Origin of the sequence: Paenibacillus vulneris, from assembly GCF_039543185.1 — a bacterium.
GTDB lineage: Bacteria > Bacillota > Bacilli > Paenibacillales > NBRC-103111 > Paenibacillus_S > Paenibacillus_S vulneris.
Map to the genome: position 1 here is coordinate 1 of NZ_BAABJG010000052.1, position 57,671 is coordinate 57,671.

At 49.8% G+C, this 57,671-nt stretch carries 48 protein-coding genes (1 of these 48 running past the window's edge); 38 read left to right on the forward strand and 10 right to left on the reverse strand.

Annotated features, from left to right (window positions below):
* Positions 1 to 272: 272 nt before the first annotated feature.
* The 4 genes from ABEA66_RS32035 (at position 273) to ABEA66_RS32050 (ending at position 6,616) form a co-directional block, all read left to right on the forward strand.
* A complete protein-coding gene (locus tag ABEA66_RS32035; RefSeq protein ID WP_345593991.1) occupies positions 273 to 2,231 on the forward strand; it encodes an FAD-dependent oxidoreductase in 1,959 nt (652 codons plus the stop codon).
* A gap of 469 nt (positions 2,232 to 2,700) precedes the next feature.
* Positions 2,701 to 3,972 (forward strand): histidine--tRNA ligase, encoded by a 1,272-nt coding sequence (gene hisS / locus ABEA66_RS32040; protein ID WP_345593993.1) that lies wholly within the window; start codon positions 2,701 to 2,703, stop codon positions 3,970 to 3,972.
* Positions 3,973 to 4,000: 28 nt separating this feature from the next.
* The gene (gene aspS, locus ABEA66_RS32045) at positions 4,001 to 5,776 is read left to right on the forward strand and encodes an aspartate--tRNA ligase (protein WP_179136192.1); all 1,776 of its coding nucleotides are present in this window, start codon (positions 4,001 to 4,003) and stop codon (positions 5,774 to 5,776) included.
* Positions 5,777 to 5,860: 84 nt separating this feature from the next.
* Complete coding sequence (locus ABEA66_RS32050) at positions 5,861 to 6,616, forward strand: tRNA threonylcarbamoyladenosine dehydratase (protein ID WP_079912927.1); 756 nt, start codon at positions 5,861 to 5,863, stop codon at positions 6,614 to 6,616.
* A 97-nt stretch (positions 6,617 to 6,713) separates the two neighbouring features.
* On the opposite strand, the gene ABEA66_RS32055 is transcribed toward ABEA66_RS32050, so the two are convergent.
* Positions 6,714 to 7,664, reverse strand: a complete 951-nt coding sequence (locus tag ABEA66_RS32055; protein WP_192700691.1) for an AraC family transcriptional regulator — start codon at positions 7,662 to 7,664, stop codon at positions 6,714 to 6,716.
* Between the two features lie 216 nt (positions 7,665 to 7,880).
* On the opposite strand from ABEA66_RS32055, the gene ABEA66_RS32060 reads away from it, so the two are divergent.
* The 9 genes from ABEA66_RS32060 (at position 7,881) to ABEA66_RS32100 (ending at position 20,564) form a co-directional block, all read left to right on the forward strand.
* The gene (locus ABEA66_RS32060) at positions 7,881 to 9,944 is read left to right on the forward strand and encodes a glycoside hydrolase family 65 (RefSeq protein ID WP_345593996.1); all 2,064 of its coding nucleotides are present in this window, start codon (positions 7,881 to 7,883) and stop codon (positions 9,942 to 9,944) included.
* A gap of 164 nt (positions 9,945 to 10,108) precedes the next feature.
* Positions 10,109 to 10,312, forward strand: coding sequence for a hypothetical protein (locus ABEA66_RS32065; RefSeq protein ID WP_079912930.1), 204 nt, complete (start codon positions 10,109 to 10,111; stop codon positions 10,310 to 10,312).
* A 57-nt stretch (positions 10,313 to 10,369) separates the two neighbouring features.
* A complete protein-coding gene (locus tag ABEA66_RS32070) occupies positions 10,370 to 11,455 on the forward strand; it encodes a Gfo/Idh/MocA family protein (protein ID WP_345594000.1) in 1,086 nt (361 codons plus the stop codon).
* Positions 11,452 to 12,348, forward strand: coding sequence for a sugar phosphate isomerase/epimerase family protein (locus ABEA66_RS32075; RefSeq protein WP_345594002.1), 897 nt, complete (start codon positions 11,452 to 11,454; stop codon positions 12,346 to 12,348). Before ABEA66_RS32070 ends, ABEA66_RS32075 begins: the two co-directional genes overlap by 4 nt.
* Position 12,349: 1 nt before the next feature.
* Positions 12,350 to 13,471, forward strand: a complete 1,122-nt coding sequence (locus tag ABEA66_RS32080) for a DUF6807 domain-containing protein (RefSeq protein WP_345594004.1) — start codon at positions 12,350 to 12,352, stop codon at positions 13,469 to 13,471.
* Positions 13,472 to 13,497: 26 nt separating this feature from the next.
* A complete protein-coding gene (locus ABEA66_RS32085; RefSeq protein ID WP_345594006.1) occupies positions 13,498 to 16,002 on the forward strand; it encodes a glycosylhydrolase-like jelly roll fold domain-containing protein in 2,505 nt (834 codons plus the stop codon).
* 191 nt (positions 16,003 to 16,193) lie between these two features.
* Entirely contained in the window at positions 16,194 to 17,522 is a 1,329-nt protein-coding gene (locus tag ABEA66_RS32090; protein ID WP_345594008.1) for an ABC transporter substrate-binding protein, read from the forward strand.
* A 169-nt stretch (positions 17,523 to 17,691) separates the two neighbouring features.
* A complete protein-coding gene (locus ABEA66_RS32095; protein WP_345594009.1) occupies positions 17,692 to 19,014 on the forward strand; it encodes a replication-associated recombination protein A in 1,323 nt (440 codons plus the stop codon).
* A gap of 209 nt (positions 19,015 to 19,223) precedes the next feature.
* Positions 19,224 to 20,564 (forward strand): hemolysin family protein, encoded by a 1,341-nt coding sequence (locus ABEA66_RS32100; protein ID WP_345594011.1) that lies wholly within the window; start codon positions 19,224 to 19,226, stop codon positions 20,562 to 20,564.
* A gap of 149 nt (positions 20,565 to 20,713) precedes the next feature.
* On the opposite strand, the gene mnmA is transcribed toward ABEA66_RS32100, so the two are convergent.
* Positions 20,714 to 21,799, reverse strand: coding sequence for a tRNA 2-thiouridine(34) synthase MnmA (gene mnmA, locus ABEA66_RS32105; RefSeq protein WP_079912938.1), 1,086 nt, complete (start codon positions 21,797 to 21,799; stop codon positions 20,714 to 20,716).
* Between the two features lie 259 nt (positions 21,800 to 22,058).
* Here mnmA and cymR point away from each other — a divergent pair, with 259 nt between their 5' ends.
* The 16 genes from cymR to ABEA66_RS32185 all read left to right on the forward strand — a co-directional run bounded on the left by cymR (position 22,059) and on the right by ABEA66_RS32185 (position 40,129).
* Positions 22,059 to 22,478, forward strand: coding sequence for a cysteine metabolism transcriptional regulator CymR (gene cymR / locus ABEA66_RS32110; RefSeq protein ID WP_079912939.1), 420 nt, complete (start codon positions 22,059 to 22,061; stop codon positions 22,476 to 22,478).
* Positions 22,479 to 22,495: 17 nt separating this feature from the next.
* Positions 22,496 to 23,644: a cysteine desulfurase family protein gene (locus tag ABEA66_RS32115; RefSeq protein ID WP_345594016.1), complete on the forward strand. Its 1,149-nt coding sequence runs from the start codon at positions 22,496 to 22,498 to the stop codon at positions 23,642 to 23,644.
* A gap of 45 nt (positions 23,645 to 23,689) precedes the next feature.
* The gene (locus ABEA66_RS32120; protein ID WP_079912941.1) at positions 23,690 to 24,211 is read left to right on the forward strand and encodes a PRC-barrel domain-containing protein; all 522 of its coding nucleotides are present in this window, start codon (positions 23,690 to 23,692) and stop codon (positions 24,209 to 24,211) included.
* Between the two features lie 10 nt (positions 24,212 to 24,221).
* Positions 24,222 to 24,419, forward strand: a complete 198-nt coding sequence (locus ABEA66_RS32125; RefSeq protein WP_028549805.1) for a hypothetical protein — start codon at positions 24,222 to 24,224, stop codon at positions 24,417 to 24,419.
* Positions 24,420 to 24,742: 323 nt separating this feature from the next.
* A complete protein-coding gene (locus ABEA66_RS32130) occupies positions 24,743 to 25,813 on the forward strand; it encodes an AI-2E family transporter (RefSeq protein ID WP_079912942.1) in 1,071 nt (356 codons plus the stop codon).
* A 225-nt stretch (positions 25,814 to 26,038) separates the two neighbouring features.
* Positions 26,039 to 27,319, forward strand: a complete 1,281-nt coding sequence (locus ABEA66_RS32135; protein WP_345594020.1) for an ArsB/NhaD family transporter — start codon at positions 26,039 to 26,041, stop codon at positions 27,317 to 27,319.
* Positions 27,320 to 27,851: 532 nt separating this feature from the next.
* Complete coding sequence (gene alaS / locus ABEA66_RS32140) at positions 27,852 to 30,479, forward strand: alanine--tRNA ligase (RefSeq protein WP_345594023.1); 2,628 nt, start codon at positions 27,852 to 27,854, stop codon at positions 30,477 to 30,479.
* Positions 30,480 to 30,604: 125 nt separating this feature from the next.
* Positions 30,605 to 30,868: an IreB family regulatory phosphoprotein gene (locus ABEA66_RS32145; protein WP_028549809.1), complete on the forward strand. Its 264-nt coding sequence runs from the start codon at positions 30,605 to 30,607 to the stop codon at positions 30,866 to 30,868.
* A 64-nt stretch (positions 30,869 to 30,932) separates the two neighbouring features.
* Positions 30,933 to 31,352, forward strand: coding sequence for a Holliday junction resolvase RuvX (gene ruvX / locus ABEA66_RS32150; RefSeq protein ID WP_079912945.1), 420 nt, complete (start codon positions 30,933 to 30,935; stop codon positions 31,350 to 31,352).
* 5 nt (positions 31,353 to 31,357) lie between these two features.
* The gene (locus ABEA66_RS32155) at positions 31,358 to 31,666 is read left to right on the forward strand and encodes a DUF1292 domain-containing protein (protein WP_079912946.1); all 309 of its coding nucleotides are present in this window, start codon (positions 31,358 to 31,360) and stop codon (positions 31,664 to 31,666) included.
* 22 nt (positions 31,667 to 31,688) lie between these two features.
* On the forward strand, positions 31,689 to 31,991 hold the full coding sequence (locus ABEA66_RS32160) for a DUF1292 domain-containing protein (RefSeq protein ID WP_225947845.1): 303 nt from the start codon (positions 31,689 to 31,691) through the stop codon (positions 31,989 to 31,991).
* A 108-nt stretch (positions 31,992 to 32,099) separates the two neighbouring features.
* Positions 32,100 to 33,167 carry an endolytic transglycosylase MltG gene (gene mltG / locus ABEA66_RS32165; protein WP_345594029.1) on the forward strand — a complete coding sequence of 356 codons (1,068 nt, stop codon included), beginning with the start codon at positions 32,100 to 32,102 and terminating at the stop codon, positions 33,165 to 33,167.
* 12 nt (positions 33,168 to 33,179) lie between these two features.
* A complete protein-coding gene (locus ABEA66_RS32170) occupies positions 33,180 to 34,112 on the forward strand; it encodes a peptidase U32 family protein (protein ID WP_345594218.1) in 933 nt (310 codons plus the stop codon).
* 43 nt (positions 34,113 to 34,155) lie between these two features.
* A complete protein-coding gene (locus tag ABEA66_RS32175; protein WP_345594031.1) occupies positions 34,156 to 35,436 on the forward strand; it encodes a peptidase U32 family protein in 1,281 nt (426 codons plus the stop codon).
* Positions 35,437 to 35,898: 462 nt separating this feature from the next.
* On the forward strand, positions 35,899 to 37,896 hold the full coding sequence (locus tag ABEA66_RS32180) for a methyl-accepting chemotaxis protein (RefSeq protein ID WP_417629278.1): 1,998 nt from the start codon (positions 35,899 to 35,901) through the stop codon (positions 37,894 to 37,896).
* A 427-nt stretch (positions 37,897 to 38,323) separates the two neighbouring features.
* Positions 38,324 to 40,129, forward strand: coding sequence for a peptidoglycan D,D-transpeptidase FtsI family protein (locus ABEA66_RS32185; protein WP_345594033.1), 1,806 nt, complete (start codon positions 38,324 to 38,326; stop codon positions 40,127 to 40,129).
* Here the strand turns inward: ABEA66_RS32185 and ABEA66_RS32190 are convergent.
* Positions 40,126 to 41,415 carry an ATP-binding protein gene (locus tag ABEA66_RS32190; RefSeq protein ID WP_345594036.1) on the reverse strand — a complete coding sequence of 430 codons (1,290 nt, stop codon included), beginning with the start codon at positions 41,413 to 41,415 and terminating at the stop codon, positions 40,126 to 40,128. The genes ABEA66_RS32185 and ABEA66_RS32190 overlap by 4 nt on opposite strands.
* 99 nt (positions 41,416 to 41,514) lie before the next feature.
* Positions 41,515 to 42,573, reverse strand: coding sequence for a metallophosphoesterase family protein (locus ABEA66_RS32195; RefSeq protein WP_345594038.1), 1,059 nt, complete (start codon positions 42,571 to 42,573; stop codon positions 41,515 to 41,517).
* Positions 42,574 to 42,907: 334 nt separating this feature from the next.
* On the opposite strand from ABEA66_RS32195, the gene ABEA66_RS32200 reads away from it, so the two are divergent.
* The 4 genes from ABEA66_RS32200 (at position 42,908) to ABEA66_RS32215 (ending at position 45,534) form a co-directional block, all read left to right on the forward strand.
* Positions 42,908 to 43,294, forward strand: a complete 387-nt coding sequence (locus tag ABEA66_RS32200) for a DoxX family protein (RefSeq protein ID WP_079912953.1) — start codon at positions 42,908 to 42,910, stop codon at positions 43,292 to 43,294.
* Positions 43,295 to 43,524: 230 nt separating this feature from the next.
* Entirely contained in the window at positions 43,525 to 44,745 is a 1,221-nt protein-coding gene (locus ABEA66_RS32205; RefSeq protein ID WP_345594041.1) for a DUF2157 domain-containing protein, read from the forward strand.
* The gene (locus ABEA66_RS32210) at positions 44,742 to 45,284 is read left to right on the forward strand and encodes a GDYXXLXY domain-containing protein (protein WP_345594043.1); all 543 of its coding nucleotides are present in this window, start codon (positions 44,742 to 44,744) and stop codon (positions 45,282 to 45,284) included. Before ABEA66_RS32205 ends, ABEA66_RS32210 begins: the two co-directional genes overlap by 4 nt.
* Before the next feature lie 100 nt (positions 45,285 to 45,384).
* Positions 45,385 to 45,534, forward strand: coding sequence for a hypothetical protein (locus tag ABEA66_RS32215; protein WP_192700669.1), 150 nt, complete (start codon positions 45,385 to 45,387; stop codon positions 45,532 to 45,534).
* Between the two features lie 82 nt (positions 45,535 to 45,616).
* On the opposite strand, the gene ABEA66_RS32220 is transcribed toward ABEA66_RS32215, so the two are convergent.
* The 5 genes from ABEA66_RS32220 to ABEA66_RS32240 are packed head-to-tail and all read right to left on the reverse strand — an operon-like array spanning position 45,617 to position 51,451.
* Positions 45,617 to 47,374, reverse strand: coding sequence for a hypothetical protein (locus ABEA66_RS32220; protein ID WP_345594047.1), 1,758 nt, complete (start codon positions 47,372 to 47,374; stop codon positions 45,617 to 45,619).
* A 43-nt stretch (positions 47,375 to 47,417) separates the two neighbouring features.
* Positions 47,418 to 48,659, reverse strand: a complete 1,242-nt coding sequence (locus ABEA66_RS32225) for an efflux RND transporter periplasmic adaptor subunit (protein WP_345594049.1) — start codon at positions 48,657 to 48,659, stop codon at positions 47,418 to 47,420.
* Between the two features lie 43 nt (positions 48,660 to 48,702).
* A complete protein-coding gene (locus ABEA66_RS32230; protein WP_192700666.1) occupies positions 48,703 to 50,292 on the reverse strand; it encodes a DHA2 family efflux MFS transporter permease subunit in 1,590 nt (529 codons plus the stop codon).
* 38 nt (positions 50,293 to 50,330) lie between these two features.
* Entirely contained in the window at positions 50,331 to 50,984 is a 654-nt protein-coding gene (locus tag ABEA66_RS32235) for an efflux RND transporter periplasmic adaptor subunit (RefSeq protein WP_345594053.1), read from the reverse strand.
* 38 nt (positions 50,985 to 51,022) lie between these two features.
* Positions 51,023 to 51,451: a MarR family winged helix-turn-helix transcriptional regulator gene (locus ABEA66_RS32240; RefSeq protein WP_179136179.1), complete on the reverse strand. Its 429-nt coding sequence runs from the start codon at positions 51,449 to 51,451 to the stop codon at positions 51,023 to 51,025.
* Between the two features lie 234 nt (positions 51,452 to 51,685).
* On the opposite strand from ABEA66_RS32240, the gene ABEA66_RS32245 reads away from it, so the two are divergent.
* Together ABEA66_RS32245 and ABEA66_RS32250 are read left to right on the forward strand one after the other, a co-directional pair.
* Positions 51,686 to 52,120: a MarR family winged helix-turn-helix transcriptional regulator gene (locus ABEA66_RS32245; protein WP_079912961.1), complete on the forward strand. Its 435-nt coding sequence runs from the start codon at positions 51,686 to 51,688 to the stop codon at positions 52,118 to 52,120.
* A 105-nt stretch (positions 52,121 to 52,225) separates the two neighbouring features.
* Positions 52,226 to 53,056, forward strand: a complete 831-nt coding sequence (locus tag ABEA66_RS32250) for a lipoate--protein ligase family protein (protein ID WP_345594056.1) — start codon at positions 52,226 to 52,228, stop codon at positions 53,054 to 53,056.
* Between the two features lie 88 nt (positions 53,057 to 53,144).
* Here ABEA66_RS32250 and ABEA66_RS32255 read toward each other — a convergent pair whose 3' ends face one another.
* Positions 53,145 to 53,873, reverse strand: coding sequence for an alpha/beta hydrolase (locus ABEA66_RS32255; RefSeq protein WP_345594058.1), 729 nt, complete (start codon positions 53,871 to 53,873; stop codon positions 53,145 to 53,147).
* A 208-nt stretch (positions 53,874 to 54,081) separates the two neighbouring features.
* Here ABEA66_RS32255 and pdhA point away from each other — a divergent pair, with 208 nt between their 5' ends.
* The 3 genes from pdhA to ABEA66_RS32270 all read left to right on the forward strand — a co-directional run.
* Entirely contained in the window at positions 54,082 to 55,155 is a 1,074-nt protein-coding gene (gene pdhA / locus ABEA66_RS32260; protein ID WP_192700663.1) for a pyruvate dehydrogenase (acetyl-transferring) E1 component subunit alpha, read from the forward strand.
* 18 nt (positions 55,156 to 55,173) lie between these two features.
* Positions 55,174 to 56,154: an alpha-ketoacid dehydrogenase subunit beta gene (locus ABEA66_RS32265; RefSeq protein WP_079912965.1), complete on the forward strand. Its 981-nt coding sequence runs from the start codon at positions 55,174 to 55,176 to the stop codon at positions 56,152 to 56,154.
* 514 nt (positions 56,155 to 56,668) lie between these two features.
* Positions 56,669 to 57,671: the 5' portion of a dihydrolipoamide acetyltransferase family protein gene (locus ABEA66_RS32270; RefSeq protein ID WP_345594063.1), read on the forward strand. 305 nt of this gene lie beyond the right edge of the window; 1,003 of the gene's 1,308 nt are visible here — the first part of the coding sequence; its start codon is at positions 56,669 to 56,671; its stop codon lies beyond the right edge, outside the window.

A 57,671-nucleotide genomic window follows, 5' to 3' on the forward strand; every position in this document is an offset into this window, starting at 1 on the left:
ATACACCCCTTAGAATTCATCGGATTAACCAGGGGGGTTTTCCAATGTCTATTCTAAGGGGTGCACACTAGAAAAACTCCGGGGGCCTGTTTCTTTTCCTGAAAGCCGGCGGTATGGTACACTAAGACAGGCATGTCCAAAGGGTAAATGCTTATAACTGGAATTTATAAGCAGACGCTGAAACATTTGGCGCCTTTCGCCGTATATAAAGGTTGGGGAATTGTGCTTTTATTGGTTGTAGAAAGTCATTACATATGTCAACGAGGTGTGGAATGGGGAAAGCAGGTTATTCAACAGGTAATGCAAGAGGCTGGCTGCTTGCGGTTATTGCTATTGTATTAGTAGCTGCTATAGGAGCGGCGGCTTATTGGTATGCAGTGAAGAAAGAAGGTGCGTCGGCCAGCGGCAGGGGAGTGTCTAAGGCGTTAATGGAAGTCAAGTCGACCAAGGATATTAAAAACAGCTACGATGTCATCGTGGTCGGTACCGACCCTGAAGGTGTCGCGGCAGCGTTATCCGCGGCTCGCAACGGACTCAAGACATTGTTGGTTGACGGAAAAGACCGTACCATCCTGGGCGGGCTTATGACCGAAGGCTGGTTAAACAGCATCGACATGAACTATGATCCTACCAAAAGCGTGCTTGGCAAGCATGACATCATGAATAAAGGAATTTTCACTGAATGGTACGGCAAAATCGAGGGAGATTCCTTCGACATTACGACGGCCGCCAACGCGTTCTATTCTATGGTACAGAAAGAAAGCAATATCGATTTGCTCATGCAAGCGAAATCCATCGAGCCTTCTGTCGCCAAGACGACCGATAAAATAACGGTCACAGGCATTACCGTCACGAAGGCGGACGGCACTAGCCTATCGATTAAGGCTAAAGCAGTTATCGATGCAACGCAGGATGGGGACATTGGGGATATGGCCGGAGTTCCATTCACACACGGCAGAGAGGACCTCGCCGACGTGAAGAGCCGGATGGCTGTCACAGCGGTATTCCGCTTGACCAATATCACGCCGGAGCGTTGGAAGCAATTCGCCAAGACGATTCAAGCCGAGGATAAGGGACAGCAAAAATACGGCATCAACGAGATGAGCCTTTGGGGCTTTGACAAAATGCAGGATTACCCGGCCGTTAACAAGGAACGCGTAAGAATGCGCGGACTGAACGGCGGGCGCCAGAATGACAACACGATGCTGGTCAATGCACTGCAAATTTTCGGGGTGGACCCGTTTGATCCTAAATCCAAGCAGGAAGCGCAGCAAATTGCCAAGGACGAGCTGCCGCATGTGCTTGCTTATTTGAAAAAGAGCTACCCTGATTTTGAAGGAGTAGAGCTGGACGGCATTGCTCCTGAGCTGTATGTTCGCGAATCCCGTCATATGATAGGCGAATACAGATTATCCATTATCGATCTGCTGGAAAACCGGGATCAATGGGACCGCATCGCCTTCGGCGGTTATCCGGTCGATATTCAACGGACAAGCCCTGCGGACAACGGAGCGGTCGTTATAGATCCGGACAAATATGCGATTCCGTTCCGCAGCATCGTTCCGCTTAAGGTGGACGGGCTTCTGGTTGTCGGCAGAGCGGCCAGCTACGATACGCTGCCGCATGGAAGCGCACGGGTTATTCCTGTCGGTATGGCGGAAGGAGAAGCAGCGGGAGCGGCTGCGAAGCTGGCCATCGAGCAGAATATGACATTCCGTCAAATGTCTGCCTCCAAGGAAACGATTGCCAAGCTTCAGGACCTGCTGAACAAGCAGGGGATGGATTTGAAGCCATACACCATCAAGCCGGCTCCTTTCATGGAGAACAAATCGTATGAAGGCCTGAAGACGGCGGTGAGCCTTGGTCTGGCTACAGGCGGCTACAAGAATGAATTCAATCTCGACAGCCCATCGAATCAACAGCGCATGGTCAACATGCTGAACGGGATACGCAAGTTCAAGCCTGCTGTATTGACAGGCAATCCGGCTGCGGTCATTCCGAATGAGAAGGAGCCTCAGAAGCAGCCGCTTTCCCTGGATATCGCGGCGGGAATGATCGCGTCTTTATTGAAGCTTGATGCTGCCCAAGGGGATGCCGTAAGCGCGCTGCAGTCCAAAGGGTATCTGACCAAGCAGACCGTCGATGGAATTGCCAAGAAGCAGGAATTGACGAACGGTGACACTTATATGCTGATCCATGACGCATATAAACAGCTGAACGCGGCAAAATAAGGGCAGCATAAGCGGATTTGCATAGAATTTACATGCTTTTTGCTTGACTTTGCCAAAATTCGATATTACAATTATGCAAAGAATGAAGATCATGATCCGTTGAAGGGACAAAGTACTTCGAGCATAGCATAGCCAGAGAGGGAAGCCATGGGCTGCAAGCTTCCTTATGCGAACCGGATGAAAAGACCTCCCGGAGGACATACGGGGAACCACCGGCAGAACAGCCGATGCAGTAGTCGTAATGCGTTGCGCGGGCGTTAACCGCTTAAGAGTGAATTTGCACGGCTCCATTATAGAGGAGCAGCTTATGCAAATTCAAATCGTGGGTGGTACCGCGGGAAGATTTCGATAATGGATCTCTCGTCCCTGACAAGGCGTCAGGGGCGGGAGATTTTTTGGTTTTATCCATCCGAACCGGTTTATTGGATTTACCGGCTGAAATGAATTTTATGAAAGGAGTGTCGTTGCAGTGAGCATTCAAAAACCAAAAGGAACTCAGGATTTGCTTCCCGGTGAAGTAGAAAAATGGCAGTATATCGAAGCAAAAGCCAGAGAGCTGTGCCAACGCTTCAATTATCGCGAAATTCGCACTCCGATCTTTGAGCATACCGAGCTGTTTCAACGGGGTGTTGGGGAAACGACGGATATTGTCGAGAAGGAGATGTACACCTTCCTGGACAAAGGGGATCGCAGCATATCCTTGCGTCCTGAAGGAACTGCCGGCGTAGTAAGAGCGTACGTGGAAAACAAGCTCTACGGAGAGCCCGATGTTAGCAAGCTGTACTACATCGGTCCGATGTTCCGCTACGAGCAGCCGCAAGCAGGCCGCTACCGCCAGCTGCACCAGTTCGGTATCGAAGCATTCGGTTCGGTTGATCCGAGCATCGATGCGGAGGTTATCGCCCTTGGCTACACATTTTACCGGGAGGTCGGGATCAAGGATGTGACCGTCGAGATTAACTCGGTCGGCAATCCTGCGGTGCGAGCCGCTTATCGCGATACCATCCAGCAATTTTTTGCACCGGTGAAGGATAAGCTGTGCAAAGACTGCCAATCCCGTTACGACCGCAATCCGATGCGGATTCTCGATTGTAAAATCGACCAGAAATACTGCGAAGGAGCTCCGACCATTCTGGAGCATCTGGACGAGGAGTGCAGCGTCCATTTCCAAGCGGTGCAAGATTACTTGAAGGCAATGGATATTCCATTTAGCGTGAATCCTCGATTGGTACGCGGTCTGGATTACTATACGCATACTGCGTTCGAATACAAGGCAGCCGGCATCGGCGCTATCGATACCATCGGCGGCGGAGGACGCTACAACGGTCTTGTCGGCCAGATCGGCGGCAATGATCAGCCGGGAGTCGGCCTCGGACTGGGCTTGGAGCGTACCCTGCTCATCCTGCAGGCGCAGGGAGTTGAAATTCCAACCGTAAAACCGCTGGATGTGTATGTCATCGGTCTTGGCGAAGCGGCAGAGCAGGAAATTCCTCGTTTGCTGCATCAGCTGCGGCTGGAAGGCTTACGGGCCGAAAAGGATTATTTGGGCCGCAAAATCAAGGCGCAAATGAAATCGGCCGACCGGTACCAGGCTCATTTTGTCGCTATCCTTGGCGAAGATGAGCTGGCTCGCGGAGAGATTACCGTCAAGACGATGGCGAGCGGCGAACAGCAAACGATGAAGCTCGACACCTTCGCTGCCGAATTGCGCAAGCTGAAAGAACAGGAATCAAATAGGTAAACCATATCTGGAGGTAGATGAAATCATGATGTTAAGAACGCATCACTGTGGAGCTTTAACGAAAGCGAACGTCGGGGAAACCGTCGTTTTGAACGGCTGGGTACAGCGCAGACGCGACCTTGGGGGCGTATTGTTTATCGATCTGCGCGACCGCAGCGGGCTTGTACAGATCGTATTTAATCCGGATTTCTCCGGCGAAGCGTTGAACATTGCGGATCGTGCCCGCAACGAGTATGTTCTTGCCGTAAGCGGCAAAGTAGTAGAGCGTGACCCGGCTACTGTAAACCCGAACCTGGCCACAGGCGAGATCGAAATTCAAGTTACCCAAATTGAAATTTTGAACCAAGCGAAGAACCCTCCGTTCTTCATTGAGGATGGAATCGAAATCGACGAGTCGCTCCGTCTGAAATATCGTTACCTGGACCTGCGCCGTCCGGAAATGCAGCGCACCTTGATGCTTCGTTCCAAAGCGGCCAAATTGTTCCGTGATTTCCTGGACGAGAATGGCTTCTTGGAAGTGGAGACACCAATTCTGACCAACGATACACCAGAAGGTGCGCGCAGTTATCTGGTGCCAAGCCGTGTGCATCCGGGCGAATTCTTCGCACTGCCGCAGTCGCCTCAGCTATTCAAGCAATTGCTGATGGTAGGTGGCTTGGAGCGCTATTATCAAATCGCTCGCTGCTTCCGTGACGAAGACCTTCGTGCAGACCGTCAGCCGGAATTTACCCAGGTGGACATCGAGACTTCCTTCCTGACCCAGGATCAGCTGCTCGAAATGATGGAAGAGCTGGTTGTACGTTTGATGAAAGAAACGGCTAACGTTGAGATTGAGCGTCCGTTCCAACGCATCAGCTATGCGGATGCTATGGGCAAATACGGCTCTGACAAGCCGGATCTGCGCTTTGGCCTCGAGCTCCAAGACGTATCGGATATCGTTGCAAATTCCGGCGTGAAGGTATTTGCTTCCGTCGTTGAAAAAGGCGGTCAAGTTAAAGCCCTGAACGCTAAAGGCTGCGGCAGCTGGAGCCGTAAGGAAATCGATGACCTGGGCACATTCGCTGCCCGTTACGGAGCGAAAGGCCTGGCATGGGTTGTCCTGAAGGACGGCGAAATGAAAGGTCCTATCGTGAAGTTCTTTACCGAGGAAGAGCTTTCCGCATTGAAAGAGCGCCTTGGCGCCGAAGAAGGCGACTTGCTGCTGTTCTCTGCCGACACGAAAAAGGTAGTAGCTGATGTACTTGGCAACCTTCGTCTGAAAATCGGACGCGAGCTGGGCTTGATCGACGAAAGCAAATTCAAATTTGCATGGGTCGTTGACTTCCCTCTCTTGAGCTACGACGAAGAAGAAAAACGTTATGTGGCGGAGCACCATCCGTTCACACGTCCGAAGGAAGAAGACCTGCATTACTTCGATACCGATCCGGGTCAAATCCGTGCTCAAGCCTATGACCTTGTATTGAACGGATACGAAGTCGGCGGCGGATCCATGCGGATTTACAAGCGGGAAGTTCAAGAGCAAATGTTCAAGGCGCTTGGTTTCTCCAAAGAAGAAGCGCAAGAGAGATTCGGCTTCCTTCTCGAAGCCTTCGAATATGGTACGCCTCCGCACGGCGGTATCGCTTTCGGCTTCGACCGCTTGGTGATGCTGATTGCCGGCCGTACGAACCTTCGCGAAACGATCGCATTCCCGAAAACGGCGAGCGCTACCGACTTGTTGACTGATGCGCCGGGTCCGGTAAGCGACAAGCAGCTGGAGCTGTTGTCCATTCGTTTGGCCTTGAAGCAGCCTGCTTCCAAATAAATAGCAAAGACAGAGAAGATGCCGGGAATAACCGGCTCTTCGCCTGTTCAAATGATAATGAACACTATAAGGAGGGCGGCCCTTATGCTGCACCAGTTTTCCAGAACAGAGCTTGCCATCGGCCCGGAAGGGCTGGACATTATGCGCAACAGCTGCGTAGCCGTCCTCGGCATCGGCGGCGTTGGTTCCATTGCTGCTGAAGCGCTGGCGCGTACAGGCGTCGGAAAACTCATTCTTATCGATAAGGACGTTGTCGATATCACAAATATTAACCGCCAGGTACACGCACTGTTATCGACAGTAGGCCAACCCAAGTCCGATTTGATGAGGGACCGGATCCTGCAAATCAATCCAGAGTGTGACGTTGTATCGCTCCGGATGTTTTATACGGAAGAAACGTACGAGAAGCTGTTCGAATATCCCTTGGATTACGTCATTGACGCATCGGATACGATCAGTTATAAGATTCATTTGATCAAGCAATGTTTACAGCGCAAAATTCCGATCATATCGAGTATGGGCGCCGCTAACAAAATGGACCCAACCAAGTTCCAGGTCGCGGATATTTCCAAAACGACAATGGACCCGCTGGCGAGAGTAATCCGTCACAAGCTGCGGAAAGACGGCATTAAAAAAGGCGTAAAGGTCGTCTTCTCCACGGAAGAACCGATTAAACCGCGCGAGGACGTTACGCAGCGCATCGTTCCCGAGAACGCACCCGAAATCCGTAAGGCACAGCAGCCTCCGGCAAGTAACGCGTTTGTGCCGCCGGTAGCCGGATTGATTGCGGTCAGCGTTGTCGTACAGGATTTATTGGCTAAAGGGAATGCCAAGGCATAATAAAAGCATGGAATACAGAGCAGCAGCTCGGTGTTCCATGCTTTTTGCGCATATAGGATACAATTCCTTTACAATTTTTTCAGAAAAAACCGGAGCCTTATCTGAAGTGTCCGGTAGGCAAGCTTAAAATGTTTGCGTTTTCAATAAGAGCCGCAAAGCATTTGTCAGTGAGGTTAGGCAGCACGCGGTCATTTTTCCGGTATTCCTGCGGAGTCATTCCCGTTCTTTGGCGAAACAGCGTATGAAAAAACTTCATGTCGTGATATCCCACCGTCCCGGCGATTTGCTGTACAGTCATCGAGGTGGCTTTCAACAGCTCACAGCACTTTTGTACCCTTAAATGCTGTACATAGGAGGTGAAGGATGTCCCGGTCGCTTGCTTAATAAGTCTTTGCAGATGACTTACGCTGAGAAAGGCATGCTCGGCAACCTGCTTCAAATTAATATCCTCATGATAATGCTGCTTGATGAACTGCAGTGCATCCTGCACCTTCAGATTCATGGTTTCGGGCACGCTCGTAGACAAAGTATCCCGATGAAGCAAAGCGAGAATTTGAATGAGTATGGAATGGACAATGACTTCATACCCGGGCAGCTGAAGGCGGTACTCTGACAGAAGATTATGAAATAATTCCCCATACTTGCTGTCCTTATCATAGTGATGAAACCAAGGCTGTCTCATATTCTCGGAATGAAACAGCGCATTATGCAGCTCAGAGCCTGCCGGCGGGAAAGAGGAAGAGCTTTGCAGCAGCTCCGGCCGGAATACGCAGTTCAGAATGGATAATGTTCGAACCTTGTCCGGTGAAGGGGGTCGATAAACATGCGACGTACCCATCGGAAGCAGATAAATATCTCCGCGTTTGACCGGGACTACCGTATTGTTAATAAACTGATACCCGATCCCTTCCGTAACATAGCTGATTTCAATGGCATCGTGCGTATGCTGAGGAATACTGAAGGCTTCAAATGCTCGATTTACAAAAATATTCATACCCGGACGAAATTTCTGGTCCGCTCTGAATACCTCCGAAGCCATTGGGTTCATAAGCCACCTCCGGTAACATTTTACAATCATCCACCTAGTTAGATTATAAACTTCGATTCATGATGTAATCAACCCATAATCCACTTTGCAGAGTTGGTATTTTCGCGAAAATGAGTTGAGACCCCCATAAACATTGTGTAACCCCCCCATGTGTCAGGTCATCAGACTGGTATAATTTTATATGATTCTTTTTTCTCTAAAAAGGGGGCATGCAGCTTGAAGATTAACAGAAAGGCCTTGGTCACCCGGCATAATCCGGTTATCAGAGAAGTTTTGGATTTATCTCCGCTTTCCGTCGGGAACGGGGAATTTGCTTTTACAGCGGATTTCACCGGTTTGCAAACGTTTCCGGAATCGTACACGATTCCTCTGGGAACACAGTCGCAATGGGCCTGGCACAGCTCAGGAGGCCGGAATGTCTGGAGTCTCAATGATGTCCGCATGCAGTATAGGGATGAGGAGCGTCAGCTTGGCGGTTATCCAATCCGCGCGGAGGACAAGGAAGAAGCCTATCACTGGCTGAGACAAAATCCGCACAGGCTGCAGCTGGGGCAATTTGGATTTGAGTTTACGAGCGCTTCAGGTGAGCTATTGAACCTGGATGCAATTACCGATATAGAACAAACGCTGGATCTTTGGAGCGGGATTATCGTCAGTCGTTTTCGTGTGGATGACCAGCCCGTCATAGTACATACCTTTTGTCATCCTTCTCTGGACAGCTTCGGAGTTACGGTTGAAAGTCCGCTGCTTGCAGAGGGACGCTTACGGATTCGGGTTCGCTTTCCTGCGCCCGGAATGACCTCGCGGAGCTGGGACCGTTCGATAGACCTCCATTGGGGAGAGCCGGACAGTCATGCAACCACATGCAGCAAGTCTTCTCCGACCGGTGCTTTGCTGGAACGAACCATGGATGAGGACGGGTACAACGTTGCTTTAGGCTGGTCGCAAGGCAGGCTGGAGCAGACCGGGAAGCACGAATTTATCCTTCATGGGGATCAAATCTCGAAGTATATGGAATTTACGGCTGGCTTTTCTCCACTGGGTCAAGTGATAGCGCTTGCATCCGCAGAGGAGATGATGGAGGCTAGCCGCGATCATTGGGAGAGCTTCTGGATGAGCGGAGGTGCCGTTGAGCTGGCTGACAGCAAGGACCCGCGGGCGCTTGAGCTCGAACGCCGTATCGTGCTGTCGCAATTCAATACCGCTATCCACAGCGCAGGAAGCGTACCTCCTCAAGAAACCGGATTATTGTATAACAGCTGGTTCGGTAAGCTTCACCTGGAGATGCATTGGTGGCATGCGTTTCATTTTCCGTTGTGGGGCAGAGCCCATCTGCTGGAACGAAGTATGGGATGGTACAACGATATTCTTCCGGCAGCGCGTGAAATCGCCAGGTCTCAGGGCTATCAAGGTGCCCGTTGGCCCAAGATGGTTGCCGCAGAAGGGGCGCAGAGCCCGTCGGTTATAGCTCCTTTGCTTATCTGGCAGCAGCCGCATCCTATCGTTATGGCAGAGCTGTGTTATTTGGCGAAGCCTACCCGGGAGACGCTGGAGCGATACCGTGATGTCGTGCTGGAATCGGCCGATTTCATGGCATCCTTTGCCGAATGGGATGAAAAAGGCCGCCGATATGTCCTTGGTCCGCCGGTGATTCCGGCACAAGAAAATCATAAGGCGGAGCACACCTGGAATCCGACGTACGAGCTGGAATACTGGCGCCATGGGTTGGAAGTAGCAATGGAATGGGCGAAACGACTAGGTGTTCCGGTGAACCCGAAATGGCTGGAAGTAAGCGAGCAGCTATCCGAGCTGCCTCAGCTGGACGGGGTTTACCTGGCTCACGAGAATTGCCCCGATACGTATACAAAAGCCAACATTGACCATCCTTCCATGCTGGGTGCACTGGGTCTGCTCCCCGGCAAAAAAGCAGATCCGGCCGTTATGCGAAATACACTGCAGCGGGTTATGGACAGCTGGCGCTGGGAGCACACATGGGGCTGGGATTACCCGATGGCGGCAATGACCGCGGCTCGGCTGGGTGAAGGAGAATGGGCCGTCGATCTGCTGCTGAAGGAGGTCACCAAGAACACGTATTTACCGAACGGCCATAACTACCAGCGTCCCGGCTTGTACGCTTATTTGCCTGGCAACGGCGGGCTTTTGACAGCAGTTGCAATGATGGCCTGCGGCTGGCAGGGAAGTCCGGAACGTCACGCTCCCGGTTTTCCATCCGATGGCAGCTGGACCGTCCGTTGGGAAGGCCTTCATCCGTGGATGTAGCATTGGTAGCATTGCTAGCTCGTGGAAAGAAGCGCTTAGAATCGTTCTAAACATTTAATCCGTCGCTTAACAATATGGATGTGAGTACGGCAATGCGGAAAGCAAAGGAAGAAGCCGGCAAGACTGCTGATGCGGTGAAAAAATAATCACTTGGGAGGTGCGGTATGGTCAAAAAAATCATGGTGCTGCTGGGGTTATTCATTATTCTGTTGATCGTATGGATCGCGGCGGGATTATGGTTCTCATCTCTGTACGGAAATGCCGGCTTCGGAGGCACGCTATTGATAGGCTTTTGTATCGTACCTCTCGTTCTCCGTTTGGCAGTAACCAAGCTGTTTCGTGCAAATGAGAAGACCATAGACCATTAGCTGCAACGCGATAGTTCCATTTTTTTACACATGAAGCAAAAAGGGGAGAAATCATCCATGTCATCCAAAGAAATCGGGTATGCCGTATTCGGGCTGGGAGTTGGCAAAAGCCATCTCGCCAGTGCGGTAAAAGCTAAGGGATGCAAGTTCGTCGCGATCTGCGACATGAACGAAGCGGTTTTGCACAATCTTGGCGACGAATATGGAATTGATCCGGCGAACCGTTACACGAGCTACGAGGAGCTTCTGAAACGCGAGGATATCGATGTTATCAGCGTGTGCACGCCGAGCGGCTGGCACAAGGAGCATACGATAATGGCGCTCAAGGCCGGTAAGCATGTGCTGACCGAGAAGCCCCTGGAGATCCGTGTAGATCGAATTGATGAAATGAACCAGGTGGCGGCGGAGCAAGGACTTTATCTCGGCTGTGTATTCCAGAACCGGCTTGCGCCGGCCAACCAATTGATCAAGCAAACGATCCAAAGCGGCCGGATGGGCAAAATGATCACATCCAATTTTCATTTGAAATGGTATCGCGATGATAAATATTATGCCAAGAACGGCGGGTGGAGGGGTACCTGGGCCATGGACGGCGGCGGTGCAATCATGAACCAAACCATCCATACCGTTGATCTTATGCAGTGGTTTATGGGGCCGGTGCGAAGCATTTTTGCCAAAATGGGGACGTACAATCACCCGATTGAAACGGAAGACACAGCGGTAGCCGTCGTGACGTTCGAAAGCGGAGCTATCGGTACCCTTATTGGAACGACATGCGCCTATCCGGGGCTAGAGGTCTCCGTTCAAATTCACGGATCAACGGGCTCCATTTATTCCAAAAGCAACAAGATCGAGCTGTTTAAAATGGCCGATGATGATGAGCACTATTCCGAGGAAGCCCGTATCCTGGAGGCTTATGGCACAGGAGCAGCCAAACCGGCTTCCGAATCGGGTGCACTGCCGAAGACGGGTCATGCAGGGCAAGTCCAGGATATAATCGATGCCGTAATAGAGGGACGCCCTCCTATGATTGAAGGCAAAGAGGGAAGAGCTTCCGTCGAAATCGTGCAAGCGCTTTATGAATCCGCAAGAACCGGCAAGGAAGTATTCCTGCCATATGTACCGGAGCTGAGCAAAGCATGAATAAGCCAAATGAACGCACCTCTTCCTTTCCGGCTATTGGATGCTGCCTGACAACCGGGTCTTTTATGCCGCAAAGCGGAAATACCGAAGCTTCACAGAAAGATCCAGCCGACGTGCTGCTTACCGGAATTAACGGCCTGCTTCAATCAGGCTATGACTTCGCGGAGCTTACCGTCGGGGCATTAGCCCAGCTCTCAGAGGATGAATTTGCGCGGCTGCAAAGCAGGCTGAAAGAGGAAGGCATTGCCATTCCCGTCTTTAACAGCTTTATTCCTCCTGCACTGAAATTAACAGGCCCGGAAACCCAGGCTCAAGCGATAGAAGAGTACGTCGCAAAAGCAATGAAGCGAGTTCATGAAGTCGGCGGAGAAATGATTATTTTCGGCAGCGGAGGCGCCCGAACCGTTCCGGAGGGCTATGCCGTCGAACAAGGACTTCAACAAATTAAAGACTTTCTGACCCTATGTGACCGCTATGCAGATCAATATGATCTTATTGTCGCTATAGAACCGCTGAACCGTAAGGAAAGCAATGTGATCAATAAAGTTGAGGAAGCGTTGGACGTGGCTCTCGAGCTCAATCTGCGGCATATTCAAGTGCTTGCCGACGCTTACCACATGCATTTGGAGCAGGAGTCACCCGAGATTGTGAAGCGTGCGGTTGAAAGCAACCTCCTGGCGCATGTGCATTATGCCGAGTTCGATCGAAGCTTCCCGTCAGGGACCGAAGACGCCGGAGTCGATCTGAGAGGCTTGTTTACCTTTCTTAGGGACTGTGGATATCAAGGGCGCGTTTCTGCTGAATGTATGGGAGAGAATGTAATGGTTCATAATCAAGCTTCCTTGAGGTATGTAAGAAATTTGTTAGTACAACTACATGAAAGAGGCGAATAGGATGTCTTTATTTACTTTATCCGTACAATCCGGCCACCATGCTCGTCGGCATTGTCCCGTATCCTTCCGCATTGCCGCTAATGCCGAGATTCTTAATGGAACGGCCGAGCTGCATATGATCGGAGAGGACGGAAAGCCGGTGGCGCTCCAATGTGAGAATGTTAACGGCGAGCTGGTCCTCCACTGGATTGTGGATCATCTGGGCGCCGGGGAGAGCCTTACCTATACCGTTCATGCGGGTGCAAATCCGGAAGGAGAAGCGGTATCGGGCATTCGGCTGGAAGAAAGAGAGCATCAGATCGATGTGGTGATCGGAGGCAGCTATTTCACCTCTTATGTATTTCATCCGGACATCGCCAAGCCCTATCTCGGGCCTATTATGGGGCCGTACGGCGAAAGCTTCACACGTCTTGATTTTGAAACGAAAGAGCACCCGCATCACAGATCCTTATGGCTTGCGATCGGCGATGTTAACGACATTGATATGTGGAATGAGCCGAAGGAACGGCATGGAAAGCAAATCGTAACCGGATTCGGGGACAAAACCGAAGGTGCGGTATTGGCAAGACTGACCTCTACTCAACAATGGTGCTCCTATGGAGGAAAGCCGCAATTGACGGAAACAAGAACGATGACGTTCTACAATACTCCTGCTGAAGGCCGGTTTATCGATATCGATTTTTCCCTGGTGGCGAACGGACGTGTTGAGCTGGGCGCTACGAAAGAAGCGGGACCGCTGGGAATCCGCGTCGCAGAATCGATGAAGGCCGATAACGGAGGAGTGATTCGCAATTCCTTCGGTTCCGTCGGAGAAAAGGAATGCTGGGGTCAGCGCGCTCAATGGTGCGACTACTACGGCAATGTCGGCGGGCAGACGCTGGGAATCGCCGCCTTCGATCATCCCGATAATGTGGACTATCCTACGTATTGGCATGTACGGGACTACGGTCTTCTGGCAGCCAACAATTTCTACTTCTTGGGCGGCAAGCTGCTTCAAAAGGGCCAATCCCTGAGCTATAAGCACCGTGTTTATTTCCACGCGGGAGATACGGATGCCAGCCGGGTAACAGAGAAGTACCAGGACTACATTCATCCGCCCGTCGTCTCCTTGGTTAAACAATAACAATGATAGAGAGGACGGAAAACAACATGAAAGAAGTGCTATCGAATCAGTCCTTGGAGCAGCAATTTCTGGAGCCCTCGGACGAATTTACGCCGGTCCCGTTCTGGTTCTGGAACGATGCACTGACGGCGGAGGAAATCATTAAGCAAATCACAGACTTCGCGGATAAAGGGGTTATGGGCTTCGTTATCCATCCGCGAATAGGAATACCGGAGAGTATCCCGTACTTATCGGACAGCTACATGGACTTGGTTGAAGCGGCAGTAAAAGAGGCGTCACGATTGGGCATGACGGTGTTTTTGTATGACGAGGCCATGTATCCGTCAGGCTCCGCAAAAGGGATGGTGGTTCAAGACGATCCCGCTTATGCAAGCCGGGGCTTGAAGATGCTGGAATGGGATGGCTCCAAGCCGATCGAGCTATCTGACATTTTAAGCGAAGGCGATGTGCTGGTCTCCGTACAAGCTGTGAAGAAGAAGGATGGGAGCAGCATTGATCCCTCGGCTGCGGTCAAGGTTGAGCCTGTGAACGGAGAAGTTCTTATACCCGACGGGTATGCATCACTATTGCTGTTCATCGAGACGTATTCCAAAGGAACGATCCGGGGGATACATTTCGGCGAGGATGACGGGGAGCCTAATGCTCCGGCCTCCGCGGACCTGTTGAACCCTCTGGCCACGCAAAAGTTTATTCGGCTGACGCATCAGCGGTATTATGAACGGCTCGGAGCCTATTTCGGCAATACGATCCAGGCTATGTTTACGGATGAGCCGGACATTATGGGGCGCCGTCATGTGAAGGGGCTTAAGTCATGGACCACAGGGTTCCTGGATGATTTCCTGAAGGAAGGCTGCAGGGAAACCGACCTGCCTCTCTTGTGGCTCGAGGGGGACAGCTCGGAAGCCGTACGGCGGGCCTACCGCAAAGCCGTGAACAAACGGATGGTCGAAGCCTATTATAAGCCTCTAAGCGATTGGTGCGCGGACCATGGCATTGCGTTGACAGGCCATCCGGCGGCAAGCGACGAGATCGGTTTATTGGAGCATTTTCAAATTCCGGGACAGGATGTCGTATGGCGTTGGGTCGCTCCTGAAGACGGCAAAGCATTGGAAGGCCGGCATACAACCATGGCCAAATGCTCTTCCGATGCGGCAAGGCACAGGGGCAGACGCAGAAACCTCAATGAGTTTCTTGGCGTGTGCAGCCCGGGCGGCGGATGGGCTCTAAGCGGAGGAGACATCAAGTGGTACATGGATTGGCTATTGGTGAGAGGAGTCAACCTTCTATGCCCTCACGCATTCTATTATTCCATTGAAGGACCGCGCAGATATAACGAGCGTCCGCCCGATGTGGGGCCGAACAACATTTGGTGGCCGCATTACCGCCTTTTTTCCGATTACATGAAACGAATGAGCTGGCTTATGACGGGCAGCGTCAATACAACGCCAATAGCCGTTCTGTGCCGCGAGGATTGGCTGCCGTGGCAGGCGGTCAAGCCGTTGTACGAGCATCAGAGGGAGTTTAATTATCTGGAAGAAAGCTTGCTGGTGAAAGAAAACGCGATCGACAAAGGCTGCATTCGGATTCAAGAACAGGCTTACACTGTGGTGCTGGTGGAAAACGAACATTTATGGGAGGAAGAAACAAAGGCAGCCTTGCAGCTATTCCTCGATGGAGGAGGTACGGTCTTCGTACTTCATACGGAGGAGCAGGAGCGCGGCTTGCCGGCAACGATCCGGTTGACAAGTCCTGATCAATTGATTGCGGCACTGGATGACATCCTGCAGCCCGAAGTTCTGTTGGATCCTCCTTGCCCGGATATTAGAGTTAGTCATGTCGTAAAGGATGGCAATCATTTCTATGTGCTGGTTCATGAGGGAGAACAAGCCTACGAGGGAACCTTGTCTGTTGCAGTATCGGGGAAGACCGAGCTATGGGATCCGTGGGAAGCCAGGATTGGATCGGCCCATGCTCTCAGATCGAATCTCGGAACAACCGTTCCGGTTCGTTTGGACAGAAGGCAAAGTGCTATTTTCCGTATCGACCCGGCAATCGACCCGGCAGCTCCAATTGAAGAGAATAGAACGGCTGTGATAACCAGTGAAACGCCTGCATCGCAAAAGGCAGTGCGTGTTCTGGAAAACGGCTGGCGGGTGGAGTCCGCTGCCCCTGAAGCTTCCTCCCTGGTTACAGGATTAGGAGACTGGTCGGAGATCGAGGGACTGGAATCCTTTTCGGGTACGGTGCATTATGTGAACCGCTTTGTCATAGAGGAACCCGTCTCAAGTCGTACGGAACAGATTCTGCTCGATTTGGGAGAAGCCCATGAAATGGCGGAAGTGTGGGTGAACGGACAGTTTGCCGGGGTACGCATGTGGCATCCGTATAGGCTGAATATTGAAGCGTACGTCAAGCAAGGGGAGAATGAGCTTCGAGTAGCCGTTACGAACAGTCTGGCTAATAGGATCGATCGGGACAAGCGGCCTTCCGGCCTGATAGGCCCAGTAAGTATAGCGGAATACCATGTGTGATGGTTAAAGCTGGCGGAGGCTTAGGGGATTAGATGGGACAAGATGCCAGCACGATGCTATGAGATGATGCGAACGACGATTAGCCCAATACCTGGAGAAAGAAAAGAAAGGGTACAGGTCCCAAAGACGGCATTCTGTCACGGTATGCCTTGGATGGAGTCTGAAGTAGAAAAAAAGGGGAGTTGCATAAAATGAAGTGGAATAAGTCTATAGTCTCGGTTGTGGCGTCCAGCATGCTCATTTCCATGCTTGCAGCATGCGGAGGAAATGGTGGGGGTGCGGGGGCCGATAAAGGTACACCCGACAAGGCCGCCGCCAATTCGGATAACGAGCCGGCGAACCTGGTCGTTTATTCGAACAGCGGTGATTCTCCGGAGAGCTGGAATGAGCGATTCGGCAATGCGCTTAAAGAGAAATTTCCTAACTACAATATCAAGTACATTCAGAAGCAATCGAACTACGGGATTAAGGAGCTGCTCACCTCCGGCGAGACGATCGACATTTACTGGGATTCGATAGGCGGCTTCGCCTCCGGTCTTCTCGATAACGGACTGGAGTATGATATGACGGATTTGGTCAAGAAGCATCAGATCGATTTATCCAAGATTGAGCCGTCCGTGGCCGATTCCATCAAGCAGATTTCCAAGGATAAAATCTACGGTATTCCCGTTTTCAACAACAACATGGTTCTCTACTACAACAAAGATATATTCGATAAATTCGGCGTGCCTTATCCGAAAGACGGCATGACCTGGACGGAAGCGAACAAATTGGCCCAGCAGTTAACACGGGTGGACGGCAAAACCTATATCGGTCTCTCCTCATCCCAGACTCATATGCTTCCTATGAACCAGCTATCGATTCCTTTTGTCGATGCGGCAACCGATAAACCGACCATTTTCACCAATGAAAAGTGGCGCGAGTATTTTGAAACCGTGTTTGTCGGTCCTAGTAAAGCTCAGGGATATGTTGAATACATGAAGGAGCTTAAGGATGCCATTCCGTACCGCAATGAATTTTTGAAGGAGAAGAACGTAGCGATGTTCGCCTGGCTGTCCTCTATCGTCTTCGTATTCCCGGAGGAATTCCAGAGCATGAACTGGGATATGGTATCCCTGCCGACGTTCGACAGCCTGCCTAAAGTCGGTTCGCAGGCGTATCCTACTTATTTCACCGTGACCTCGATGTCCAAGCAAAGAGATCAAGCGATGAACGTAATCAAGTATTTAATTAGCGAGGAGCATCAAACCAAGCTGTCCAAAATCGGAATGATGCCGGTCTTGGATAATGACGCCGTGAAGAAAGTATACGGTCAAGAAAGTATTTTCAAAGGGAAAAACTTCGGCGCCTCGTTCTATAACAAGTTCGCTCCGATCCCTGAAAAATCCCGGTATGACAGCCTTATGCTGACACCATACGCCAAAGCGGTTCCTAAAATCATCCTAACCGGAGACTACAATACCGTATTCCGCGCGACCGAGGAAGATACGATGAAGAAAATAGCGGACGCCAAAAAATAATAGGGGTTTACTAGCTTCCGAGACGCAGGAAACGAGCTCGGCTACGGCCAGCGGACTGCGCTGCTCTCCGAATACGTTTGTAATTCCCTGAGGCTCCTTTATAATAGAGCATGTATGGTACACAACCGTGCATGCTCTATTACAGTTTTCATATAAAGGTAGTGATAGTATGGATTTGTTCTCATTGGCGGCAGAGCAGAATCAGACAGGCAAGCTGCTTGCAGACCGGATGAGACCGGTTACGCTTAATGAATATATAGGCCAAGAGCATATTGTGGGACCGGGCAAGCTGCTCCGGCGGGCCATTGAGGCGGATCAGGTGACCTCCATCCTGCTCTATGGCCCTCCAGGAACAGGGAAGACGACGCTGGCTCATATTATATCTCATGCAACGCAGGGGGCGTTCGTGAAGCTGAATGCGGTCGACGCTTCGGTGAAGGACGTCCGGGATGTGATTGAACAGGCCAAAACGAACAAGGAGCTGTATGGACGTAAAACCATTCTGTTCCTCGACGAGGTTCACCGTTTCAACACCTCCCGCCAGGATGCGCTGCTGCCTGCCGTGGAGCAGGGAATCATTGTCTTTATCGGTGCGACGACGGAGAACCCGTTCCACCATGTCAACGGGGCGCTGCTGTCCCGTTCGACGCTTTTCGAGCTGCATGCGCTGACGCATGAGCATTCCCTCATGGCGCTGAGGCGTGCGCTCAACGATCGTGAACGCGGCCTCGGCATGCTGCCGATCGAGGCCGATGAAGACGCGCTCTCGCATTTGGCGCAGATGGCCGGCGGAGATATCCGCCGCGCGCTCAATGCGCTCGAGCTTGCCGCGCTTACCACCCCGCCTGCTGAGGACGGGGCGGTGCGCGTGACGCTTGCGGTCGCCGAGGAGTCCATCCGGCGCCGCATCGTGAAGGCCGACGAGTCGACGCAGTACGACGTCCTGTCGGCCTTCCACAAAAGCGTGCGCGGCTCCAGCGACGCCGCGCTGTTCTGGTTCCTCTATGCCGTCGAGAAGCTCGGCATGGATCCGATGACCTTCCTGCGGCGTCTGATCGTCGCATCCAGCGAGGATATCGGGCTGGCCAATCCCCAAGCCATGGTGCAGGCCGTATCCGCCATGGACGCCTACCACAAGATTGGCTGGCCCGAATCGAAGTACGTGATCGCTCAGGCGATCCTGTTCGCAGTAGAGAGCCCCAAATCGAACGCCATCCCGATGGCGATCAGCAGGGTGATGGCCGCGTTCGACGCTATCGGCTCGGCAGAGGTGCCTATGCATCTCCGGGATACACATTACGCCGGCGCGGAGAAGCTCGGGCATAAGGGATATAAATATCCCCATGACTACCCGGGTCATTATGTGGAGCAGCAATATGTGCCCGGACCGCTGGTCGGTCAGCATTTTTATGAAGCGTCTCAGCAGGGTATGGAAGATAAGATCAGGCATAATCAGGAGCTTCGCAGAAATAGCAGAGGCCCTTCACGATAGCAAGGGAAGCTTGATGAACAGCAAAAACGGCCGAATGATGCTTTTTTCGGCCGTTTTTGCCCAATGGTTCAAGCCTTTATACGTTATCTTCACCATTTTTGGGCATAGCACACCGTTTGACTGTATAGCTTATTAATATATAATTTACAATATAAACCAAAGGGAGGTGTACCTATTCACCTTTAAACGGGGGAATAGGGAACGTATTGATGGATGGTGACCCGTTACCCGCGATATGGAATTTTAGTCTCGTGTTATTTCTGGTGTTATTGAACGGCTTCTTCGTGGCTGCTGAGTTTGCCATGGTCAAAGTCCGCAACAGCCGCATTGACGCGCTGGTGCAGGAAGGAAACCGGAACGCCAGATTCGCCAAGACCATCGTGAGCAACATGAACGGTTACTTATCGGCCTGCCAGCTGGGCATCACGCTAGCCTCATTAGCGCTGGGCTGGATAGGCGAGCCCGCGATCGCCAGGCTTCTTGAGCCGGCGCTGCGTCCGCTGCAGCTTTCGGCTGCGGTTATTCATACGATCTCCTTTATCGTCGCTTTTACGATCATTACCGCCTTTCACATCACGCTGGGAGAGCAATTCCCCAAAACCTACGCCATCCGCATGTCAGAGAGAGTTACTTTGCTTTCTGCCGGACCTCTCATTTTATTTTACAAGCTCATGTACCCTCTGATCTGGTTTTTAAACGGCACCTCGAACTGGATGCTTCGCAAGGCGGGGATTGAGCCAGCAGATGAACACCATACCGTACACACCGAGGAAGAAATTCGTGTTCTGATGAAGGAGAGCAACAAGAGCGGTTTTATCGACAATACCGAATTCACCCTCGTAGACAATATTTTTGATTTTGCGGAGACCAACGCCCGTGAGATCATGATTCCGAGAACTGAGATGATCTGCCTGTACGCGGACCTGTCCTACGAAGAAAACCGGATGATCGCTATTACCGAAATGCATACCCGATATCCGGTCTGCAATCCGGACAAAGATAATATTATCGGCTTTGTCCACATCAAGGATTTGCTGAAATCCGACCAGGACATCGATCAGATTCTCAGTATCGTTCGCCCCATCACCAAAGTGCCCGAATCGATGCAAATCAGCGCGCTATTGAAGCTCATGCAGAAGAAAAAGACTCAAATGGCCCTATTGATCGACGAATACGGAGGAACCTCGGGCCTCGTAACGTTCGAGGACATCATTGAAGAAATCGTCGGAGAGATTCAGGATGAGTTTGACGAGGAGCGTCCGCAAATCGAAAAAAAGGACGATGTGACGCATTCCATTGACGGACGTTTGCTTATTGAAGAAGTGAACAGCTATTTCGGATTGGAGATTGAATCAGACGATTATGATACGATCGGCGGCTGGGTCTATTCCCAAGTGGAAATGCCCCCTAGAAAAAGCCAGCGTATCCGCTATGATGACCATTATGATTTTATTATCGATGAAACGGACCAGCTACGCATTTCGAGAATTGTGGTGAAAAAGAGAGGGAAAGGGCATCCTCACTCGGAGAACCCGTCTGTCAGCATATAGCATAGGAGAAAATCTCACAAAGTAAAGCCTTGGCTTCAAGGCCGAATCAGGTACTTTGCGGGGGAAATCCTGAAATAAATTCATTCAAAGAAAGGTCACCTTATGGTTTCCCATAAAGTGACCCTTTTTGTCCCTTCCAACCGGCAATGTTAAGGAATCATGACATCGATGGTAGCTCCGCCGAGACATTCTTCCCCGTTATAGAACACGACTGATTGTCCGGGAGTAATTGCTTTTTGCGGCTGATCGAAAGTGACCTCACAGGTACCGTCTTTGCCGAAAGCAACCGTGACTCCTTGGTCAGGTTGGCGATAACGGAATTTAGCCGTGCAGCGAATGGGGGATTCAGGCAGCTTGCCGCTGATCCAATTGAGATCCGTTGCACGCAGCCCGCTCGAGTACAGGCTTGGATGCTTTTCGCCTTGAACGACATACAAAATATTGTTCTCCAGGTCCTTGGAGGCGACGAACCAAGGCTCACCGCTGCCGGAGCCTCCGATGCCGAGCCCTTGCCGCTGGCCGAGCGTATAATACATCAGGCCGTCATGACGCCCTTTCAGCTCGCCTTCCAGCGTGCGCATATCTCCAGGCTTTGCAGGCAAGTAGCCGCTCAGAAACTCCTTGAAGTTACGCTCCCCGATAAAGCATACACCGGTGCTGTCTTTTTTCTTGGCGGTGGCTAGACCTGCTTTTTCCGCGATAGCACGAACTTCCGGCTTCGGCAGATGGCCGATAGGGAACATGGCCTTGGACAGCTGGTACTGATTCAACGCATTCAGGAAGTACGTCTGATCCTTATTGCTGTCTACCCCACGGAGCAGGCGGAAGAGCCCGTCCTTTTGCTCGACTCTTGCGTAATGGCCTGTCGCGATATAATCGGCGCCAAGCTCCAGAGCTTTTTGCAAAAATTCACCGAACTTGATTTCGCGGTTGCACATCACGTCGGGATTCGGCGTTCTTCCTTTGCGGTATTCATCCAGGAAATACTGAAACACCTTGTCCATGTATTGTTTCTCAAAATTTACCGTATAATAGGGAATACCGATTTGATCGCATACTCGGCGAACGTCCTCCGCATCTTCTTCTGCGGTACAGTGACCGAATTCGTCGGTATCATCCCAGTTTTTCATGAAAACGCCGATAACCTCGTAGCCCTGCTCTTTCAACAGGAGTGCGGAAACGGAAGAATCGACTCCGCCGGACATACCGAGGACGACACGTGTTTTACTATTCATGCGGGTTACCCCTCCTTACAGCTTGTTCGACCTTAAGCTCGAAGCAGCCGGCAATTTCAGGCTGTTCAAGTTGATTCGTTCCGGCATCTGACGAGTATCATCAGAGCTTAGGAAAGTCGTATCTCTTGTATTATACATAGGTTTATTCGAATAATAAAATATTTCATGAATATGTCAAGTTTTTTCTCCCACTTTACTGGGTTTTATGTTACGATATAAAGGATACCAAAATGTATGAAATGTAAATGAGGTGCTTTATTTGAAAATTTCTACCAAAGGCCGTTACGGATTAACCATCATGATGGAATTGGCTACCCGATATGGTGAAGGCCCTACCTCTTTGAAAAGTATTGCCGAGAAGCACCAGCTCTCCGAGCATTATCTGGAGCAATTGGTTGCGCCTTTACGGAATGCGGGCTTGGTTAAAAGTATTCGCGGCGCTTATGGGGGATATATATTATCGAAAACTGCGGAAGACATTTCCGCGGGCGATGTGATTCGGGTGCTTGAGGGTCCGATCAGTCCGGTCGACTTTACCGAAGAAGATGATCCGGCCAAACGCGACCTGTGGGTTCGTATCCGCGACAGCATTGCCGAGGTTCTCGACTCTACGTCTTTGCAGGACCTGATATCCTATAAGGATGAAGGACAAAACGATAATTATATGTTCTACATATAATCTAACGGAGCACGGATATGACGTTTATTTACTTCGATCATGCTGCGACAACGCCGGTTCATCCGGAGGTTGTCGAGGCTATGCTGCCCCTATATACACAAACTTTCGGGAACGCCTCCAGTACACATAGCGCAGGAAGAGAAGCCCGTTCCGTTATCCATCAGTCGCGGGATACATTAGCTTCCTTTATCAGCTGCGCGCCTTCCCAAATTATTTTCACAAGCGGTGGAACAGAAAGCGATAATATGGCTTTGTTTGGTGCTGCCTATGCCAGGGCATCTGAAGGGAAGCACATTATTACAACCCAAGCCGAGCATCATGCCGTGCTGCATGCCTGCGAGCATCTGGAACGGCAGGGCTTTGAGGTTACTTATTTGCCTGTCGACATCACCGGACGCGTGCGTATTGCGGATGTAGAGCAAGCGATTCGCCCGGATACTATATTGATAAGCATTATGTACGCTAATAATGAAGTCGGAACGATTCAGCCCATTACGGAAATCGGTATGATAGCACGGGAGTGCGGCATTTACTTTCATGTGGATGCCGTGCAGGCGCTCGGAAATATCCGTATGGATTTGAGCCGTCTTCCGGTTGATTTCATGAGCTTTTCCGCACATAAGATTAATGGCCCCAAAGGAATCGGAGCGCTGTACGCAGCTAATAGAACAAGAATAGAGCCTCTTCTGTATGGAGGCAATCAGGAGCGCAAGCGCCGTCCTGGAACTGAGAACGTCGCCGCCATCGCGGGTTTCGCCAAAGCGGTTCAAATCTTGAGTCAGAACATGTATGAAAAGCAACAAAACTTGGAAAAACTACGTAACGAGATGATTTCGAGGGTTCAACAACAGCTCGGCAGCGAGCAGGCTGTGGTAAACGGACATCCTACAGAGCATGTTCCCCATATCCTGAATATGAGCTTTCCGGGTGTGTCGACGGAAACCATGCTGATGAGTTTGGATCTCGAGGGAATAGCGGCCGCCAGCGGCTCCGCTTGTACTTCAGGGTCCCTGGAAGTATCTCACGTTTTGAAGGCTATGGATCTTCCCGAGGAACGGATGGCTTCCGCAATACGTTTTAGCTTCGGCCGCGGAAATACATTGGAACAAATTGAAACGGCAGCTCTAAAAATTGCAACCATCGTAAACCGAGTCCGTAGTACATAGTAAACAAATGTTTATTTAACTAGCTGCTTCAGGAGGAAGTCTCCATTGAAAAGAGCGCGTGACGTGATCGGTTTGCCGATATTTTGCGTACAATCCGGTAAGCAGGTAGGTACGGCCAAGGATTTACTGCTCGGCGACGCTTGGCAGGTTGAAGCCGTACTTCTGGAGACGAAACATTGGTTTGCCGCTCCAAGCTGCGTTATGTGGAAAGATGTTATCGCTTTGGGCGAGGACGCCATTACGATTGAACATGAAGAAGTTATCAGCCGTCTGGATGAAGAGCAAAGCTATACCTCATTGGTTAACGGAGACAGGAAATTGAAGGGCATGCCCGTCTTAACGATAAACGGTCAGCAGCTAGGTATCGTTGACGATGTTTATTTGGATCAAAATAGGGGTAAAAAGGTAATAGGCTACGAATTGACAGAAGGTTTTATCTCCGATTTGAAGGAAGGGCGCAAATGGCTTCCTTTGCCTGATTCCGTTACTGTAGGTAAAGACGCGATTATCGTACCCGTTCACTGCAATGATACATTGGAGGAAAGTATAATACCAATTGAAGAATAGGGTGATTCAGATGCTACGTTGTCCAAATTGCAATTCCAAAGATATCGGCAAAATCGGCTCCCATCAGTTTTATTGCTGGGGATGCTTCATTGAGCTGACGGTGAACGGTGAAAAAATGTCCGTCTATCAGGTTGAAGAAGACGGAACGCTCAGTTCCCTTGATGATTTATTTTTCGAAGAAGAAATGCCTCAAGTCCATGCCAACTAACCCGTCGGTTAGGGCTATGACAAACGACATACGGCCGGTCTCAGCGTTTGCTGGGGCCGGTCTTTTTGTGCCGTGAATCTATAAGATTTCAGGGCATCATCTCGCAAAGTAACGTAAATCAGCTTCGATGGACAGCCCACGCTTTGTGGGTATTTTGTTTGACATGGGTAAACTGTGGACGTCGTGTTATTAACCATTGTATTCTGCAGCATTCAAGATATGATCGCCTCAAGCACAATTGTCGGGTGTCTAGGATTAAGATTCCAGGGTTGTACATATACTGTAAGAGTAGGAAAGAACGTGCTCCGAGGCAGGTGATCCGCATGGAACGATTTTATAAGAGCCATCTGTTTACGGTTCTTGTTTATATATTGTTGAGCTTATTGATCCTATTCTTTTTGCTGCAAATTCGTCCCATGATCGTAGCGATCTACGGCTTCCTCAAAGAAATTCTGGCTCCGTTTATAATAGCAATGATCATTTCATATGTGCTGAATCCGGTCGTTTCCCTGCTGAACGCGAGGAAGGTGCCCAGAACGGTCGCCGTGCTGCTCATTTATGCGGTGTTCATACTATCGACCACCGTCGTGCTGATGAATGTGATTCCCATGTTTATGAGCCAGTTGGCGCAGCTGAATAACCATTTGCCTCAGCTGGCTATGAAAGCCCAAGGGTTCGTGGACGGAATGAATAGCGTGCAATTTTTGCCCGACAGCGTACGTACCGGAATCAACCAGTCGCTGGCGAAGCTGGAGAACGGCATTTCGTTAGCCATTTCGCAGTATATAGACGGAATTGGAAGTACGATTAATATGGTATTTATCGCTTTCATTATTCCGTTCCTGGCGTTCTACATTCTCAAAGATTTTCAGCTTATCGAGAAGACGGCTTTGGCTATCGTGCCGAAAGCTAAGCGTAAGCAGGTCGTGACACTGCTCGTTGAAATGGACACGGCGCTCGGTAACTATATCCGAGGTCAATTTCTCGTATGTATGATAGTCGGGGTATTGGCTTATATCGGTTATTGGATCATCGGGATGCCTTATGCGCTGCTGCTGGCGCTGGGGGTAGCAATCTTTAATATTATCCCGTATTTGGGACCTTTTTTCGGGGCTGCGCCGGCCATCATCATGGCTGCGACCATTTCCTTGAAAATGGTGCTGATGGTCGTTATCGTCAATGCCATTTGCCAAATCCTCGAGGGGAATGTTATTTCCCCGCAGGTGGTAGGAAGGTCGCTCAAAATGCATCCTCTGGTCATTATATTCGCCTTGCTGGTAGGCGGCGAGCTGGCCGGTGTGATCGGGCTGATCCTGGCAGTTCCTTTCTTTGCGGTCATGAAGGTGATCCTGCAGCATGTGTTAATGTACTACATCCACCGCAGAACGACTTAACATTCTTTTTGCATAATGGCAGAAATATTTGGAACCATTGTTGGGTTGATGCGTATTACCATAAGCGCTGAAAAATAAGCGGTACAAGTGCATATGCATATGTTTTTTGGAGGAGCCTGTCACCAAGGGCTCCTTTTTGCCGTTTTCAGGCTTACGGTAAGTGCTTCGCAAACTAAGTTGTGCTTACGAAGCAAGTATGCTTCGCAAACTTTAAGGAGGGTCAACATGGATCAACAAGCATGGATTGCCATTGGAATTTTTCTAGTCATTTATGCACTCATCATTAGCGAGAAAATTCATCGAACCATCGTAGCGATGATAGGCGGAATCCTGATGGTGGCATTAGGAATTGTAAGCCAGGAAACAGCGGTACATCACATCGATTTTAATACGCTCGGCTTGCTGATCGGGATGATGATTATCGTCGGCATCACAGCGGATACAGGCTTATTCAAGTATATAGCCGTATGGTCGGCCAAGAAGGCAGGAGGACATCCTGTCAGGATTCTCGTCGTATTGTGCCTGGTTACCGCGATAGGCTCCGCCTTTCTGGATAATGTAACTACCGTATTGCTTATGGTGCCGGTTACGCTTAGCATCACGAGAAAGCTTCAGGTAACACCGATTCCCTATTTCATCTCGCAAATTATGGCCTCTAATATCGGGGGAACCGCTACTTTAATCGGGGATCCTCCCAACATCATGATTGGCAGCGCCGTCAAGGAACTTACGTTCATGGCGTTTATCAATAATCTGTCGCTAATCTCGATCCTGATTTTACTGGCGACGCTGCCCTTTTTCGTCCTGATCTACCGCAAGAAGATTCAAACCACGGATGAGCTGCGTCAAGGCATCATGGAAATGGATGAAAGGTCGGAGATTACCGACACTAAGCTGCTGGTGAAGTGCCTAACGGTACTAGGTTTGACGGTCTTTGGATTTTTTGTGCATCAAATCCTTCATCTGGAGTCGGCTACCGTCGCCTTGGCAGGCGCCTTCCTGCTGCTGTTATTAACGGGGGAGCACGCTCTTGAGCAGGCGTTCCATCGGGTAGAATGGACGACGATCTTCTTCTTTGTCGGTTTGTTCGTGCTGGTGTCCGGCCTTGTCGAGACGGAGGTCATAGCAGCCCTTGCGGAATATGCCATAGGCATTACCGGCGGGGACGTAACCAAATCGGCCATCCTTATCCTGTGGCTGAGCGCAATCGCATCCGCATTTCTCGATAACATCCCGTTTGTCGCCACGATGATCCCGCTCATTCAAGAGATGGGAACAATGGGGATTACGAATTTGGAGCCTTTATGGTGGAGCCTGGCGCTAGGCGCTTGTTTGGGAGGCAACGGCTCGCTTATAGGAGCCAGCGCGAATCTGATCGTCGCAGGAATCTCCGGAAGGGAAGGGCATCCTATTTCCTTTATGACTTTTTTCAAGGTCGCGTTTCCGCTTATGCTCTTATCGATTGTCATTGCGAACATCTACATCTATTTGCGATATCTAATGTAGAAGAAACGTTGTCTGTAATGTCGAAGCAAGCTGCTGCCGAGTTGACATGGATATCGTGAAACGTATATAATTTCCTTAATTACTGCAAAAAATGGATAATTGAAAGCGTTGATGAAATTCAGTAAGCCATAGCCCATGATCCAGAGAAGAGGCTCTGGTCCGCATCCATGATGGGGACTAGCTGAGAGAGCCTTTCCATGAAGGATGGCCGAAAGCTCATTTCGGAGTGCGGAACAAATCCGCCGGATGGACTCGTTATTCGTCTAATAAGGAGATTGTGCAGCTTGCAGGCAGGTAGGCATCAATGCGCTTGCATTAAGCAGCTGGACAGTAACCAGGGTGGTACCGCGATCGATTCGTCCCTGTCAGCAGGGGCGTTTTTTTGTTTTTTAAGATAGTTTTTGTGGCTCAGCTGGCGGCTTAAAGGGATTGCATTTGATAAAAGGCAGGTCCTTGTACAAGGCGTGCATGCGTCTGCTGACGGAACGGAGTTATCACAAAAACAGACTATATAGTAGGAGGATCAACAATTATGAAAGCCAGTGAAATTCGCTCCAAATGGTTGGCATTTTTTGAAAGCAAGGGACATAAGATCGAGCCGAGTGCTCCGCTTGTTCCTCATAATGACCCGTCGCTCTTATGGATCAACGCGGGTATGGCTCCATTAAAGCCTTATTTCGATGGACGAGTTGTGCCTGATAATCCGCGCATTGCCAATTCCCAGAAGTGTATTCGTACCAATGACATTGAGAACGTAGGTAAAACACGCCGTCACCACACGTTTTTTGAGATGCTGGGCAATTTCTCCATCGGAGATTACTTCAAGGAAGAAGCGATCACCTGGGCTTGGGAGTTCTTGACCGGCAAAGAGTGGCTGGGAATGGACCCGAATCTTCTGTCGGTAACTGTGTATCCCGAGGATACCGAAGCTTACGAATTCTGGAACAAGAAAATCGGTCTGCCTGAAGAATGTATCTACAAGCTGGAGGACAACTTCTGGGATATCGGCGAGGGACCTTGCGGACCTTGTACGGAGATTTTCTATGACCGCGGCGACGCTTACGGAGATCTGAACGATCCTGAGTGCTGGCCGGGAGGAGAGAACGAACGCTTCCTGGAAGTGTGGAACCTGGTGTTCTCCCAATTCAACCATAACAAAGACGGCAGCTACACGCCGCTGCCTAATAAGAATATTGATACGGGCGCGGGCTTGGAGCGTTTTGCGAGCGTATTGCAGAACGTGGATTCCAACTTCGATACCGATTTGTTCCAGCCGATTATTCAACAGACCTGCAAGCTGGCAGGCGTGAAATATAATGAGAATGAAGATCACGACGTCGCTTTGAAGGTTATTGCCGACCACATCCGTACCGTTGTTTTCTCTGTAGGCGATGGGGTGCTGCCATCCAATGAAGGCCGGGGCTACATCATTCGCCGCTTGCTTCGCCGCGCAGTACGCTACGGAAAAGTACTTGGAATGGATAAACCGTTCCTGTACACTCTGACGCCTGTTGTTGGAGAGGTCATGGGCGTTTACTATCCGGAAGTGGTGGAAAAGCGCGAGTTCATCGAGAAAGTAATCCGTACGGAAGAAGAGCGTTTCCACGAAACCTTGTCCGACGGACTTATGATCCTGGCGGAAATGACGGAGAAGGCACGCAAAGAAGGCAGCACGCAAATCAGCGGCCCGGATGCCTTCAAGCTGTATGATACCTATGGCTTCCCGTTTGACTTGACGGAGGACTTCGCCGCTGAAAAAGGAATGACGGTAGATAGAGAAGGCTTTGACCGCGCCATGCAGGAGCAGCGCGACCGCGCAAGGGTAGCACGTAAGGATGCGGACAGCATGAAGGTTCAAGGAGGACCGTTGTCCGACTACACGGTTAAAAGTGAGTTTGTTGGGTATACTGAATTGGTAACAACTGCTAAAGTGATTGCTATCGTTCATGAGAATCAATTCGTCGACTTGGTCGGCGTGGGCGAAACCTGCCAGGTCATTCTGGATAAAACGCCTTTTTATGCCGAAAGCGGCGGTCAAGTGAGCGATCATGGCGTGATGACGGCAGGGGAGCTTACGCTGCGTGTCGATGATGTTGGGAAAGCGCCTCATGGCCAGCACGTGCATACCGTAACGGTCGAATCCGGCGTTCTCCGCAAAGGAGATACCGTACAGGCGTCTGTTAACGAGGAGCTGCGCGACGATATTATCAAAAACCATACGGCGACCCATTTGCTGCACAAAGCGTTGAAGGAAGTGCTGGGTGAGCATGTCAACCAGGCGGGTTCCTTGGTAGCTCCGGAGCGTCTGCGCTTCGACTTCTCGCATTTTGGAAGCATTAGTGCGGAGGAGCTGCAGGATATTGAGCAGCGCGTTAACCGGCAAGTTTGGAAAAGCACGCCGCTCAACATTTCGCTGAAGCCGATTGCTGAAGCCAAAGCAATGGGAGCAATGGCCCTGTTCGGTGAAAAATACGGCGATGTCGTCCGTGTAGTGCAGGTAGGCGACTACAGCCTGGAGCTGTGCGGCGGATGCCATGTTGCCAATACTAGTCAAATCGGCTTGTTCAAAATCGTCGGTGAATCCGGCATCGGTTCCGGTGTTCGCCGGATCGAAGCAGTAACCGGACGCAATGCATATGAGTATTTGGATCAGCAGCTTCAGCTGCTTCGCGACTCTGCCGGATTGTTAAAAGCCAATATTCAAGACGTGCCGAAGCGGATTGACGGCCTGTTCGCACAACTGAAGGAGCTGTCCCGCGAGAACGAGTCGCTCAAGGCAAAGCTTGGCAAAATTGAAGCCGGCTCCTTGACGGATCAAGTGAAGGATGTCCAGGGCGTGCCGGTACTGGCTGCTCAAGTAAGCGCTGGAGACATGGAATCGCTGCGAGGCATCCTGGATCAAATGAAAGCCAAGCTCAGCTCAGCGATTATCGTGCTCGGCGCCGCATCCGAGGATAAAGTGAACCTTGTGGCGGCTGTAACGCCAGACTTGATTTCCAAAGGCTTCCATGCCGGCAAGCTGATCAAGGAAACAGCGGCAATCGTAGGCGGCAGCGGCGGCGGACGTCCGGATATGGCGCAGGCGGGAGGCAAAGACGCGTCCAAGCTTCAAGAAGCGCTTCAGCAAGTCGAGAAGCTGGTTGCTCAGGTAACGGCGTAAAAATTCAAGCAAGCCTAAAATAAATTTGCTTTGTCAACAGGAATTATTCGACAAACAGCGAATATAAGATGATATCGGCTGTTGTCAGCTATGTTTTACATTTATGTTTCTAAGGGGGTGTTGGGATGAGTTCGATGGATAAAACGATGAAATTTAACGTAAAAGCGGAAGAAATCGAAACATCGCCCAAGGAAGTCATGTTGGCGGTATATGACGCGTTACAGGAGAAGGGCTATAATCCGATCAATCAAATTGTGGGGTACCTTTTATCCGGCGACCCGGCTTATATTCCCCGTCATAACAATGCAAGAAGCATAATTCGCAAACGGGAGCGCGATGAACTGATCGAGGAATTGGTCCGTTCCTATTTGCAGCAGCATAAATCGTAATGAGTAAGCAAGGCCTCGGGTGCAGAGACTAAGTCCGGGGCCTGCCTTTGGGAGTTTACAAGTCATGCAGCGTTTAATGGGTTTGGATTATGGAGACAAAACGATCGGCATTGCTTTAAGCGATGAGCTCGGCTGGACCGCGCAGGGCCTCGAAGTTATTCGTCGTACGACCTTGGAACGGGATTTCGCAAGAATCCGTGAAATCATTGACCAATACAGTGTCAGTGAATTGGTTGTCGGCTTGCCGAAGAACATGAATAATACGATTGGGCCGCGCGGTGAAATCTGTATCGAATTTGCCCAGTCATTGCAGCAAGCTTTGCAAATGCCCGTCCATTTATGGGATGAGCGCCTAACTACCGCGTCCGCGCAGCGAACGCTGCTAGAGGCTGATGTAAGCCGCAAAAAAAGGAAACAGGTCATTGATAAAATGGCAGCTGCGCTTATTTTGCAAGGATATATGGATTCCAAATCGAAGAGGTGAATGGTATGTCTAAAGAGGAACAACTGCAGGAAGAAGAATTGGATATCATTGTTATTCCGGATGACGATGGCAATGAAGAGGAATTTGAAGTGGTTGCAAGATTCGAGGTAGACGGTTCGGACAAAAAATATTTGATGGTTGTTCCGATGGACGCCGACGAAGAGTCGGATGAAGTGTATGCCTTCCGCTACGAGGAGGATGGAGACGACTTGCAGCTGTACACCATCGATGATGAAGAAGAATGGAATATTGTGGAAGAAACGTTCAACACGCTGATGGATGAAGCGGCGGAGGACGAGGAAGAATCCCGTTAAGCCAAGGCAGGAGGATTATCCTTTGTACGAATTGAAAGATATGAAACCAACGAATCAGTTGCGCAGCGCATACGGAGATGATATTATTTTGTATGACGACCGCGAACAATCCGTTGCTTACAAGCTTCTGGCCGAATTTCAGCTGGGCGACCAAAGCTACGCGGTGCTTCAGTCTGAGAAAGGCAAGAACGAAGAGCCTGAGATCTTCAAGGTTACCTCGACTGAAGGGGAGCTTGAACTCGAGACTATAGATGACGATGACGAGTGGGAAATGGTGTCCGAGCTTTACGACGAGATGACCTTCCCGCAAGACGATATGGAGTAAACGACAATTTGCTTTCAAACGGAGGCGAGCGGAGACAATCCGCTCTTTTTCGTTGTTTGGATGGCAATAGATAGATATAGCTTTTGGTGAAAGGAGCCCAGGGAAAACGTGACTGCAGGACCCAGAATGGCGTTAGGCAAGAAGATCGCCATAATCATCATAATCGTTTTTCTGGCGGGTGCAGCCGGTATCGGTTGGTATGCAAGACAAACGCTTCGGCCGATGCCTTCATCTGATCAGCCTGTGCGTGTAGTGATCCCTTCGGGGACAGGTTCTTCAGCCATTGCGCAGAAGCTGGAGCAGTCAGGACTTATTCCTAATGCGACTATGTTCACCTTGTATTTGAAATACAAAGGGCAAGGGGATAAGCTGCAGGCCGGCGAATATGAGTTAACTCCAGGAATGTCGCTGGATGCTATTATAGACGTACTGAACAAAGGATTGACCATCAAGGAGCAGGGAGTCAAATTGACGGTTCCTGAAGGCTTCACAGTCAAGCAAATTGCTGAGAAGGTGAATCAGCAGTTCGGGACAGAGGCCGGTTTGTTTGTAAAAGCCGCACAGGAAGGGAACCATTATACCGCACATTCATTTTCCTATATACCTGACAATCCACAGGTGAACAACAGGCTGGAGGGATATTTATTTCCTGAGACGTACGAATGGAAGAAAGATATTCCCATCGAGGATATGCTGGACCAAATGATGCTCGAGCTGGATAAGAAGCTTGCCTCGCTTCCCGACGGTTGGCAGGAGAGCATCCGTTCACGCGGACAAACGGTCCATCAAATGATGACCGTTGCCTCCCTTATCGAAAGGGAAGTCGTTCTGGACGAGGAGCGTCCGCTGGTGGCCAGTGTCATTTACAATCGATTGAGCAAATCTATGCCGCTGCAAATTGATGCGACGGTCCAGTACTTGCTGGATAAGCCTAAAGAACGATTATTTGAGAAAGATTTGCAAATAGAAAGCCCTTATAATACGTATTTGCATCCCGGATTGCCCCCGGGTCCGATAGCTAGCCCTAGTCTAGCCTCTATCAAAGCCGCAATCCAGCCCGCTGACACTAAATATTTGTTTTATGTCACCAAAAAAGACGGAAGCAAGGGGCATTTATTTGCGGAAACCTATGAGCAGCACCAGCAAAATATTGCGGCAAGCAAAAAGAACCAATAAGGAGAGAGTGGTATAATGAGAAAACCGGAGCTGTATATATCAGCCGGCTCGGCGGAAGAGGTAAGAGCCTATATCGAAGCGGGTGCTGACGCTGTTGCTGTAGGCGAGCACCGATTCGGAATGCGATTGCCGGGGGAGATTAAGCTAGACGAGCTAAGCGAGCTGATCCCGTGGGTTCATGAGCAGGGAGCCAAAATTTATGTGGTAGCCAACAAAATTATGGAGAATGATCTGCTTGCAGAGCTGGCCGATTATTTACGCCGTGTCAAAGAATTGAAGGCGGACGCCGTCGTATTCGGGGATCCCGCTGTGCTGATTGCTATCCGCCAAGGCGCACAAGGATTGCCGCTCCATTGGAATGCGGAGATGACCTCGACCAACTATGAAACGGCGAATTACTGGAGAGCCAAAGGGGCAACAAGGGTCGTTCTGGCGCGCGAGTTGAACTTGGAAGAGACGCTTGAGATCAAGAGACAGCTTCCCAACATGGAAGTTGAAGTGCAGGTCCACGGTATTACGAATATATACCATTCCAAACGGAATCTTCTGACGAATTATCAGGAGCATCAAGGGCACGATCAACGCCGGGGTACAGGCAAGGAGGAAGGGCTTTTCCTTATCGAGCAGGAACGTAAGGATGAGCGCTACCCGGTCTATGAAGATGCCAACGGAACCCATATTATGAGCTCGGACGATATTTGCATGCTGGAGGATTTGCATGAGCTGATGGGCGGGCAAATTGACAGCTTCCGAATCGATCCCCTGTTGAAGCCGCTTGAATATAACTTGACTGTGATTCAAAGCTACCGTAAAGCGATCGATGCGTACTTTGCCGATCCGGAGCAGTACGCGTTCCAGGAAGAGTGGATGGATGCGATTCGTGAGCTGCAGGACCCGCGGCGCGAGCTGTCATTCGGATTCTTTTATAAAGAACAAGTCTATTAATGCATCGGAACACAAGCATATTATTGAATAAGGGGTTGAAACCATGACTTTGGTACAGCAAGATCTACTTGGCAAACGTGTACGCCTCGAAAAGCCTGAGCTGCTTGCTCCCGCAGGAAGCTTGGAAAAGCTGAAATTTGCGGTTCATTACGGGGCGGATGCGGTTTATATCGGCGGTCAACAGTACGGACTTCGCTCGAACGCGGACAACTTCACCTTTGAGGAAATGCGCGAAGGCGTGGAGTTCGCTGCGCGCTACGGAGCCAAAGTGTTCGTTGCAACGAATATTTATGCCCATAATGAAGATATAGCCGGGATTGAGGACTATTTGCGCGGCATTCAGGATGCGGGTGTAGCTGCCATTATCGTCGCCGATCCGGTGATTATTGAAGCATGCAAACGTGTAGCTCCTAAGCTGGAGATTCATTTGAGCACTCAGCAATCGACGATGAACTGGCAGGCCGTCCAGTTTTGGAAGGAAGAAGGCGTGGACCGGGTCGTCTTGGCTCGCGAAGCGAACATGCAGGAAATTGTAGATATCAAGAAGCATGTTGATGTTGAAATCGAAGTATTCGTCCATGGCGCTATGTGCAGCTCTTATTCGGGACGCTGTGTCTTGTCGAACCATTTTACCGATCGGGATTCCAATCGAGGCGGCTGCTGCCAGTCCTGTCGTTGGAAATACGATTTGTTCACGACCGAAGAGGATCGGTTCGAAGGCATCAAGGAGCTTCCGCTGTTCAGCGAGACGGATAATGCGTTCTCTATGAGCTCGAAGGATCTGTGCATGATTGAACATATTCCCGATCTTGTCCGTTCGGGTGTAGACAGCTTCAAAATCGAAGGCCGTATGAAAAGCGTTCACTATGTAGCAACGGTTGTGAATGCCTATCGTCAAGCCATCGACGCCTACTTCGAAGACCCGGTGAACTATACCTTAAAGCCGGAATGGCAGTATGAGATCCAAAAGGCGGCGAACCGTCCGTTGAATACAGGCTTCTTCTATGATGAGCCGGGACATGAAGACCATATCTTTGAACCGGAAGATAAGGCTGCTCCTTACGACTTTGTGGGTGTGGTGATGGAGTATGATGAAGCTACGGGTATAGCGACGATCCAACAGCGAAATCACTTCAAGCCGGGACAAGAGGTTGAATTCTTCGGGCCTAAAGGCACCTTCTTCAAGCAAACCGTACCAGCTCTTTATGATGAAGAGGGGGTCGAGCTCGACGCTGCCCGCCACCCGCTGCAAAGAATTAAACTGAAGGTGGATCAACCGGTCAAACCATTCGACATGATGCGTAAAAAAATGAGGAAAGCGTAATTGCGCTCCCATAGATGAACTATCGGAAGTCCCTGTATATCAGGGGCTTTTTTCTTATGTTCTAGGAAGTAAGGCCCATGGACAAAGTTGTAAAAAAAGAATATTATGCTACGTGTTACCATGGAAATGTTTGTAGGTTGACGAAAGCGATCATAGTAAGTCGACAGAACTATTTTTTTTGCAATGAAAGCGATTTTTTGAGAGGAATTAGGCGGACCATGTCGAATAACATGGTAAGCTTAAACTGCATCCCAACTACGCAGAATAACCTATTTCAGAAGCAGGGTGGTGGGTCCTTTGAAGGGGATACTGTCTTTATTGAAACAATGGACAGAGAAAATCGGTAACGGGTTCAAGGCAAGAAAAGTACAAGGAAAAGGATCAAGCGGCCAATCACTGAAAGAAGCTGTGCCCGGATCGCTGGGTGGTTTGCGATTGGAAAACCCATTGAAGTCTGTCGGGATGAAGCTGTTCCTGATCTTCCTGGTCAGTATTTTGTTTTTCGTGCTGACGGTAGGGTTTACTTCATTTAACATTTCCAGCGGCGTGCTTCAACGGAAAGTGGTTGACGCTTCCGAGCAAACTATCATTCAAGCAGGTCAAAAGCTCGATTTATTGTATGGAGTCTATGAAGACCTATCCATGCAAATCTTATTGGATGATGAGATGAAGAGGCTGCTGACCGAAGTGGATGGTGTGAATCGAAGCAGCTATGATTTCTTGCAGTTAAGACAAAAAATCGGCGATAAGCTGAACGTGTATACATACTCCAACAAGACGATTAAAGCAATCCATTTGATTCGTGCGAACGGAGAGCCGCTCAGTGGCTCCGGAAGCACTATGAGCAAGGAAACCGTAGCGCAGGAAGATTGGTACAAAAAGATTGTGGAGAACAACGGAAAGGCGACTTGGCTGGAAGCCAAAGTCAAAGGCTATTCCGAGGCGACGAATGGCTCGACCTTCGCATTGGGACGTTTGCTGAAAAACACGGCGACGAACACGCCTCAGGCGATTCTGTTAATGGAAGTTAGCGTTGACGCCATCGATAAAGAGCTTGGGGATATCAAAATGGGTGACGAGGGGCAAACTCTGATTCTAACCCCGGACATGAATGTCATCTTCTCCAACGACCGCAGCATGATCGGTGAGAAATCCGCTTTGGATGTAGCGAAAGAGTCACTTGCAGAAGAGTCTCATAATACGATGACAGCCAAGAAGGACAAGCAAATCGTTTATTATAAATCACCAAAAACGGGCTGGTATCTGATGGGTGCTATGCCGGTAGCCGAGCTGGTGAAGGATGCCAAAGTCATCTTCAATATCACTTGGGTAATGGCTATCGTAGCGGCTCTGATTGCCGTCGTTATCGGAATTTTCGTAGCAAGAATGATCGGCCGTCCGGTTGTCACCCTGCGTAACCTGATGAAAGAAGGGGAGCAAGGGAACTTGACCGTTCGGGTGAAGGTCAGCAGTCAGGATGAAATCGGCCAGTTGGGTCAAAGCTTCAACCAGATGATGGAGAAAATCACCCAGCTGGTACAGCAAACGAACCATTCTGCACAAGAGGTTTTGGCTACAGCTGCAGAGCTGTCCGACGCCTCCAAGAAAACGGCTGTATCAGCCAAAGAAATCGCTGTTGCAACGGAAGAAATTGCCGGCGGTGCTTCCAGCTTGGCCGTTGAATCGGAGCGCGGCAACGAATTGACGCATAATATCAGTATCCAGATGAAATCGGTTATCGATGCCAATCTGGTTATGGGTAAGGCAGCTTCCAGCGTTCAGCAATCCAGTGAGCAAGGGATTCAGTATATGTCGGATTTGATTGGTAAAACCAATGAGACCGAGACGATGACGCGTGAAATGGTTGATAAGGTTGACAATCTGAAGGAAAGCACCCGCTCGATCCGCAAAATTCTGGATGTACTGAACAATCTGACGAAGCAGACGAACATTTTGTCCTTGAATGCAACCATTGAAGCGGCACGCGCTGGTGCAGCCGGCAAAGGATTCATGGTCGTTGCCGATGAAATCCGCAAGCTCGCCGATCAATCCCGTCAATCGATTGCTATTGTAGGACAAGTGACGGAAACGATTCAAAAAGAAATCGATGAAACGGTTAATGCGCTCTCGAACGCGTATCCGATGTTCCAACAGCAGATCGTTGCTGTAAAAGAAGCGGATTCAATATTTAAAGAAGTTCATTCTCATATGAACGGATTTATTACCCAATTGTCAGAAGTGACGGAATCGATTGATAATTTGAATGCGTCCCAGGTAGTCCTGTCCGATGCGATGTCCAATGTGAGCGCCGTTGCCGAGGAATCTTCCGCGACTTCCCAAGAGGTAGCTTCGCTGAGCTCTGAGCAATTGAACATCAGTACAGGCCTGGTTCGCCTGTCGGATAAACTGGAGCAGCTGTCCAATTCGCTTCAAGAATCCTTGTCCAAATTTGAGGTATAACTTTTCGAATCCAATTGTTCATCTAACTATAAGATTCGCTTCAGTAAGCTTTTTTCAGGGCGTGCTTCTGGCCTTGAAAAAAGCTTTTTTATTTTCTAGTCTCCCATGCTTAAGCGAATGCCATAGACAAGGACCTGGCCGCAGGCTAGTCAGCTTGTTGAAAAACCCTGTTTTGCGAGAACTATGCTACATATGGAGGTGGGGTATGCCTCGGAGGAGTTTACGTCCGCCTTTGAAACCCGTGAAAATACCGCTAATTCTAATCACACTTCGCGGGTTTCAACTGCGGCCGGAGGGGCATACCCCACTGGAGTATTCGGCAGCAGCTCAAGCTCGTCTAACGGCCGAATAATTCATAAGCAGGTGTTTGCATAAGAAGGAAGAAGCTTATACTGCTAATATTCGGTTCCGAAGGGATGACAGACGAATGGAGAATCGCACCGGGGTAAAGAAGCATCGCATGTTTTACATTTTGTTGCTGGTCATTGCTTTATTAGTGATACTGAATGGGCGGTTATTCTGGGTACAGGTAGCTGCCAGCCGGAATTTGACCGGACATCATATTGATTTGGTTGAAAATTCCGTGATTCAAAGGGAGAAAGGAATTGTACTGGACAGCGGAAGAGGAGATTTTTTTGACAGAAACGGAATACCATTAACTGGTAAACAGCTGTCTGTGCTGACCGTATTTCCGGTTCAGCATTATTTCCCGGAAAATAAGAAGGGACTGGATGAAGAAGCTCGGATGGCTCGCATATTGAATGTATCCTTAAAGGAATGGACAAGCTTTACCTTATCCTTGAAATCCCCACAAATTTGGTCTGTGAACGGGAAGCCGGTTGAATTAACGACGGAACAAATAGAACAAATCAAAGCGGTCGATCTGCCCTACGTAACAGTTACGCAATGGAAGCAGCGGTATGATACGAACGTATTAGCCAGTCAGGTCCTCGGCTTCATCGGCCAGAATCCGGAACGGATTACCAAGCAATTCACAGATCAGTTTCATAAAGGAGAGCTTCAGCTCACCAGTAAAATCGGCGGGGCCGGCCTGGAAAAAAGCTTTGAGCCTTGGCTTCAGGGGATCGGGCCAACTTCACTCTCCTTGTTTACCGATGCCAACAAGCATCCCTTACCCGGTCTTGCAACCAGGATGTTCTCGCCCCGGAATGACTATTATCCGGTTAAAGTTATGACGACCTTGGACGCAGCGATTCAGCAAAAGGTGGAGCAGATCCTGTCCAATTTGCAGGTTCGAGAAGGTGCTGTCGTCGTCTTGGACACCAAGAATTCGGATGTCGTCGCTATGGCGAGCCGGCCTTATTTTCACCCCGACCATGTTGATCTGGAGAAAGGAGCATGGAGCAATCGGGCCTTGAAAGCTGTGGCCCCGGGTTCCATATTTAAAACCATAACAGCGGCCGCAGCATTGGAGGAACATGCCGCGAGTGCTGGTGAGACGTTTCATTGTGATGGAGAGCTTGGCCGCTACGGGTTGACATGCTGGAAGAAGGAGGGGCATGGAACGCTGACGATGGAAGAGGCCTATGCTCAGTCGTGCAACATTGTCTTTGCCACTTTAGCCGAACGACTTGATGGAAAGAAGCTCGAAGAGTATGCACATAAATTGGGGCTCGGGGTTCAAGTGGGCTGGAAAGGCAAGGCCATGCAGTACGAAGACTTCCAAGAATGGGATGCCGAAGAGCAGGGACAAGTATTCTCCTTCCATACTCCTCAACAGGATGGCGGAGTCAAAGCACAAACCTCCATTGGACAGCGGGATGTTCTGGTGACTCCGCTTCAGGCGGCGAATATGGTCGTTACTCTCCTGCACGAAGGCAAAGTGAGCATGCCTCGTATTGTGAAGGAGCTGCGCTTCCAAAACGACAGGGTGATGGAAGTATTATCTCCGAAACAAGCCGAGGATCTTCCCAAAGGCATTGCTGCTGGGACGGCCAAGCAGCTGCTTCACTGGATGGAAGAAGTAGTTGAACATGGTACGGGGAAGGCGCTTCATCAAGCTCAATGGACGCTTGCAGGTAAATCAGGCACGGCTCAAGTCAAAGATAGAGAAGGGAAAGACAAGGTCAACCAATGGTTCATTGGGTACGGTCCGGTAGAAAAGCCCCGTTATGCGGTCGCCGTTCTTGTCCAAAATGTTCAGCCGGATCAAAAAAACACATCCATTCCATTGTTTGCACAAGTCATGGATGTGTTGGCCAAGCAATCTTAATGGTAGGAGCTGTTATGGAGGGAAGGGATCAGGAGTGAGAAGCAGGTCCCTTTTCCCACTTCACTGGTGACATCGATCTTGCCTTGAATCGTTTGAATGACGCGATAAGTGACCATCATACCGAGGCCGGTGCCTTTGTCCCTGGTAGAGTAAAACGGTGTGCCGAGTCTGCGGATTTCCTCAGGTGTCATTCCGATCCCATGGTCGATGATATCGATGCAGACAGTCCTGTTTTGCAACGTCCCGATAATTTTCAGCGTTCCGCCGTTAGGCATCGCTTCGATCCCGTTCTTGCATAAATGCATGATGCATTGTACGAATTTATCTTTATTCGCGCTGATGGTCAGCTTCTCGTCCAGCTCGGTTTCAATATCGACATGGCACAGCTTGGCGTAAGGGGTAACGGAAATTACGGCTTGTTCGATCAACTGCTTGGCGTCAACCAGCTCAATCGCTTCCAGGTGAGGCTTGGCGAAGGCAAGATAATCATTCACTATCGAATGGGCCTTATCGATTTCCTCGATAACCATGCTTGTATAAAGCTGCCGTTTGTCTTCCGGTAAGTCGGGCTGCTTGACAATTTGCATGAACCCTCGGGCAACGGTCATTGGGTTTCGGATCTCATGTGCGAACGAAGCGGCAAGGTCGCTGAGCACATTCATCTTATCTGTCTGCTGTAATTGACGGCGCATTCTGACATTGGTTCTGATTTGCTCAATGATGTAAATAACAAGACCAAGGGTAAGGCCATAGAACAGGCTGTATGAAATGAAGTAAATCCAAAACGTTACGTCCATCCGCTGTCCCGCAAACCAAAAAGCAATACAGGAGTAGAGGGTGGAGAGCATGCCTATCCCTAATCCTAATACGGCTCCGGCAGCTACATTGCGGAATCGGGTTTGGTTGACGATATAAGGCTTGGCACGGGTAACGACAAACATCAAGGTTATGAGCAGCGCCGTACTGCAGATTAACGCAGCGATATCCCCACCGAGATAGATCCGATGGGCAAGAATAGCCACAAAAACCAGAATCGACGGCACCAACCCGGCGTATATCACGCATATGGTTAACGGTATCATTCGAAAGTCATAAAAAAATCCGGAAGAAAACCGGAATGGATATGTCATGCACAATATAGCAATAATTGTCGATAAAATGGCAATAACCCGCTTGTTGGTTGTCGTCAGATTCGGGTTCTGCCTGTCTCCCCAAAACAGCTGATACAGCAGCACAGGGGTAATAATAATAAGCATGTTCAATAGAAGCTGGTTAATAACGTCCAAATGAGATCACCTTATACAATGGATGTGAGCGAGCTAACACGACTCTACTATACTGTATTCGACAAAAATACGTATTTTCCTACATCCATTTTGCATAAATTAAGTAAACTCTAGAGGAATTGTCCATTGAGCGGATTCGATCCAGCTGCGGTCGCTAAATTCTCTTGCCTTTAAGACGACCTGATGGCCGTAAACCTCTACATATAACCCCTGCGCCGCAGTAGAGGATTGTCCTGGAAGCACGCTCCGGGTTCTTCCGACCGAGGCGTTGTTGAACCAATGGAACGTATTTTGGCGGTTATAATGGTCTTCGTTAATAAAGTTACGGTGCGTATGACCGGATAAAACAAATACATTGCGATAAGGCGCCAGAATCTCCCTGAAGGCCTTGGCGCGAATCAATTGATGTGTCCGGCCATCGCTTCCAATCTCGGGCAGCGGCTGATGAATAAAGACAATCGCCGGCTTCCCGTCCTCATGAGCCTTCATACATTCCCTTAACCAATCCAACTGGGCATCCGAATACCATGCTCCCTCGCCGACATCCGATTTTTCCTGAACGTACAGCTCCTGAGACACCATAATGAGATGGACGCCCTGGATCCACACGTCTGCGTAGGGACGGTCCTTGTAGCCTATAAAATCTTGAAAGCGCTGACGGGACATGGCGTCCGTTTTGCCGTTGGGCATTGTCTCCGTAGAGAAGGCGCCTTCTTCCGTTAGCCAAATGTCATAATAATCGTGATTCCCCATATTGGCGTAGAGCGGGGGCAGCGTATATTGATTCAATATGCTTCGAAGAAGCTTGTAATCGCTTTCTCTTCCGAAATCCGTTAAATCTCCTCCTAATACGACAGCATCTATTGGCGTTTCCCAATCGCTTATATCCTTTAATGCCATATGCAGCTTATCCGTCATGGAAGACTCGCCGACGGAAATATGGAGATCGCTTAAGAGGAAGAAGGAAAGCTGCTTTTCGGTGGAAGGTTCGGTCTTAGCCGATACAGGCTCCTCGTTCTGAGGTTTGACGACGGGCTCCTCCTCCGAATCGGCTTGGGCTATCCAGCGGCGAATATAAGGAGCGCCAATACCGGCACCGCCCGCAAGAACGGCAAGTGAGAATAACATCTTCTTAATAAAATTGCGTCGTGTTAACACAGCGCACCATCCTATCCGGTGAAGTACGTTGAAAGGTTTGCTTTTATTATAACGGTACCTAAGGGGCTGCCACAATAAAGGAATGCTTTTATTCGCAATCCGCTTACCATTTTTTTATGACAAAAGAATTGGGGATAGGACCAGCCTTCCATAGCATTTGAATCCGCTCCAAAGTCATGGCTTCATTAATTGGGTCTGGTTTAGGAATGTTTTAGAAATAGCCTGTATAAAAATAGAATGTAGGTTATTTTAAGTTAGTCACTTGACAAATGTAACTAAAATAATTTAATATACTAACATAAAGTAAGTTATTAATTTTCGAGGAGTGATTGTCATGTTAAGTTGGGGGCTTCTTATTATTCGTTTGATTGTCGGAATCAGCTTTATGGGACATGGTGCGCAAAAGCTGTTCGGATGGTTTGGAGGTTATGGACTAAAGGGCACGGGAGGATGGTTCGATTCGATCGGCATGAAGCCGGGGGTAGCCATGGCGTTCATTGCAGGGCTGTTTGAGCTTGTAGGGGGCTTGTTATTTGCAGCCGGTGTCTGGACTCCTGTCGGGGCCGCACTAATCGTTCTTACAATGTTAGGTGCTATTATTAAGGTTCATGGAAAGAACGGTTTCTGGGTCACCTCTAACGGGATCGAGTATAACCTGGTGCTCATCGCCGTTGCAGTTGGAGTTGCGTTAACCGGTCCCGGATCGTTTGTATTATTCTAATTCAAATGTCAGATATCCTTAATAAGAGAGCTCCTGGCCGTCACGCCGGGGGCTCTTTTGCCGCATAAGCCCTCCCACAGACAATAAGCTCTACGTGTCGCCTTTTTCTTGCGCAAATGCTTGTTTATGTACGGAAGTCTTGGGGTACTAGAGAAAGATAGTACTATTTTTTCCGTCGTAGCCAGCTATACTTGAATTAACAGGTAAGACAGAGAAAGAGGTGCAGCGGGATGAGCCGTAAATGGTTGGAAAGGGAAGGTCTCCGATGGGTCGACGAAAACATTGTAACCCGTGACCAATATGATCGAATTTTAAGCTTATATCAAGATAAAAAGCACGCTATAGGGGTGTTGCCGATACTTGGCAGCATTTTGCTGGGGTTGGGTGTATTGAGCTTCGTAGCTGCTAACTGGCAGGAGATTCCTCAGCTGGTACGATTGCTGCTCATTATGGCCTTGATGATCGCGAGTTATGCAGGAGGGGAGCTTTTCCGCAGGAAAGGCCATGAAAAGCTCGGTCTCGCTTTGACGGCTTTAGGCTACGTGACGTTTGGTGCAGGAATTGTTCTGACAGGTCAAATGTTTCATTTGGTGGCTTATGATATAAGAGCATTTGTCGTGTGGGGGACTGCGGGCATATTGCTGACCTATTTGTATCACAGCCGATTTATTTATTTGCTTAGTCTGGCGGTATTCACGGTCGCACAGCTCTATAGCTCAATGGAATATTATCAGTTCAGCTATATAGGGTTTGCCATCATGGCGGCAGGGCTCGGGTATTATGCCTGGGTGCGCAGGAACACGCTGTTGACCTGGTGCTTCAGTTTAAGCTATGTGCTTCATGCGCTTATCTTCGTTCTGAATAAAGATTGGAAGTTACTTTGGTTCTTTATTCCGGTTATGGCCCTCTATACCCTGGGGGACTGGTACAAAGACCGTATAACCGGCTACGCCTTGCAATCCGTGCCGCTCGCTGCCGCCTATCTATTCGGTGCCGTAACGGTATTAGGGTGGGATAACCACCCATCGGATTTGGACGCTATCAGAGCGAATCCCTATTATTATTTGGCCTCCCTGGCCGTGCTGTTTGCATTATCCCTGGCAGGGAAGTGGAGAAACAAGCAGATCACGAGTGCTATGGAGTGGGTGGTGCTGGCTCCGTTTCTATATTTACCGTCCGGCATTTCCGTTCTATACTTGCTCGCGTTGTTTTTCTTTTCCATGTATGTGCTGTGGAGAGGGTATACCGAGGAATGGCGCTTCAAAATTAACTTCGGCACCGTATTATTTCTTTGTACTACCATGATCGCTTACGGAAAGCTGACATGGGACTTTATGGACAAATCGCTGTTCTTTATTATCGGCGGCGTGCTGCTTCTAGTTCTAAGCTGGTTCTTAAACCGGCGGAATAAACGTTTTCTCGATGAAGTCAAAGGAGGGAAGCCGTTATGACGGAAGCCATTCGTTCTGTATCCAATCCACGCAGATCTTGGCTGCTCGGGCTTCTGGTTCTCCTCCAGCTGTTATTTTTGGGAGGCATTGCCCTTTCCTATTATGCGGTAGGCTGGTTCGGCACCGAAATCAAGCTAAAGACGGTTCCCGTAGATCCGAGGGATTATTTGTACGGAGACTATGTCGTGCTGGGATACGATATCAGCCGGCTTGATTCAAGCTTATGGAAAGTCAGTGACAGAAAGCCCAAGTCCGGCGATCACGTGTTTGTGCTTCTGAAGCCCGGTACCGGAGGGTTCTATGAGGCCCGGGGAGTGTATGCTTCCAAACCTTCGCCGCAGGCGGAAGAAGTCGTGCTTACCGGTTCCATAGTCAATAGCTGGGAGGATACCATAAGCATGAAGTACGGATTGGAAAAATATTATGTTCCCGAAGGAACAGGCAGGGAGCTTGAGAAGCAGGCAGGGAACCTTGTCGCGAAGGTGAAAGTAGCTTCGTGGGGACAAGCGAAGATTGTAGCCTTGGAGCCGCGCGAGTAATACTTTCAGCAAACTTTCAGTTTGTGTTCAGATTCGATTCATTTTTAAGTGTGATAATAGGGATAAGCAATACAACCTATGAAACTTGGAGGAATCGAACATGACGAATCGCAGAGCAATCCGACTTGTGCTGGCTGCTGTCATAATGTTCGGAGGAACCGTTGCACTTTATGAGTGGGACCAAGCCGTCTCCGCGCATCAGGCTCAAATCATGAACGTTGCACAGCATAAGACGATACCGGCTTCGTAAAGAAACCATTGTTTCTTTAGAACCCGCTAACTGTTGAAAGGCGCATGGGATATAATAACCATGCGCCTTAGTGCATTATAGCTTAATCTCTCTCGAGCTGTGCCACTAGTCTTCTGGCCTGGCCTGCCGGTGTATCGATGGTCTCATATACCTTTAACCGAAGGCTATTTTCAAGCTGGTCCAGCTGGGTGTCATTGAAATAGATCAGCTGCTCCCCGTTGGTAAACCGGTTTTCTCCGCTTAAATTTTTCGTTGTAGAAGCAATTTTTCTTCCATCCTTCGTTTCCAGAACCATCAGCAGTTTATTGAAATTCGCGTCGACCATGACCGTATCCACACTTTTCAACTCCGTGTTAATACGCAGCTTGTAATTATAATTATAGGTTTGCGTTGCCTGGTTCATCCCGGCCAAGTTGCTCAGTGCCCAGTCCTTGATTGTCAACTGATAAGGATATGCAAGGAGCTGCTGGTTATCAATGGATGTTTTGTTCATCGTAACATTGGCTTGAGAAATCGTAATTTTATAAGGCGCGGCCGTCTTGTCATCGATCAATTTCAGCGTATATTGGTTTTTGATGTCGTTCATCGGCAGAACGAACGAATAATTGACAACATAATCCGTACCCGGAACGACCAATGCTGCATTGTTGTTCAATCGGCTGCCAGCGTAAGTAAACCCGCCTCCGACAAGCTCGGCTGCAAATTGCGGCACCGGTAACGGTTTATCGCTTTTATTGGAAAACTTCATTTTGACGATGCCGGTTTGGTAACCCATGCCTTCATTCTCATAGGTTTGCATATCGACGACGGATACGGAAATGTCCGGATTGATCGAATTATTGATCGGGTCGATCTGCAGCGGCGTATTCATCGTATAGGCTGCAGGCTCAGTTGTATCCTTAATCGAAGCACTGCTCTCCGGAACCAGGATGCTGAGTCTGCCTACCTTGTAGGAAATGATGGCGGAAGCGTCAGTCCGGTTCGGAACCTTATAGGTTTCTGTAGTCGAGACGGTGAAGCTGCTTAATTGGGTATCCAGATCCGTAGGGATAGCGTAATAAATATATTTTTGGTCCCCTGGATCCAATGCGCTAACCGCTTGATCTGCACGAGTACCCTTATACGTAAAAGTAGCCGATTTCCCGTCGAGAGAGAAGCTTGGAATGGATTCCGTCTTGGTTCCCGGATTTTGAACGAGCAGCTTAAGAACCTTCACAGGAACCTGGTCTTTAAAATTGGTAGCTAAGTGAACAGGCGTATACGTTAAGGAAGAATCCAGAGAAGGAATCGTAAAGGGTTCCCCCCAAGCCTTTATCGCACCCGGATCCGAAATCGGCGTTTGATCTCCGTACCATACCAGATTACTGACCGGAACATCGAGCATGGTGGTCTCTACTTTCGGATATACGTCTTTATCCACATCTATCCATACAATATCGGTCGGGTTCAGGCTGTCTCCACCGTCGATCTGCGTCATGTAGCTTAGCTCGATGCTGGACATCGGCGGTACGGAAACCGGATTATCCGCGCTGCCCTTCAAGACATACCTGGCGCCGTTACTCATTGCAATGCGGGCTTCATAATCCGGAACGCGGACCGTGTCGTTGGAAACATTATACATTTTCACTTTGACGCCGACCCGGGTACCATTAATCGAATGCTCACTTAGCAGGCTGCTGACTTTTACCTGAAGAGGGCCGTTCAATGTGACTGGATATCGGTTATCTATGGAAACGGCATTATCCGTTTCGTCCGCCATGGCAGCGATTGGGCCGAACGAAAGAACGAGAGAAGAGACGATAACGGCCGACAGCGCTTTTTTCAGATGGTTTTGCATCATAGGTCCTCCATTATTAAAAGGTTGAGTCTGATCAGCGGGTTCGTTATTTGCGAACCTCCACTTTGTCCTTGTCTTTCAATTCCTGAGCCCCCAGGACGACAATGGGCTCGCCTTCCTTCACACCGGAGACAACTTCGCGGCTGGAATCCGCCGCCGTGCGCCCCAGCACGACTTTTCTTTTCTCCGCCAGATCATTGGACACGACAAACACATAATTGTCATTGCCTTCCTTGGTAATCGCTGAGGCAGGTACGGTTACAACATCTTGGGAAGCGTCACCGCCCAGCTGAAGCTTAACCCTCATTCCTGATTTCAGCTTCAGATCCGCGTTTGGAGCGCTTAGCTCAAGCACATAGGTTTTGCTTTGCGGACTCATAACCTCGGCAAGATAGGTTACGGTTCCAGTCAATTTAGCGTCGGATCCCTGAAGGGTAAACGGCAGCTCCTGCTTGCCGCGAACAAGCTTCAGTGCGCTTTCGGTTACATCGGCATGGATTTTTATCGGATTTTGCTGTTGAATCACGCCGGCCACATAGCCTGCTGGAACCGTAACACCGGCTTCGGGGTTCAGATCCGTCAAAATGCCGCTGATTGGCGCTTTCACCTCAAAATCGGACAGCGTTTTATCTATATCCTGCAGCGTAACGTTGGTGGATTCGATTTGGATTTTGAGCGAAGCCAGAGGGTCTGTCGCCTCCAGATTGGCCAGCTGCTTCTGGGCTGTGTCCAAATCAAGCCTCGTAGTTTTGAGCTGCGTCTCCGCTTTGTCCAGCTGGGATTTCGGAACGAGACCAGCATCATAATCGTTGCGGATATTGTTGTAGCTTTTCTCCAAATCCGCTAGTGTAAGCAGCAGCTTCTCGATGGTGTTCTTGTAAACGCCGCGATTCGTGGCGATATCTTCACGCGTCTTATCCAGCTGGGCCTGCAGATTCTGGCGCGACAGCTCCGTCTTCTCCCGGTTTCTGGCCGCATCGGCAGAATCCAGCGTGAATATCACTTCACCCTGCTGCACGGTGTCCCCGCGCTTCTTTTTCATCTCCAGCACGTCGCCGCCTACTTTGGTGATGATATTGACTTGGGAGGAGGAGACGACATCGGCATCGAGCTCTTGCTTATTATCCATTTTTTGCTTAGCAGCAGGCTCAATCTTGACCGATTTGGCCTGATTTCCGCTCGCATTCGTAACCGAGCAGCCTGCGGCTAGAGCACCGCTTAAGATAATGACAAGACCTGTCATTAGTACGCGATGGAACCTGTTTGGATTATCGATCATCCTGGTCATGGGATGGGTAGCTCCTTTGCAATAAAATCGTGATACGGTCTATTTATTCACCCATAACGTGGGCTTTTGGACCGCCCTTGGCTTTCGTATTTTTCAGAAAAAGGGACAGCACGGCGGCTATGACCGACAATACAGCGGTAACGACGAACACGTCGTCCAGTCCATTAACAGTAGCCTGTATTTGCACCTGGCCATTAATAAATGCGATCGCGCTGGAGTGTGCCTGCGCAGCCGATTGGCCCATGCTCATGTATTGCCCCTGGATTTGGTTCACATGATTCATAACGTTGGAGGAGAACATGTTCAGTTGCTCCGATAAGTCAGCCACATGGAACGTCCGGCGATCGGAGTACAGCAGAGCGAGCCAGGCAATCCCGAAGGAGGCGCTGATCTGGCGGATCGTATTGGATAATGCCGTTCCCTGTCCCATCTTGTGCATAGGGACCGTGTTCATGCCGGCGGTCTGGATAGGCATCATCATCAGCCCCATCCCTATAGCCCGAAGCACCAGCCATCCGATGAGCACGGAGAAGGCTGTGTTCAAATCGAGAGCGGAGGATAAATATAACGATAAAGCTGTAAACAGCAAGCCGACGATGGCCAGCAGCCGGGCTCCTATCTTATCGAATAATGCCCCCGCTATAGGCATCATGATGCCGGATACGACAGCCTGGGGAAGCAGGATCAGGCCGGTTTGGATTGCGGACAGTCCGGATAACGTCTGCAGGAATATCGGCAATAAGAACAGGACTCCCATCATGATTAACGTTGCGATGCTCGAAATAATGAGGGAGAGTGTAAAGGTAGCGTTCTTCAACAGGGTTAAATCCAGCATGGGATGGTCAATCAACAGTTCGATAAAGACAAAGATGACAAGACAGGTTAACCCGATTGATATAAAGGTGACGACCTCGGAATCACCCCAGCCTTTCTCCGATACCTTGCCGATGCCATAGAGCAGCGTCGAGAGGCCGGTGGTTGCCGTCAGAAAGCCCCATAGATCGAAGCGTTGGGTGACCGGCGCCTTGAATTCGGTTAACACCGCCATAGCAAGGAAAAAGTCTACAATGCCGATGGGAACATTAATGGTAAAGATGAGCCGCCAATCCAAATACTCGACGATATAACCGCTTAATGTCGGACCGGTCGCCGGAGCGAACATAATAGCGATACCGAACAAGCCCATTGCCATCCCCCGTTTTTCCGGCGGAAACATGCGGAAGATCATCGCCATACTGATCGGCATCAGCGCTCCGCCTCCGATGGCTTGCACAATGCGGAAGACAATCATGCTGTCGTTGCTCCACGCCGCACCGCAAAGCCCTGAGCCTATGGTGAAGATGGCATTAGCAATCAGAAAGATTCGCTTGTAGCCGAACCGGTCTCCCAAATAGCCGGTAACAGGAACCAAAGCGCCGCTGACCAGAGCATAGGCGGTAACGACCCATTCAATATCCGATTGGGTGACGCCGAAGACGGACATCATTTTGGGCAGAGCTACGTTGACGATACTTGTGTCAAGAATAGCCATAAATACTGCGATGATGACGGCCAGCATGGCTAGACCCGGCCCTTTGGCCGCCGTTGGAGCCTGAATCGCCGTTTCCGGCGAGGCCGTGTTTGCGGATGCCACAGCTATTCCTCCTTTCTTATCTCACTTGAAGCAGAAGGCTACTTCTCAATTTTGATAGCAACGTTCAAACCGGGGACCAAACGAAGTCCTTGATGATCATCCAGGGAAATTCGAACCGGAATGCGCTGAATTACCTTGGTGAAGTTGCCGCTTGAATTGGAGCTCGACAGGAGGGAGAAGGAGGAATTGGTTCCAAGACCAAGTCGTTCCACGTGTCCTGTAATGACAGTACCGGGATAGGCATCGACCTTGATCGTGACCTTGCTCCCGACCTTGACGTCGGCAATTTCCGTTTCTTGAAGGTTTGCAGTCACATACAGCTGATCTAGATTCGCGCTCATCGCGATGGCGCTGCTGGCAGAAACCATCTGGTCCTTAATGCCGTTGAATTGAATAATTGTACCTTCCTCGGCGGCAATAACATCTTGTGTGACAGCGGGTGTATTGCCGCGGGCCGGGGTCGTCTCGACGATTCCCAGCACATCGCCTTTCTTGAAGGAATCGCCTTCTTTAAAATTCCATTCGATCAATTTGCCTGAACCGGGTGCTCCAATGGCCCTTAAGTCCCCTTGAATCCTTGCATCCTCTGTCGTTATGTATTTGCTGGCAACCGCGTAATAGTAGGTGCCGCCTGCTCCTCCTCCCAGAAGGATCAAAGCTAGCAGGACAAGTAATATGACCTTTTTCTTCATTGCTGAATAAGCTCCTTTCTAAAATGGGAAGCGCGGGACTATCCCAAATCCTTGGCATTGGACAGCATTTTGCGAAATGTTGCCATAAACTGATCGGTTTCTTCCTGGCTTAAGTTGGCCAGCATGGCTTGTAGAATCCTTTTGCGGCGTTGGATGATCTCGCTGACCGTATGGCGGCCGGCTTCCGACAGCTCAAGCCACACCACTCTACGATCTGTAACGTCGCGGGATCGAATAACATGGCCGTCACGAACAAGACGATTAATCGCAATGGTTGTAGCGCTAGGCGAAAGATTCAGCTCCTCTGCCAGCTCGCTTACCGTCATGCGTCCGCCTCCGGACAACGTATGCAGCAGCAGAAACTGCTGTTTGGACACTGCCGGGCATGGTGTCCACTTGTTGGATTGCCGGATCGCAGCATGGATGAGCTTCTCGAACTCATTCAATCTGTCGTCAATGCTTACCAACGATGGAATCCCTCCTTCTCCGAAAACAGGTTTACAGATAAACGTATTATACATAAGCGGTAAAAATGTTTTTCGGAATATATTTTTATAGTAAAAATATTTCATGGAAAAAATATCATGTTGAATATTACATCGTCAACCTATTTTTTTGTAAAAGATTTGAAACAAAACTTCCGCTCGTCCGTATTACCAATCAAACGAGAAACCAGATCTATTGGAAAAAGGAGCAAAACCATGAATGACCATCGCAACCTGTTTGAACTGGAGGAGGTAACAAGACAGCTATTCCGGAAAATGTCGCTTGCCTGGAACCGGTTCAATGAGAAAGGAATGACCTCACCCCAGGGCTATATTCTGGAGAAGCTGGAGACAGAGGGACCGCTTAAGGTGTCCCAGATGGCGGATGCGATGTGCTATACCGCCGGAGCAATAACCACTCTTGCGGATAAGCTGCTGCTGTCAGGTTATGTGGAACGGGAGCGGGACGATGAGGATCGCAGAGTCGTCTATTTGCGCATTACGGAGGAAGGCCGGAAGATGCTGGGAATGATCAGGGAGCAGAGAAAATCGAACATCAATACGTTCTTCGGCGATCTGCCGGATGAAGACATACAGCATTTGATAAGAATTTATAAACATATTTTGGCTCATTCGGATAAAAAGGCTTAGTCAAACCGGCTCCGAATCTCTATAATGAACAGTAGAACGGGGAGGGCGAGTCAGCCGACTCCCTACTGGAAGAAGAATCAAACTGGATTCGGAAAGAGGAGTAACATGGAACAGATGAGTTGGTCGCTGCCGGAAGACACCCTCATATGGGACCGCACGCAGCATCCGGATGAAGGCGACGTGCTGTATCCTTTTGCGTTGGAGGAGCTGCTGTGCAGACTGGTAGGGGAAGGGGGCGCCCCGATGGTTCATCTATGGAGACATCCGAGAGCCTTCGTCATGGGTCTCCGGGACAGCAGACTCCCCTATGCAAGGAAGGCTAAGCGATGGCTGGAGGACCAAGGGTATTCCGTCGCCGTCAGAAATTCGGGTGGAGCCGCGGTTCCGCTTGATTTGGGTGTCGTCAATGTCTCGCTTATCCTGCCGAAAAGCAGCGGACAGATCGATTTTCATCATGATTTCGAAACGATGTTCAGGCTGATGCGGGATGCTCTGCATTCCGTGACGCCGGATGTAGCCAAAGGAGAGATCATGGGCTCTTATTGCCCTGGAGATTACGATCTTAGTATAGACGGGCGCAAGTTTTGCGGCATCGCCCAGCGGCGTCAAGCGCGCGCTTTTGTCGTACAAGCCTTTGTCGTTGTATCGGGCAGCGGTAAGGCTAAAGCAGGATTGGCACAGGAGTTCTACCGGATTGCCGCTGAAGGCGCCGAGGCAGGCTCTTATCCAACGGTGTACGAGGATAGGATGGCCAGTCTGAAGGAGCTTGTCGGGCTGAACGACGCACAGCGTTTTATCGATGCAGTGAAGCAGACGGTCAAATCCCATAAGCTGACGGATACAGGGGCGGAGGGACGGACGCTGCGGATTCCTGACGAAACGCAGATTATCGAAATGATAGCTTCCATGAAGAGCCGTTATGGAATTGAAGGATGATGTAAGGCTGCAGGCACAGATTGCACAAAAAGGCATAGGAGGGCCCCAGGGCGCCTCTTATGCCTTTTTGATGTGTTATTAGATGGATTTATTTGAGAAAAAGCTTCATCGCGGTGGGAAGCTCATTTTGCCAAAATCCCCAGAGATGCTTGCCTGGCTTCTCTTCATACCATAACCGGCATTGCTTCGTATCGATCAAATCTTTGGTGAGCCGGTTCTCCTGAAGGAAATCGAACGTTCCGCGCTCTGTCTTCACTTCCGTTTCGTCCAGACCGATCAGCATGTACATAGATAACCACGACAAATCATCTTCCTGCTCCAGCCTCTTTCTTGTTTCGGCTAAAAATGCCCCTGACAAGGATATAACGTTGCAAAATAGGCTACGATAATCTAAGGCAAGATGTAACGAAACGGTCCCTCCCAAGGAATCACCGGCAAGAATGCGTTCCGACGCGTCGGTTCTGACTGAATATCTGGCTTCAATATAGGGAAGAAGCTCTTCGGCAAAAAAACGGGTATATGCGTTAAATCGTTCCCCTTCCGGCGCATATTCGCTTGTACGCACCGTCGTATCCACATCGACACCGACTATTACCGCCGGGCTGACACCTTCATCAAAGATGAGCCGATTCATATGCGTGACAATGCGGCCGAAATTAAAAAACTGCTCTCCGTCCTGGCAATATATAACCGGATAGGTGACGAGTTCCTGATAGCCCGGGGGTAAAAAAACGCGAACCGGACGCTCGCCATCCAGGTATTGGGAGGGGACAAGCTCCTTCACGACAGTACGTTTGTAATAAATGGAATCATCCATGGCAAATCCTCCAAGTGTATTATAATAGTTTGCGGTTATTTTGTGATCTGTATTATATATTTATGTCTGCTGTTATAGTCCATCATATGGAGAGAACGTATATTTTTCAAGTAAGTAGTTGTGTTATTCATGAAAACAGGTTTATAATACTACTATAACAGAAACTCCGGTTTCAAGGCATCAAAATCTATCGCTGAGGTGAATGTACATGAGTAAGCCATATGAAGTGGCAGTGTCCAAGGTGCAGCCTTTGTCTGTGCTAGCGCCAGACGGTACTGTGGTTAACGAGCAAGAAATGCCGAAATTGACTGACGATCAATTAAAAGAATTAATGAGACGTATGGTATTTACCCGTACTTGGGACCAACGGGCCGTTAACTTGACCCGCCAAGGACGTCTTGGTTTCTATGCGCCGGTATCCGGTCAAGAAGCGTCGATGGTCGGCAGTGAGTTCGCTTTAAATAAAGATGATTTTATTTGCCCTGGATATCGTGATATGCCGCAAATCGTATGGCATGGTCTTCCGATGTACCAAGCATTCCTATATTCCCGCGGTCATCAGCATGGCGGACAAATTCCTGCCGATGTGCATGTATTGATGCCGCAAATCATTATCGGCGCACAAATTTTGCATGCAATGGGCGTTGCTATGGCATTCAAAAAACGCGGAGAAAAACGCGTAACCATCACTTATACGGGTGACGGCGGTTCCTCCGAGGGCGATTTTTACGAAGGCTTGAACTTCGCAGGCGCATTCAAGCTTCCATCCATTTTCGTTGTACAAAACAACGGCTATGCGATTACAACTCCGTTTGCTAAACAAACGGCTGCTGAATCCGTAGCACACAAAGCAGTAGCTGCAGGTATCAAAGGAGTTCAAGTAGACGGTATGGACGTATTGGCTGTTGTCAAAGCGGTTCAAGACGCTGCAGAGCGCGGACGCAACGGCGAAGGCGCAACCTTGATCGAAGCGATCACTTATCGTTTCCTGCCGCACTCCATGTCCGGCGACGATCCGTCCAAATACCGTACAAAAGAAGAAACAGCTGAATGGGAAGCAACTAGAGACCCGCTGAACCGTTTCCGCACGTTCTTGGTTGGCAAAGGCTTGTGGTCGGAAGAAGAAGAGAACAAAGTAGTTGAAGAAGCTAAAGCTACGGTAGCTGAGCAAATCAAGAAGGCAGAAGAAATCGAAAAAATGACGGTTCCTGGCTTGATCGACAGCATGTTCGAAACGACACCGGCTTACTTGGAAGAGCAAAAAGCGGATTATATCGGGTAAAGGAGAGGAAAGCATACCATGGCTCAAATGACAATGATTCAAGCGATTAAGGATGCAATGCGCGTAGAATTGCAGCGCGATCCTAACGTTGTTATATTCGGGGAAGACGTAGGTAAGGTCGGCGGTGTATTCCGCGCTACAGAAGGACTTCAAGCTGAATTCGGCGAAGAGCGCGTATTCGATACTCCGCTTGCTGAGTCCGCTATCGGCGGTCTGGCAGTAGGTATGGGGATTCAAGGCTTCCGTCCGGTTGCCGAAATCCAATTCGTAGGTTTTATTTATGAAGCAATGGACCAAATCTGTGTACAAGCAGCTCGTATGCGTTACCGTTCCGGCGGCCGCTACAACGCTCCGATCACGTTCCGTACACCTTTCGGCGGCGGCGTAAAAGCAGCTGAGCTTCACACAGACCCATTGGAAGGCTTGCTGGTTCAAACGCCTGGTATCAAAGTGGTTGTTCCTTCGAACCCATACGATGCCAAAGGCTTGCTGATCTCCGCGATCCGCGATAACGATCCCGTCTTCTTCATGGAGCACTTGAATCTGTACCGTTCGTTCCGTGCGGAAGTTCCGGAAGGCGAGTACACGGTGCCTATCGGTAAAGCGAACGTTGTTCGCGAAGGCTCCGACGTAACCATCATCACCTACGGTGCAATGGTTCACACTTCCTTGAAAGCTGCTGAGGAGATTGAAAAAACTCGCGGCGTAAAAGTAGAAGTTATCGACCTTCGTACTTTGATTCCTTTGGATATCGATACGATCGTTGAATCGATCAAGAAAACCAACCGTGCTATCGTCGTTCAAGAAGCACAAAAAACGTCCGGTGTTGCAGCAGAAGTTATCGCGCAAATCAACGAAAAAGCGATCCTTCACCTGGAAGCTCCAGTGCTTCGCGTAACGCCTCCGGACACGGTATATCCTTTCGCGCAAGTGGAAGATCAATGGCTTCCTAACCCGGCTCGTATCGTAGCTGGTTTGAATAAAGTACTTGATTTCTAAGATGGCGCTCCTGTGAAGGAGCGGCATGGTTTAAAGCGAAATGTGCGAATGGGTTTCAGGGAGGAGGGTATATGCCTCCGGCCGCTGTTGAGATTGTGTATAAGGCGGACGCAAGCTCCTGCAGCATATACCCTTCACTCCCTTACACATTTCGCGTTCGATTTAAACAAAAACGCTCCTTCAAGGAGCGTTTGGGCGGTAAGATGCCGTTTGCGGTTGACGCGCAAACGGGTAATTTATTTAAAAGCGCAGCGAGAGCAGCTTTTTGGAAGTGTACTGGTGTTTGAGAGTTCGTGTGAGCTTAAGGTGGAGGGTTGTGTAACTGTCGGAGAGTTTACGCGCCGCCTTTGAAAACGGGTTTCATCCGAGACATGATCATTCAAGAAACCCGTTTTCAATAGCGGCCGGAGGCAGTTGACACAAGCCGGAACCGGTCTGCTCACGAGTAACAAACTCTTTGTTCACTTCCAACCTACATACTCCCGCTGCGCCCACCATTAGGAGGGTCAGAACCGTGGCTATATTCGAATATAAATTCCCTGAGCTCGGCGAGGGCATTCACGAAGGCGAGATCGTCAAATGGCTTGTTAAGCCGGGCGATGCTGTAAATGATGAGACTATCATCATGGAAGTTCAAAATGACAAGTCCACAGTAGAAGTACCTTCTCCGGTAGAAGGTAAAATCGTGGAAATCAAAGTTGCCGAAGGCACGATCTGCACGATCGGCGATTTGATCGCTACGATCGAGGTTTCCGGCGAGGTGCCGCAGCAGGCTAGCCACGGCGGTCACAGCGAGAGCGCAGCACCTGCTGCTCCAGCGGCCCCGGCAGCGGCAGCACCATCGGCTCCCGCAGCAGCACCAGCACCTGCTGCAGCGGCGCCTGCTCCGACCGCGGCTGCAGGCAGCGCGGTCCTGGCAACTCCAAGCGTGCGCAGACTGGCACGCGAGAAAGGCGTGAACATCGCGCAAGTCACACCAACGGGCCGCAACGGCCGTGTGACGAAGGAAGATGTTCTAGCGTTCGCTGCAGGCGGCGGCGCGCCTGCGGCAGCACCATCCGCTGCAAGCGAAGCGCCGGCAGCAGCGCCTTCCACAGCTGCTGCGGCAGTATCCGGCGATCGCGTCGAAGAGCGCGTGCCGCTCAAAGGCATTCGCAAAGCGATTGCGAACGCTATGGTTAAATCTGCATTCACCGCTCCTCACGTAACGCTGATGGACGAAGTGGACGTAACTCAATTGGTTGCTTTGCGCGGCAGAGCGAAAGCGGCAGCTGAGAAAAAAGGCGTGAAATTGACTTACCTTCCGTTCATCGTGAAAGCTTTGGTAGCAGCGGCTCGTCAATTCCCTGCTATGAACGCGATGATCGACGAAGAGAAGAACGAGATCGTCTACAAAAAGTACTACAACATCGGTATCGCAACGGATACAGACAACGGCTTGATCGTTCCTGTTATTCAGGATGCAGACCGTAAAAATATTTGGACTATCGCAGAAGCAATCAAGGATTTGGCAGCTC

Coding starts and splice junctions, on each gene's coding strand:
- ABEA66_RS32035 (WP_345593991.1), top strand. CDS start 273: ATGGGGAAAGCAGGTTATTCAACAGGTAATGCAAGAGGCTGGCTGCTT.
- aspS (WP_179136192.1), top strand. CDS start 4,001: ATGTTAAGAACGCATCACTGTGGAGCTTTAACGAAAGCGAACGTCGGG.
- ABEA66_RS32050 (WP_079912927.1), top strand. CDS start 5,861: ATGCTGCACCAGTTTTCCAGAACAGAGCTTGCCATCGGCCCGGAAGGG.
- ABEA66_RS32055 (WP_192700691.1), bottom strand. CDS start 7,664: ATGAACCCAATGGCTTCGGAGGTATTCAGAGCGGACCAGAAATTTCGT.
- ABEA66_RS32065 (WP_079912930.1), top strand. CDS start 10,109: ATGGTCAAAAAAATCATGGTGCTGCTGGGGTTATTCATTATTCTGTTG.
- ABEA66_RS32070 (WP_345594000.1), top strand. CDS start 10,370: ATGTCATCCAAAGAAATCGGGTATGCCGTATTCGGGCTGGGAGTTGGC.
- ABEA66_RS32075 (WP_345594002.1), top strand. CDS start 11,452: ATGAATAAGCCAAATGAACGCACCTCTTCCTTTCCGGCTATTGGATGC.
- ABEA66_RS32080 (WP_345594004.1), top strand. CDS start 12,350: ATGTCTTTATTTACTTTATCCGTACAATCCGGCCACCATGCTCGTCGG.
- ABEA66_RS32085 (WP_345594006.1), top strand. CDS start 13,498: ATGAAAGAAGTGCTATCGAATCAGTCCTTGGAGCAGCAATTTCTGGAG.
- ABEA66_RS32090 (WP_345594008.1), top strand. CDS start 16,194: ATGAAGTGGAATAAGTCTATAGTCTCGGTTGTGGCGTCCAGCATGCTC.
- ABEA66_RS32095 (WP_345594009.1), top strand. CDS start 17,692: ATGGATTTGTTCTCATTGGCGGCAGAGCAGAATCAGACAGGCAAGCTG.
- ABEA66_RS32100 (WP_345594011.1), top strand. CDS start 19,224: ATGGATGGTGACCCGTTACCCGCGATATGGAATTTTAGTCTCGTGTTA.
- mnmA (WP_079912938.1), bottom strand. CDS start 21,799: ATGAATAGTAAAACACGTGTCGTCCTCGGTATGTCCGGCGGAGTCGAT.
- ABEA66_RS32115 (WP_345594016.1), top strand. CDS start 22,496: ATGACGTTTATTTACTTCGATCATGCTGCGACAACGCCGGTTCATCCG.
- ABEA66_RS32125 (WP_028549805.1), top strand. CDS start 24,222: ATGCTACGTTGTCCAAATTGCAATTCCAAAGATATCGGCAAAATCGGC.
- ABEA66_RS32130 (WP_079912942.1), top strand. CDS start 24,743: ATGGAACGATTTTATAAGAGCCATCTGTTTACGGTTCTTGTTTATATA.
- ABEA66_RS32135 (WP_345594020.1), top strand. CDS start 26,039: ATGGATCAACAAGCATGGATTGCCATTGGAATTTTTCTAGTCATTTAT.
- alaS (WP_345594023.1), top strand. CDS start 27,852: ATGAAAGCCAGTGAAATTCGCTCCAAATGGTTGGCATTTTTTGAAAGC.
- ABEA66_RS32145 (WP_028549809.1), top strand. CDS start 30,605: ATGAGTTCGATGGATAAAACGATGAAATTTAACGTAAAAGCGGAAGAA.
- ruvX (WP_079912945.1), top strand. CDS start 30,933: ATGCAGCGTTTAATGGGTTTGGATTATGGAGACAAAACGATCGGCATT.
- ABEA66_RS32155 (WP_079912946.1), top strand. CDS start 31,358: ATGTCTAAAGAGGAACAACTGCAGGAAGAAGAATTGGATATCATTGTT.
- ABEA66_RS32175 (WP_345594031.1), top strand. CDS start 34,156: ATGACTTTGGTACAGCAAGATCTACTTGGCAAACGTGTACGCCTCGAA.
- ABEA66_RS32180 (WP_417629278.1), top strand. CDS start 35,899: ATGAAGCTGTTCCTGATCTTCCTGGTCAGTATTTTGTTTTTCGTGCTG.
- ABEA66_RS32185 (WP_345594033.1), top strand. CDS start 38,324: ATGGAGAATCGCACCGGGGTAAAGAAGCATCGCATGTTTTACATTTTG.
- ABEA66_RS32200 (WP_079912953.1), top strand. CDS start 42,908: ATGTTAAGTTGGGGGCTTCTTATTATTCGTTTGATTGTCGGAATCAGC.
- ABEA66_RS32205 (WP_345594041.1), top strand. CDS start 43,525: ATGAGCCGTAAATGGTTGGAAAGGGAAGGTCTCCGATGGGTCGACGAA.
- ABEA66_RS32210 (WP_345594043.1), top strand. CDS start 44,742: ATGACGGAAGCCATTCGTTCTGTATCCAATCCACGCAGATCTTGGCTG.
- ABEA66_RS32215 (WP_192700669.1), top strand. CDS start 45,385: ATGACGAATCGCAGAGCAATCCGACTTGTGCTGGCTGCTGTCATAATG.
- ABEA66_RS32220 (WP_345594047.1), bottom strand. CDS start 47,374: ATGATGCAAAACCATCTGAAAAAAGCGCTGTCGGCCGTTATCGTCTCT.
- ABEA66_RS32225 (WP_345594049.1), bottom strand. CDS start 48,659: ATGACCAGGATGATCGATAATCCAAACAGGTTCCATCGCGTACTAATG.
- ABEA66_RS32235 (WP_345594053.1), bottom strand. CDS start 50,984: ATGAAGAAAAAGGTCATATTACTTGTCCTGCTAGCTTTGATCCTTCTG.
- ABEA66_RS32245 (WP_079912961.1), top strand. CDS start 51,686: ATGAATGACCATCGCAACCTGTTTGAACTGGAGGAGGTAACAAGACAG.
- ABEA66_RS32250 (WP_345594056.1), top strand. CDS start 52,226: ATGGAACAGATGAGTTGGTCGCTGCCGGAAGACACCCTCATATGGGAC.
- ABEA66_RS32255 (WP_345594058.1), bottom strand. CDS start 53,873: ATGGATGATTCCATTTATTACAAACGTACTGTCGTGAAGGAGCTTGTC.
- pdhA (WP_192700663.1), top strand. CDS start 54,082: ATGAGTAAGCCATATGAAGTGGCAGTGTCCAAGGTGCAGCCTTTGTCT.
- ABEA66_RS32265 (WP_079912965.1), top strand. CDS start 55,174: ATGGCTCAAATGACAATGATTCAAGCGATTAAGGATGCAATGCGCGTA.